Source organism: Virgibacillus byunsanensis (assembly GCF_042675965.1).
Lineage (GTDB): Bacteria > Bacillota > Bacilli > Bacillales > Amphibacillaceae > Virgibacillus_R > Virgibacillus_R byunsanensis.
This window is the reverse complement of sequence record NZ_JBHTKJ010000021.1, coordinates 115,344-171,276: the sequence shown is the minus strand read 5'-3', so window position 1 is coordinate 171,276 and position 55,933 is coordinate 115,344. Positions and strand designations below refer to the sequence as shown.

Below are 55,933 nucleotides of genomic sequence, written 5' to 3'. Positions count from 1 at the left end.
GTTGGTCACCATGGGAGGAATCACGAAAAAGGGAAAGTGGAAAGAATATGATTTTATCCCTTTTAAATGCTTCGGAAGCAGTGGCAGACCGTTGTATTAAAGTTAATCCGAAACAACCTATCAAAGGAAGAAAAGAAAAAGGTTCAGCCTCTCTTACAAAAGGCTTTTTCCGAAAATGGAGAAGGCTTCTATGTGTATGCGCCAAAACAAAGAGGGAAAATCAAGGATCAATTACGCTACATTGGCCGTTATATGCGTCGACCAGCGATTGGAATCAATCGGATTGAGGCATATGATGGACAATATGTCACATTCAAATATATCGATAAAAAAGATAAGCAAGAGAAGCGTGAAACGTTGACGGTGGAAGCATTTATTATCCATTTAATCCGTCATATCCCGGATGAGCAATTCAAAACGATTCGTTATTATGGTATCTATTCAAGAAGAAGTAAAAGGTTAAGCAAAAGAATACTAGCTGCATGGCAGAAGGGAAGAAAACGCTGGATATTGAAAGTAAAGAGAACACTACGCCGCCAAACCTGGAGAGAGCGTGTGATTTCCAGTGGACAAAAAGATCCTCTTGTTTGTCCACATTGCGACAATTATTATGAGTACATGGGGGAAGTCTGTCCTGATGAGGACGGCAGACTGGAAATAAAAGTAGCATTCACCACAGAAGCAAGAAATTATTTGGAAAGGGTGATCAGCCATCTCGAAGGCATCAGGCAAGAACCAGAAAAAAGGGAAGAGAAAAAAGAAGAAAGGAACCGACCACTTACGTCCGAAGAAAGGCTCCGTCAACTATCATTGTTTAATGTGTCATGAGGTAGAAGAGATCCCGTTTGATGTTGTGAGAGAATTTGACCTGATGGATGGCGGAGATCCAACTACTCCACCAAGGTTTAGCTGTGAACAATGTGGAGGAGAAATGTATCCGGAGTATTATAAAGGAATACATGGACAGGAATACAAATTATCGGACTTCCACTAACTATGGTGGGTAGGAAAGGACCGGGCGGGGTTTGCCCGGTTTTTCTTATTTCGGTTGGAAAAAACCCCATACTCTTCTGTTCTTACAAAATCAGACATTCCTGAAATCTATCGTGGTTTATGTTGAAAGCTTTTTTAAAAAGGTGACAAGTATCGTCTTACTTTTCATACCTCCTATGCTAGAGTTATACAAACTAGCAGAAGGAGGGAACGTGAAAGTGGATAACAGAAAACCGGTTATTGTATGGATGAATGGTAAAAAAACGAAACTCAAACGCACTAATACTAATAACTACTTATTGGATGAATTAAAACACGAACAGGCTGCAACAGTAGATGATGCAGATAATATAGAGGAGGAAGATCAAATACCTGTGTATACGAGACAACATACACTAAATTCGGATGAAAACTATTCAAAAAAACGTAAGAAATTCCATAACCTTAAGCCAATCATATTAGCAATTATGTCTGCGGTCGTAATAGGTACTTTCTTAGGCTTTTTAATGATTAACTTTTTTGTAGGTATAGATGATAGTGTTAGTGGTAGCCAAAATGGGGGCCAGCCTGTATCAACAGTGGATGATCAAGACGATAGTGAAGATGAAGATGAAACTACTGATAATACCGCTGTGAAAAAAGCAGTTCCAAATATGACTGCATATGTCTTGCAAGGAGGAGTTTATAATCAGGAAGAAAACGCAATGGAGGTAGAAAAAAGTTTTACTGAAGATGGAGCTTCTACTACTATTTGGAAAAGAGATGAAAGTTATTATCTGTTTGTGGGAATTGCTAGTACAAAAGAACAAGCACAAAAAATAGCGGAAAATTATAATAATGAAGACTTAGAAGTATATGTTAAGGAATGGAATTCAGACGAATTTGAACTCGAACTAACAAATGCTGAATCAGACTGGATTCGGTCAGTATACTCTCATTGGAATGACTCATTACAATCTGTGAGTGAAAAAGAAGATATTCAAGTAGAAAAATGGAATTCTATACTAGATAGTTATCCAGGAGAAACAGAAACGCTTTCCCTATTTTTCGAAGGCGTAAAAAATTTAACTGATCAAATGGAAAATGCAGATGGAACTAAAATGCAACATATACTCCTACAGATATGGCATGAGTTAGATAAACTAAGCATATAGCCAAACTAGCCTGTTGTCGATTAACTAATTTTGTATTTTAACGATCTAATGTCTCTGTAAAATATAATTTCCTGTTAGTGATTTAATCGATATCAACGTGGATACATGCTTCAAAATACAATTTCACTGATTTGTTAAAATGATAATTCCTAGCTAATATAAGTATATCTTAGTATAGGAGGAGAAGTAATGACTGTTTCAGCTGTTATGATTAAAGATGTACCTAAAGAAGATCGACCACGGGAGCGATTATTGAAACTTGGTTCTTCTCATTTATCTAACCAGGAGCTATTAGCTATTATGCTTGGTAGTGGAACAAAGGAAGAATCAGTTATGACATTATCCAATCGTTTATTGATGCATTTTGAAGGATTAAATTTATTAAAAGATGCAACAATAGAAGAGTTGACTGCAATACGAGGTATTGGAACGGCAAAGGGAGTATTAGTCCTTTCAGCTATTGAACTAGGAAAAAGAATGAATCAATATAAGCCGAATGATCGATATATTATCCGCTCACCTGAAGATGGCGCGGAATATATTATGGAAGAAATGAGAAATTTAAATCAAGAACATTTCGTGGTCTTGTTCTTGAATACTAAAAATCAGATTATTCACCGACAAACGATTTTTATCGGTAGTCTAAATGCCTCAATTGTACATCCTAGAGAAGTATACAGAGAGGCGGTAAAACGTTCTGCTGCTTCTATTATTTGTGCTCACAATCATCCCTCTGGAGATCCTACCCCTTCCCAGGAAGATATTCATGTTACACGACGATTAGTAGAATCAGGAAAGATGATCGGAATTGAGTTATTGGATCATTTAGTGATTGGAGATCGAAAATTTGTATCATTAAAAGAAAAAGGGTACTTATAACAATGGCTTCCGTTAGCTATCGCAAAATCTGAAACAGCTACAGTTAGAAATTGACAATAATTTAACTGTTGAAATTAAACATTATTCCGATCGTGATTATCTCATCAAGAAAGGTAAATTAACTAAAATTGATCAAGTTTGTTGAAGGAACAGAAATTGAATTACAAAACGTACTGAATGAGTATATTGATTAACCCCCTATTCGAGGGGGTTAATTTTATTCAGATTCATAATCCTCATTTATGGAGTACACTAATACGTCTTTTTCGTTATTCCATTCAACCAGCACTTCCACATTAGTATCCTCACTATTACTAATTACAAAGCTATTATCACCGTGTTTTCCTGCATTTTCTAATTGTGTGTAAAATTTTGGTTTAATATTTTCGCCAAATAATTCGTTTAATATTTCGATTGCTTGTTCATTAGTTAAGTCCTTCATTTACATTTCTCCTTAGTAGGTTAAGTTTTTTAACAAATCAAAAAAGCCCCACATTATTTTGTGAGGCTTGAAAAGAGGGAAGAATTCTAAAACCATACTTATATTTATGTTCAATAAATATTAAGTTATACATATAACTTTTGTCTTAATATGTAAAAATTTACCCCTCGAATAAGGAGTTTTTTGAAAATAAATAAGTATTACCTTATCCAGATGACTGTAACTGTTACATCAATAGATTAGATTAATATAATATCGTAAAGGAGGTGATTTACATGACTTGCGGATGCCGCTATCCCTTATGGGCCAGTAACTTATCAACACAAAGATAACGACCGCAACAAAAAAATCAAAGAAACTGAACATATGGTACTTATAACACTATCTATTTTTTTATTTTTTTCGTATAATTGAATAGACAATCTAACAGGTTGGCGCCATTTTTCCAGTATATATCGGAAGTGGCGCTTATTATGATTAGTCACAGATAAATATAAGTCAATGCATTGTGTTATATTGCGTCACATATAATTAACCGATATAGTAAAACTACATACAACAAACGAATTGCAATTGGAAAGGGAGATTTCTTTGGGAAGATTTAGTTTTTCACAAGATTTAGGCATAGATTTAGGTACTGCTAACACACTTGTGTTTGTAAAAGGAAAAGGTGTGGTCTTAAGAGAACCATCAGTAGTAGCTAAAAATATTGAAACGGGGAATATTGAAGCAGTTGGTAGTTCAGCTCGTAACATGATTGGTAGAACTCCTGGTAATATTTCAGTTATACGACCGATGAAGGACGGCGTAATTGCTGATTATGATACTACAGCGATAATGATGAAGTACTATATAAAAAAGGCTATGCGACAACGATCGTTTTTTGCTAAAAAGCCTAACGTAATGATATGTGTGCCATCTGGAATTACAATGGTTGAAGAGCGTGCTGTTATTGATGCTACAAAACAAGCTGGTGCAAAAGAGGCATTTCCAATAGCAGAGCCATTTGCAGCAGCAATTGGAGCTGGGCTACCAGTTTGGGAACCTACTGGTAGTATGATTGTTGATATTGGTGGTGGAACAACTGAAGTAGCCGTTATTTCATTAGGGGGAATTGTAACAAGTCAATCGATTCGTACCGCAGGTGATGATATGGATGAGGCAATTATTTCTTATATTCGTAAAAATTATAGTTTAATGATTGGTGAAAGATCTGCTGAATCGATTAAAATGGATATCGGTGCTGCAGGAGAAATAAATGAAGATGTCAAGATGGACATAAGAGGTCGTGACCTTTTGTCAGGATTGCCTAAAACCATCACGATTTCAGCTGAAGAAATAGCCTCTTCTCTAAAAGATACAGTGGATGCTATTATTGATGCTGTTAAGAACACATTAGAAAAGACTCCCCCTGAATTAGCCGCTGATATTATGGACCGGGGAATTGTACTCTCAGGTGGTGGAGCCCTGTTAAGAAATTTAGATCAAGTTATTAGTGATGAAACAAAGATGCCTGTATTTGTTACAGATGACCCGTTAGATAGTGTGGCGATTGGAACTGGGAAATCATTAGAATATATTCAACATTTTAGATCCCATCCAAATGTATCCTCTCGTCCTATGATTGATTAAGTAGGTGCTGGTATGCCATTTTTTCGTAAAAAAAGATTATTTATCTTATTAATAGGAATGATAATTCTTGTTGCCATGATTGGTTTCTCGCTTCAGGATAGAGAGAACTTGTCTACTCCTGAGCAATTTATAAATGACACAGTTGGATGGGTGCAAAGTGCTATACATACACCAGTTAACTATGTAACAAATATATTTTCTAATATAGATGATGTAAAAGATACGTATAATGAAAATCAATTATTGAAGAAGAAATTATCTGAATACAAAGGTCTCATTTATGAGGTTCAAGAAATAGAAAAGGAAAATGAAGAATTACGTAACACATTGGATAAAACAGAATCCATTAGAGATTTTGATCCAATCCAAGCAACAGTTATGTCACGTTCACCTGAACGTTGGGTAGAACGTGTAACCATTAATAAAGGTACACAAGATGGTGTAAAACCAAATATGGCTGTAATAACAGCGGCTGGAATGATAGGCAAAATTCAAACTGTCTCTGAATTTACAGCTACGGTTCAATTACTAACGGGGTTTGATCAATTTAATCGAATATCAGCAACCATATCTCGTGAAGAAGGTAATGATATTTTTGGATTAATTGAAGAATACGATGATGAAACTAACTCTCTGTTATTTAAAATTATCGATGAATCTGAAAAGGGATTAGAACAAGGTGAATTAGTCGTATCCTCAGGTATGGGCGGTGTTTTTCCAGCAGGGTTGTTAATTGGTACCGTTAAAGAGGTTATACCTGACCAATACGGTCTAACAAATACAGCATTAGTAGAACCAGCTGCAGATATGTATGAAATCAATAATGTGATTGTGGTTGACCAGGTTATAGCTGAGGGTGATGAAACGACTGAGCAGGAGGACGAGGAGTGATGAAGCGATTATATGTACCTCTAATACTCTTTCTCCTAGTAGTTATAGAAGGTGTAGCACTTAAATTGTTGCCAGCTAATCTCGTAATGGGCAATTCATTTATTATTCCACACTGGGTGTTTGTGTTCCTGGTTTTCGTAGCAATCTTTTATGATAAAGAAGATACTAATTTTGGTGTCATATATGGTTTGATTTTTGGGTTGTTAATAGACATTGTGTATACTGGAATTCTTGGTGTATATATGTTTACCTATGCTGTTACCATTTATATCATACAAGGTTTGAAAAAAGTATTTCATGCAAACATATACGTTACATTGTGCCTGGGAATTGTAGGACTTATAATAGCGGAGGTAACTATAAACGTTATCTTTTTAGTCATTGGAATATCAGAGATGGTATGGAAAGACTATCTGTTATATAGATTACTACCTACTTTACTTGCCAATATTGTTTTTATACTTATACTCTATCCATTAATTACAAGACTGCTTATAAAGTGGAGAGAAGAACAATTGTATGAAAGTGATACATTTTAAGTTTTATATCATAAAATTTACTAGAATCATTTTGCCAAAGAATAATATATTATATGTTTAGAGAATTAATGAGGTGAACGTATCTTGGTTGAAAAGAAACAGTTAATAACTATTAAAGGGACAAGAGATGGGCTCACATTTTTTATTGATGACACGTGTTCTTTTGAAGAAGCTGTGCATGAACTTAGTGAAAAGATAGAAAAGAACCAATCCCGAGAAGAGGAACCAATGGTGTCTGTAACGGTTAAGCTTGGTAATCGTTATATAAATACAGAGCAAAAGGAACAATTAAGAGAACTTATTAGTGAAACCAATCACTTCCATATACAAGTATTCGAGTCAAATGTAATTCTTCGAGAAGACGCACTTCGTTGGCAAGAAGATAGTGATATGAAGACGATTAATAGAATTGTAAGGTCTGGACAAGTCTTAGAAGTAACTGGTGATTTGTTACTAATAGGTGATGTAAATCCAGGAGGAAAAGTAATTACGACAGGTAATGTGTATGTCATGGGAAATTTGCGTGGAATTGCACATGCTGGAGTTAAAGGTGATGAAGATGCTGTTATTGCCGCATCCTTCATGAAACCTAGTCAGCTGCGGATAGCAAGCTATATTAGCCGTGCACCTGATTATGATTCTGAAGGTGTTTATATGGAATGTGGCATTATAGATAAAGAGCAAGATAAAATTATTATTGATCAACTACAAGTTCTTTCACATAAGCGAAAAGATTTAAGCGGGTTCGAAAGGAGAATGCATAATGGGTGAGGCAATAGTAATTACTTCTGGTAAAGGTGGCGTTGGGAAAACTACTACTACTGCTAATATTGGTACTGCTTTAGCATTAATGGAGAAAAAAGTATGTTTAATAGATACAGATATTGGACTGCGTAACCTTGATGTTGTAATGGGTCTGGAAAATCGTATTATTTATGATATTGTCGATGTTATCGAAGAACGGTGTAAACTAAAACAAGCATTAATTAAAGATAAACGGTTTGAATTTTTGTCGTTATTACCGGCTGCACAGACTAGTGATAAATCTGCTGTTACGACTGAAGGTATGAAAAAAATAATAGCCGATTTAAAAAACGAATATGATTATATTATAATAGATTGCCCAGCAGGAATAGAACAAGGGTTTCAAAATGCGATAGCAGGAGCTGATAAAGCAATTGTTGTGACTACTCCTGAGAAATCCAGTGTAAGAGATGCAGATCGGATAATAGGGTTACTAGAAAAGGAAAAAATGGAATCGCCACGGCTCGTTATAAATCGGATACGAAATCATATGATGAAGAGCGGAGATATGCTAGACATAGATGATATAGTTCAAATCCTTTCTATTGACCTTATTGGAATTGTTATTGATGATGATGAGGTTATTAAAGCATCTAACCACGGAGAACCAGTTGCTTTTCAACCGAATTCAAAAGCATCTATCGCTTATCGTAATATTGCAAGAAGAATGTTAGGGGAGACTGTTCCATTACAATCGCTTGAAGATGAAAAAGGAATGTTTAAAAAAGTAAAGAAATTTTTCGGAATGCGCTCTTAATAGATATAGTTAGTAGGAACACCATCCTGCTAGCTATTTTTTATGTCTACTTTGTTCTTTTAACTCATACACTTGTACAAAAGTATGATAAAGGAATGTGATAATAATGAACAAAGGAGTTAAAAAAGTTAGAAAGTCTATTGTTCAGCGAAAAAAACTTCGTGGATTAAATACAAAAGAAGCATACACAAAACAAATAACCCCCTCATTTCTTCAAGAGGAAGAAAAACATGGCTATTTTCCGTCATTTTCAGATGGACCATTACCTAGTAAAGATAAAAGTTCACTTGTTTCAGGCCTAATGGTTAAAGGCGTTTTAGCTGTTATACTTTTTTTAGGTGTGGCCTTGTTATTCCAAACCAATTCATCTTTACTCACAGAACCTAGAGAATGGACAAGCACTGCATTGACAGAAGAATTTCCGTTTGCTCGTGTTAACTATTGGTACCAGGAAACATTTGGTTCTCCGTTAGCTTTTACACCTAAAAATCCAGTAGCTGAGGATAATCAGTTGCTAGCATTACCTGTTAGTGGAAGTGTAACAGAATCCTTTCAGGCAAATGGAACCGGAATTATGATAGCTACTGAGGAACCTTCAAGAGTATCTGTACTCCGTGAAGGGGTTGTTATTTTTGCTGGTAATGATCGTGAGACAAATAAAACGGTGGTTGTTCAGCATCCTGATGGAAGTAAATCAACGTATGGCTATTTAAACTCTGTTGACGTTCATTTATATCAGTTCGTAGGAAGCAATCAACAAATAGGTGGATTTTCTCCGAGTACTGAAAGTCAATCTTTCTACTTTGCTATACAAAAGGATAAGCAGTATCTTGATCCTGTTAAGGTGATTCAAGTTGATGACCAATCTTAAATCTATACCATCTATCCATATACATCCAATCCTTTTAGTATTTGTTTTAATATCCTTTTTAACTGGTACGTTTGTGGAGTTATTTATTATTATTAGTATTGTTTTATTTCATGAATTAGGACACTATTACATGGCGAGCTTGTTCAGATGGAGAATTAAAAGCATTATGCTTTGGGTGTTTGGGGGGGTTATGGACACTGATGAACATGGTACTAGACCATTGCGCGAGGAAGCACTTGTTACAATGGCTGGTCCCTTCCAGCATGTAATTATTTATGTCGTTCTCCTGCTATTACAAACACTTGAACTGTTACAGCCATCAGTTCTGGAGTTGGCATTTCATTATAATTCAATTATATTGCTCTTTAATTTATTACCTATATGGCCTTTGGATGGAGGTAAATTTTTATTAACAGGTTTATCTATGCTATTTCCGTATAAAAAGGCTTATCATACAGTGATAATCTTTTCTATAATTACTAGTCTAGCTTTCTTGATTTTACAATTATTTCTTTTTCCTTTCACTTTAAGTGCGTTTTTCATTGTGTTATTCTTGGTTATGGAGAATCGATCTGAATGGAAAAAAAGATCTTTTGTATTTATCCGATTCTTACTTCAAAGATATGAAGCTAACACATTTGTTAAGGGTGTACGCCCAATTATTGTTTCGCATCAATCTTCTTTAATGGATGTATTTAGTCAGTTTAGACGGGAACAAAAGCATTTCATATATATTACTTATCCTGGAAAAGAGCGACAATTGATTGATGAAAGTGACTGTTTGAGAAGTTATTTTTACTATAAACGATACTATTCCACAGTAGGAGAACTTGTAGATTCTATCGTTTAAAAGAATGCGTTCATGGTAGGTGACTTGGGATAGCTTGACAAATACGTTGGTAACATGGTAACATCAATACGTTAATCATCGTAGCACCAGTGCTACAACCGCACAGAGCAGGTTTTTAAACTCTCTTAAAGAGTACCTGTCATGGCGAGTCTGAGTTAATTAGGGAGGTGCAAGATATGTACGCAATTATTGAAACAGGCGGTAAACAAGTTAAAGTTGAAGAAGGTCAAGAAATTTACGTTGAAAAAGTTGCAGCAGATTCAGATGAATCAGTAACTTTTGAAAAAGTACTTTTTGTTGGTGGAGACGATGTGAAAGTTGGTGCACCATATGTGGAAGGTGCAACTGTATCAGCCAAGGTTGAAAAACATGGTCGTCAAAAAAAGATAACTGTATTTAAATACAAGCCTAAGAAAAACTACCATCGTACACAAGGACATCGTCAACCTTACACTAAATTAGTTATTGATAAGATTAATCTGTAAGGATTAATTCTTATGATTAAAGTAACTGTAGACCGTGTAAATAGTCAAATTACAGCATTTTCATTAACCGGGCATGCCGAAAGTGGACCATATGGATATGATTTAGTATGTGCGGGTGTATCGGCTGTATCATTTGGTGCAGTTAATGCAGTTATAAAATTATGTGAGGTAGACCTTGAGATTGAACAAGGCGAAGAAGGTGGATACCTTTGGGTTTCAGTTCCGGAACATTTGCAAAAAGATGTAATGGAAAACGTTCAACTCTTATTTGAAGGTATGCTTATTTCATTAAAAACGATCGAACAAGAATATAGTCAATTTATTGAAGTAGATAGTAAATAAGGAGGTGCAACTATATGTTACGTTTAAATTTACAATTTTTCTCACAGAAAAAAGGTGTAGGTAGTACAAAAAACGGCCGTGATTCAGAGTCTAAACGTCTTGGCGCGAAACGTGCTGACGGTCAATCCGTTACTGGTGGATGTATTATATACCGCCAACGTGGAACTAAGATTTACCCTGGTGAAAACGTAGGTCGTGGTGGAGATGATACACTTTTTGCTAAGATTGATGGTGTTGTTAAGTATGAACGCTATGGTCGTGACCGTAAAAAAGTAAGTGTCTATCCAGTTGCTCAAGAAGCATAGTAAGATGAGATTCCAAACTCCAGCCAATAATATGGTTGGAGTTTTTTAATAGGATATAATAGTTAGCATGAATTTTCCTGTTATTTCTGCTATACTTTTTTATTAGTGGGGGGGATCAGCATGGAGGAAAAAGATGTTATCCAAATGTTACGGCATTATCGACATGATGTGTTAAATCACCTGCAGGTTATCCATGGTTATTTAAGTATGGGTAAGACGGAAAAAGTCCAATCTAAAATTATGCAAACGATTGAGTATTATAATGAAGAACGGAAGTTAATGAGCTTACATGCGCCTTCATTCGTTTTATGGTTAATTCAATTTAATGTTGTACATATGAATATTCGTTTGGCATATCATATACATATTGAAAATTGGAACTTAGGTGCTGAGGACATACAATTGGTAGAGCAGTGTGACCGTATTATAGAGCAGATAGAGAAAGCAACTGACACAACAGAGTTATATGAAGGGTCTTTACAAATAAAAGAAAAATCAGTTTCTACTTTAGAATTAGACCTTATCATTAATGGTGTTTTTCAGGATATGATCGGTCTTATGAGTAACTTAGAAAAGATGAACTCCATATATCCTATAGATGTTTTTCAAGAAAATGATGGTATTGGATGTAAATTTTTAATTTCGATTGAACAGAAATAGTTTAAGGAAAGCTCTGCTTATACGTGAAAAGAAAGCGTTCAACGATAAGTCCTGTTTTTCTAACGTGAAATATGAGGTGAAACAATATGTTTGTAGATCAGGTAAGTGTGTATGTGAAAGCCGGTGATGGCGGTAATGGTTTAGTAGCATATCGCCGTGAAAAGTATGTTCCATTAGGAGGACCTGCTGGTGGTGATGGTGGTAATGGTGGAGATGTTATCTTCGAAGTAGATGAAGGTCTTAACACATTAATGGACTTCAGATACAATCGCCATTTTAAAGCAAAACGTGGGGAGAACGGGATGAACCAAAATCAACACGGTAAAAACGCTAGCCCTTTAATCGTTCCTGTTCCACCTGGTACAACAGTTATAGATGAAGAAACGGAAGAAGTAATTGCTGACTTACTGGTGCACAAACAACAGGCTGTAATTGCAAAAGCAGGTAGAGGAGGACGGGGTAACTCCAGGTTTGCTACACCCCGAAATCCTGCCCCAGAGGTAGCGGAAAACGGAGAGCCAGGACAGGAGAGAAATATAAAGGTTGAATTAAAATTATTGGCTGATGTTGGCCTAGTTGGTTTTCCTAGTGTAGGAAAGTCGACCTTTATTTCAGTCGTTAGTGCAGCGAAGCCCAAAATTGCTGATTACCACTTTACTACGTTGGCACCAAATCTCGGTGTAGTGGATACCCAGGATCACCGAAGTTTTGTAGTGGCAGACTTACCAGGTTTAATTGAGGGTGCACATACTGGAGTTGGACTAGGACATCAGTTTTTGCGGCATATTGAACGAACAAGGGTAATTGTTCACGTAATCGACATGGCAGGAACTGAAGGAAGAGATCCGTATGATGACTTTATGAAAATAAACCAGGAACTGAAGGAATATGATGCCAAACTTTTGGAACGACCACAGATTATTGCAGCAAATAAAATGGATATGCCTAATTCAGAAGATAATCTAAAATCGTTTATAGAAAGATTAGAAGAGGATATTCCTGTCTATCCGGTTTCAGCGTTAACTAAAGAGGGTCTGAGAGATATTTTATTTGCAATTGCCGATACATTGGATGAAATTCCTAAAATAGCAGCTCCAATCGAAGAGACAGAAGAAAAGGTTATATATCGATATCAAAAAGAAGAAGCTCCATTTACTATTTCAAGGGATCATGATGGTGCGTTTGTTTTATCTGGGAAGAAAATTGAGAAACTCTTTAAAATGACTGATTTCACAAAAGATGAAGCAGTACAACGTTTTTCAAGACAACTTCGAGGTATGGGTGTAGATGAGGCATTACGTAAACAAGGAGCAGAAGACGGGGATGCGATTAGATTAATGGATTTTGAATTTGAATTTATTGAGTAAATCGCTAGATGCTCCTAAAAAATGAGGGAATAAAATGAACCAAGGTAATGAAACATTCTATTTGGTCCGCAGTGATGTATTAAGTGAATCCATGAAAAAAACGATAGAAGTAAAAGAATTACTGGAAAGAGGAAAAGTTAAAACAATATATGAAGCCGTGCAGAAAGTGGATATGTCCAGAAGCGCTTATTATAAATACAAAGATGCGATATTTCCATTTCAAGCAATGGTTAAAGAAAAAATAATCACGTTGTTTTTTCATCTAGAAGACCGTTCTGGTACATTATCAAAGTTGTTGAAAATCGCGGCTGATTTAGGTTGTAATGTTTTAACTATTCATCAGACAATTCCTATTCAAGGAAAAGCAAACGTTACACTATCGCTAGACATATCTCAAATCAAGGACGATGTCGAAAATCTTATCCATAAATTAAGACAGTTAGATTTTATTGAAAGGGTCGATTTATTGAGTTCTGGTTCGTAGTAAGGGGGAAAATTATATGATGAAAAAAATAGGCTATTTAGGACCAAAAGGTACATTTACAAAATTAGCTGTAGATGCAGCTTTTAATGGAGAAGATAAACAAAGCTTTGAAACAATACCAGAATGTATTGATGCTGTTCAGGAAGAAGAAATCGATATTGGAGTGGTTCCGGTTGAAAATGCAATAGAGGGCACGGTTCAGTTAACGGTTGACTACCTGGTTCATCAGGTTCGGTTACCAATCATTGCAGAAGTAGTAGTTCCAATCCAACAACATCTACTCGTTCGGCCAGATTTTAATGGAAATTTAACCGAAATAGAAGAAATTCATTCACATAGTCACGCGATAGCCCAATGTCATCAGTATATTCATCAAAACATTCCAAAAGCTGCCATTCGTTTTACATCATCAACTGGAAGAGCAGCTGAGATTGTCAGTTCCTCGGATCAAACAATAGCAGCTATTGGAAATAAACTTGCTGCTAGTGAATATGGTCTACGTATTTTTAAAGAGAACATTCATGACTATCCAAACAATCATACTAGATTTGCTGTGCTTGCCAAGGATAAAAATGCTGTAAAACATATAAAGCATCCAGTAGAGACGGAAAAAACAACGCTCTTGATTACGTTGCCAAGTGACTATGCCGGCGCTCTTCACCAGGTTCTTTCCGCTTTTGCTTGGAGGAAAATGAATTTATCCAAGATTGAATCAAGACCAATGAAAACAGGGTTAGGTAATTATTTTTTCATTATTGATGTCAATCAACCATATGACGAGGTTCTTTTTCCCAGTGTTAAGGCTGAACTTGAGGCACTTGGGTGTCAAGTTACGATTCTGGGTACTTATCCAGTGTTTAATTTAAATGTTTGAGATATAACCGACTATCCCGTAAAAGGATGGTCGGTTTTTTATTTTAAAATTAGGAGCATGTGAATAACTTATTAACTGCTTAAGCCACGTCCAGCTCCGACGTACAGGACAAGGAAAGCTTCGACAGTGAAACATCGCACGAAGAAAAAGCGAACTTCTTTTTCAAGGACGTACTAGTGCCGATGACGCCACAGGATAAGGAAAGCTTCCCTGAAAAAGTATCGCACGCAGAAAAAGTGCTTTTCTTTTTCAAGGACGTGGCGTTTTCATCGGCCAGTGCCCGTACTGCTAGTGGGCTTCCTGATCCTCCTTACGATAAGTCAACATCGATTCGCTAACGCTCTTTGTGTTTCCTTTTAGTTGAACTTGACTTTTCGCCAACAATGGCGAAAGTCAAAGTGAATCTTATACTCTGGAGTGAATCTCATTAAGATATAGAAGATCGACTAAAACCACCGCTTTGCGCAGAAACGTCGACCCACCCGCGATGCGTGGGCGCAGCCCATACGTCGCTAAACGAGCGCTTCTAGCTTTTTTCTTCGTTATCTTTAAAATATATATATAATATTTTTCAACTTTTACCTATTCTTTGCATATGTTGATAATGAGTGATTAGCCCAGTTGCAACTTAGAAATGAAGGGAGTATGGTTAATTTTGAAAATTCACATTGTACAAAAAGGAGATACATTGTGGGAAATATCCAAAAAGTATGGGGTAGATTTTGAACAAGTTAAACAAGTGAACACCCATCTATCAAGTCCGGATATGATTATGCCAGGTATGAAAATAAAAATACCTAGCACATCAAAACAAGTTAAAAAAGAGACACAGCAACCTGCCAAACAGCCCTATAAGGATATTTCACCCAAGCCGCTACCAACTATAAAAGAAGATGATTACAAAGAGAAACCAAAAGAAATGAAAGCGGAGATGCCAATAAAGAAGCCGATGAAAGAAATGCCAAAACAACAACCAAAAATGCAGATGCCAAAACAACAACCAAAAATGCAAATGCCAAACCAGCAACCGGCAAATCAAATGCCAATGCAACAACCTCCAAGCCAAATGCCAATGCAACCAATCATACAGATGCCTATAATGGAACAGGAAATGGAACAATATACTACCATAAATTTACCGCCAATGCCGTACCAACAGCAACCTGCAAAGAAACCAGCCAAACAACAGCCAGTTAAACAGCCAGCAAAACAACAACCAGTCAAACAGCCAGCAAAAAAACAACCATCAAAACAACAACCTGTAATGCAGCAACAATCACCTGCCGCACCACAAGCAATGCCTATGTTACCAATGTGCTGTTATGTTATTGATCCGTACCATCCAGGAGTTCATCATGGCCCTTTCCCAACAGTAGGAACATTGCAAGCAGCTCCATTCCAAGGACCGATGGGAATGCAGCCTCAAATGGCTCCTTATCCCCAAGTGCAAGGACAGATGATGGAATCGCCGGACATGGCAATGCCAATGAAACCAATACAAACCACTGGAAAAAAAGATTGTGGTTGTCATGATCAGTCTCCTTTTCCAGGTCAGCCTTACGGAAATCAACCACAATTCGGTTATGGAGGACCAGCTCAGCCTCAACCTTATTATCAGCAAGAAGGATTCCCTCAGAGTTCACAGCCTTCCCCACCAGGGTATCCACCATTTTCTGGAATGGGATATCGTGAAGATGAGGATGAATCAAATAGTGAGTAATTTTATGCGTAGAGACGATAGCTATAACAATCGTCTCTCTTCTTTTTTAGCTAAAAATGGAGAATTAAAGGTAAGCTCTATAAAGCCTATTAAAAAAAACGTTTATCAAATAAATACGCTTAAAGATAAATGGCTTATTTTAAAAATACATCGAAATAGAGAAGTTGTGGAGCAGCAATGGCAGTTTTTTGACAACATACGTGACCCATTGATAGCATCCTTTCAAAAATTCCCCAATGGGAACAAGCTACTATCAGATAGAGGTGTACACTGTACAATCACACCATTTATTCGTGGGACAAAACTAAACTATAAAAACGAAGCTGATCGGATAGAGGTAGTAAATACTATACAAAGATTTCACAAAAAAGCTACGACTATTTACGTGTCAAAACCTATTAAAAAAGATCTTTTTTATAGGCGTTGGTATAAACGATTATTACTATTTATGAAAACGGAACATATATTTCACGAATACGGGTATATACATTTATATGAAGATATCGTACAAACGACAAAAATCTATTTACAACTCATAGCAAGGTTTTCTTGGGAAAATTACCAATCACAAGCGGAGAAAAATGGAACATGGATACACGGGGATGTGGCATCACACAACTTTATTAAAAGTGAACACGTGTACATGATCGATTTTGATTTATTATCGCAGACGTCACAATTGTATGATTTTATACAACTTGGACAACGATTTTTACCTTATTTGGATTGGAATCTTGATGCACTCCTCTCCTACCAAATGGTTTCCGGTAAAGAAGTAAAGAGATGGTTAGTTGCCATAGCTGTTCCTAGTGATTTTTTAAGGGAATGGTTGCATTTTCTTCATAACCAACCTTCGTCTTCCTTTCAACATTACCTATCCAAATTAGATGCGGAATGGTCGAAACGGCAAATTTTTTTAAAAAAACTAAAATTAGTGCTAAAATCATGATAGAAAATGTTTTAGATAAGGGAGAGAGAATGGTGAAACAAAAAGTCGATGAAATTGTACAATGGTTGCAAAATCAGGTGAAAGAAACAGGAACAAAAGGATTAGTAGTTGGTGTTAGTGGCGGACTAGACTCTGCTGTCGTTGCACATTTAATAAAGCGTGCCGTTGGGGATAATTCGTTGGGAGTATTATTACCAATCCATACAAAATCTTCAGATATGGAACATGCCCAAAAGGTGATTGAAAGTTGTGGAATAGATAGCATGACAGTAGATTTAACAGAAACCCATAATGCTATGTATTCAGAGATACAAAACAGATTAAAAGAAAAGAATGAATATATCGAAAAAAATGATCAATTGGCGGGTGCAAATTTAAGAGCCCGATTAAGAATGAGTACGTTATACACACTAGCTACTAATTATAATTATTTGGTAGTTGGAACAGATAATGCTGCAGAATGGTACACGGGCTATTTTACGAAATATGGTGATGGAGGCGTTGATATACTACCAATTGTCGAATTTACCAAACAAGAAGTACGGGAAATGGCTAGTTATCTTGGGGTACCTAAAGAAATTGTTCATAAAAAGCCTAGTGCAGATCTATGGGAAGGTCAAACCGATGAAATAGAAATGGGTACTACCTATGATAAAATTGATGCCTTTTTAAAAGGGGAAGACATACCTAAAAAAGATAAAACCATTATTGAAAACATGCACAAACGTACTGCACATAAACGTGATTCATTACCGCAGTTTAACCGATAATTACCTAATATTGACTGTGTTAAAAGTACCTCTCTTATACAAACTAGTTATAAGGGAGGTTTTTTTATGTACAAAAAAAGTATAACTCTTTTAGCATTACTGTTAGTTTTCACCATAGGATGTACCCCAGACACAGATGAGAATACACAAGACAACACGGAAAATATGAACACACAACCAATGCAATACGAAACAGAAAAGGAACGGAGACAAAGATTAAACATAGAAGATAAATCGATAGGTGAGTTAGGTGGTTATCCACAAACACAACAAAATGGTTTAAATGAATCTGATGATGAAACGACAAGGTTTTCTGATGAATATACGAATGAAGACTCAACTGAAATTTCCAGGCATTTAAAAAGTCGGAAAGATATTAAACAAGCCCAGGTTGCGATTACAGATGATCGAGTAATAGTAGCAGTAATGCTTGATGAATATGTAGGTGATGATATAACAAAAACCATTGAACGGGATGTACGGAAGATTGTATCTGACAAAGAAATAATTATTTATACAGATGATATTTACTGGGATCACAGACGTAATGATGATGCCAGAGATGGACAACGTAATATAGGTGAAGGTATAGAAAAAGGACTGGAAAGATTTTTTAATATGGATGATTAAGGGCTTGTTGCTCTTATACCCGCTGTAGAAGTTTTCCTTTATAATAAGAAGTATTTTTGATATAGTTAATAAAGGAAATTTCTAGAGAGGAGAATGCCCAATGGCTGGTCATTCTAAATGGAAAAATATACAACACAGAAAAAACAAACAGGATGCAAAAAAGGGTAAAATTTTCATGCGACACGCGAAGGATATATATACTGCGGCAAAACAAGGTGGTGGGGATCCATCAATGAATGCATCACTTCGCTTAGCAGTAGAAAAAGCCAAAGCGGATAATATGCCAAATGATAACATTGATCGTGCAATAAAAAAAGCAACTGGAACTCTTGATGGAGCAACCTTTGAAGAAATCACCTATGAAGGTTACGGTCCTGGTGGAGTAGCAGTTATTGTTCATATATTAACCGACAATAAGAATAGGACTGCAGCGGAAGTAAGACATGCATTTAATAAGAATGATGGTAACTTAGGTGAAAATGGCAGTGTATCATTCATGTTTGACCGTAAAGGCTATATTCTAATTGTAAATGAAGCTGGTACTATTGACGAAGATGATATCACACTTGAGGCAATAGAAGCTGGTGCGGATGATATTGTAGCAGAAGAAGGCGCCTACGAAATATTTACAGAACCAGAAAACTTTCAAGCTGTCACGGAACATTTGAAACAGAGTGGGTATGAATTAGAGGATGCCGAAGTTACTCTTATTCCTCAAACATACAGTTCATTAGCTGAGGAAGATGAGAAAAAAATATTGAATTTAATTGACATGCTAGAAGATAACGAAGATGTGCAGGATATACATCATAATTTAGATGAATCCGGTTAATAACGTGTTAATAGACTTCCATTCTTTTTCAAAGATAAAGAATGGGAGTTTTCCTTTCCTTTTAAACCATACCAGTGGTAGATATGTTAAAATACGAAGAAGGAATAAAAAGGAGAAGGTTAAATGATTGCTTATATAAGGGGAAATCTTACATATATTCAAGATGAAGCGATAACCGTTGATGTTCATGGGGTTGGGTATGAAATTGTTTGTGCCAATCCTTTTGTGTTTCAAGCATCGTTAACTAAAGAAATTCAAATTTACACGTATCATCATGTACGGGAAGATGCACAAGTTTTGTATGGGTTTAAAAATGAAGATGAGAAGTACTTATTTACTAAGCTTATCTCTGTGTCGGGAATCGGTCCTAAAGGAGCTTTAGCTATTTTAGGCGGTGTAGATATTACAGGCTTTGTGGAAGCAATTGAGCGGGAAGATGATAAATTCTTAACAAGCTTTCCTGGTGTTGGGAAAAAGACAGCTCGACAAATCATTCTTGATTTAAAAGGAAAGTTAACTACGATGGTTTCTATTTCATCTGCTGAAGATACTAAACATACCGATGCAGGTGAGGAACCTGATAATCTCAAAGAAGCTCAAGAAGCTTTAAAAACGCTAGGATACACCGAACGTGAAATTAAATCAATCATACCACAACTAAGAAAAGAAGCTACTGGTAATACGGATGAAGTCATTCGCAGGGCACTAGCATTATTAATGAGTACTAAATAAGGGGGGATAATGATGGAAGAGCGAATGGTAACAGGGGAGTTGCAGGAAGAGGATTCTACTGTTGAGCTTAGTATTCGTCCCACAACCTTAAAGCAATATATAGGTCAACATAAGGTAAAAGAGAACCTGGACATTTTCATTCGAGCAGCTAAAATGCGTGAAGAACCACTGGATCATGTATTATTATATGGACCACCTGGTCTGGGAAAGACGACATTAGCTGCCATTATTGCAAATGAAATGGGAGTGCAGTTCCGCTCGACATCTGGCCCTGCGATTGAACGTGCAGGTGATCTAGCTGCAATTCTCTCCTCACTTGAACCTGGAGATGTGCTGTTTATTGATGAGGTGCATCGATTACCCCGGTCTGTCGAGGAAGTGTTATATCCTGCCATGGAGGATTTCTTTTTGGATATCGTAATTGGTACAGGGCCAAGTGCCAGGTCAGTTCGAATTGATTTACCACCTTTCACACTTGTGGGCGCTACCACGCGTGCTGGGTTGTTGTCAGCACCGCTGCGTGATCGATTTGGTGTGTTAAGTAGATTGGAATTCTATGAAACGAAGGATTTATGTTCTATAGTAGAGCGTACAGCAGATATTTTTCAAACAACTATTACAACGGATGCAGCTGTTGAAGTCGCCAGGAGATCAAGAGGCACACCACGGATTGCTAATCGTTTATTAAAAAGAATTCGAGATATTTCGCAAGTTAAAGGTGAAAAAGAAATTAGCTTGCAAACAACTGATCAAGCACTTGTTATGTTGCAAGTCGATGATGCTGGATTAGACCATGTTGATCATAAACTTTTAAAAGGAATGATCGATGGGTTTAAAGGTGGGCCAGTAGGATTGGATACAATTGCTGCGACAATTGGTGAGGAATCACAGACGATTGAGGATGTTTATGAACCGTATTTACTACAAATAGGTTTCATTCAACGTACACCAAGAGGTCGTGTCGTTACACCTAAAGCTTATCAACATTTTGGTTTAAAAGGGAAAGATATATAATGAGTATGGGAAAATTATTTATAATCCTTGGAATTGTATTTCTCATCATAGGTATAATATGGACATATATAGGTAAATTACCAGGTGATATAAGTTTTAAAAAAGGTAATTTTTCCTTCCATTTTCCGATTATGACTTCCATTGTTATTAGTATTGTATTGTCACTTATCTTTTTTATACTAGGAAAGTTTCGATAGTTATAGTAAGGAGTTCATCATGAAAATAGAAGACTTTGATTTTGACTTACCAGAAGAGTTGATTGCCCAAACACCTTTAGAAGACCGCACATCATCTCGATTATTAGTATTAAATCGTAATACAAATGAAGTAGAACATAAACATTTTAAAGATATGAAGCAATATTTAAACAAAGGTGATTGTCTCGTATTAAATGATACACGTGTGCTTCCGGCAAGGTTATATGGTGTTAAAGAGGATACAGGAGCAAAGGTAGAGGTGTTACTTCTCCATCAGCAAGAGAAGGATGAGTGGGAAGTGCTAGCAAAGCCAGCAAAGAAGGTAAAAGTAGGGACAACTCTATCCTTTGGTGATGGGAAGTTACGGGCAACTTGTACGGACTCATTGGATCACGGAGGACGCATATTTAAGTTTATATATGATGGCATATTTTATGAAGTATTAGATGAGCTTGGCGAAATGCCTTTGCCACCATATATTAAGGAGCAACTATCAGAAAAAGATCGCTATCAAACAGTGTTCGCAAGAGAAGAAGGTTCAGCTGCAGCACCTACAGCAGGGTTACATTTCACGAATGAGTTGTTAGACGAAATAAAAGCTATGGGTGTAACAATTGCGTTTATCACCTTGCACGTCGGTCTTGGGACATTCAGACCAGTAAGTGTGGACAACGTTGACGAACATGAGATGCATGCTGAGTTTTATCATATGTCAAAGGAAACCGCAGAGACACTAACTAGAGTAAAAAGCGAAAACGGAAGAATTATATCTGTAGGTACTACTTCGACAAGAACACTCGAAACAATCGCACGTGATAACGGTGGAGTATTCACCGAATCAAGTGGTTGGACCGATATTTTTATTTATCCACCCTATACATTTCAGGCGATTGATGGTTTAATTACTAATTTTCATTTGCCAAAGTCAACATTGATCATGTTAGTTAGTGCACTTGTTGACAGGGATAGTATACTAAACGCATATAATGAAGCGGTTGAAAAACGATATCGATTTTTTAGTTTTGGAGATGCGATGTTAATTATTTAGTAAAGGAACGGGTATAATGAAACCAATTACGTACGAACACATAAAAACGTGTAAACAAACAGGGGCTAGACTTGGAAAAGTACATACTCCTCACGGTTCTTTTGATACCCCAACATTTATGCCGGTGGGTACATTGGCCACTGTTAAAACGATAAGTCCAGAAGAATTAAAGGAAATGAATGCAAATATTATTCTATCCAATACATATCATCTTTGGCTGCGCCCTGGACAAGACATTGTGAAAGAAGCGGGAGGACTCCATAAGTTTATGAATTGGGATGGAGCGATACTAACTGATTCAGGTGGCTTTCAGGTTTTCAGTTTGAGTGATATGCGTGAGATTAAAGAAGAAGGAGTTCACTTTCGTAATCATTTAAATGGTGAAAAATTATTCCTTTCTCCCGAAAAAGCAATGCATATCCAAAATGCACTAGGATCAGATATTATGATGGCATTTGATGAATGTCCACCGTATCCTGCAACATATGATTATATGAAATCGTCAGTAGAAAGAACTTCCCGCTGGGCAGAGCGTTGTTTAGAAGCACATCAATGTCCATCTGACCAAGGTTTATTTGGTATTATCCAAGGTGGGGAGTACGAGGAATTACGAAAACAAAGTGCCCGTAACTTAGCTTCAATGGATTTCCCTGGTTATGCAATCGGTGGCCTTTCAGTAGGAGAGCCTAAAGATGTTATGAACAGAGTTCTAGAATTTACAACACCGCTTATGCCAACTAATAAACCGCGCTATTTAATGGGAGTAGGGTCACCTGACTCGTTAATTGATGGAGCGATTCGTGGCATTGATATGTTTGACTGTGTGCTTCCCACACGTATTGCACGCAATGGCACGTGTATGACTTCTAATGGTCGATTAGTAGTAAGGAATGCTAAGTACGCACGGGATTTTGGGCCAATAGATGAAAATTGCGATTGTCATGTATGCAAAAATTATTCGCGTGCTTATATTCGACATTTAGTAAAATGTAATGAAACATACGGATTTAGACTTACTACTTACCATAACTTATATTTTCTGTTAAAATTAATGGAGCAAGTACGAATTGCGATAAGCGAAGATCGACTTGGTGATTTTAAAGAAGCATTCTTTGAACAATATGGCTTTAATCAACCGAATGCAAAGAACTTTTAATGAAGGGGGGAATATTTAATGGATATGTTATTATCATTATCACCGATTATTCTAATGTTTGTTATTTTCTACTTCTTGCTAATACGTCCACAACAAAAACGTCAAAAGCAAGTTAAACAAATGCAAGCAGATCTACAAAAGGGAAATGAAATAGTAACGATTGGTGGTTTTCATGGTGTTGTTCACGCAATAGATGAGAACACAGTTGTTGTTCAAGCAGGAGACGGTACGAAACTTACGTTTGATCGTTCATCAATTAGAGACGTGAAAAACTAAGCATAATCAAAGTATAACAAACTATGTTGATTAGATAGATGATTAGGAATTGTTAAATGGGTTTATATGAAATATCTACAAGTACATAGTTAACTAGAAAAAGAAGTTAATGATTCATTAACTTCTTTTTCGTAGCTTTTTTACCCCATTTAAATATCTTATTTTCTCTGGGTCCCAAGCATATTTACTCCTACTACCCCGCCAATAAGTGCAGCTATAATATACCCTGCATGATGAAGTGATTGTTCTAATGAGAACGCTTGTTGATAACCTAGAAATTGCACCAAAAATGTGAAAATAGTAAAACCTAACCCTGTTATACTACCAATGATCCAACCTTTTTGTTGTGCTTTTACTCCAGCTACAATACCTCCAATAAATAAAGAAATTAACCCAATTGTTAGAGTAACCCATGTTAATGTTGTTTCATTAAAAGTTGTAAACCGTAGTAAAAATGCTAAAAAGATACTTGTTAAGAGAATTAATCCTAAAATAACAATCCATGCATACATCAAAGCAATAAATTGTTGTCTCCCCATTATGTGTTCCTCCCTTCCCTTGTTTGTCCACTTACTGAATTTTATTCGTTAAAACAAAAAATAGACTGAAAATATTTTGCTTTTATATTGCATATATTTTCTAAAGGGCTTGTTTTATCAGAAATATATTTAGTTAAAAGAGGGTGTCAGATGAGTGTTATACTTGCATCTACCATTTTTATCATAAGTTATTTTCTAATTATGACCGAAAAGATTAATCGAGCAGTAGTAGCCCTGTCTGGTGGAACATTGCTTTTGCTAAGTGGTATTTACACGACGAATGATGTCTTTATTCGTTACATCGATTGGAACACGATAGCATTGTTGTTTTCCATGATGGTTTTAATTGCAATTACAGAAAAGACAGGGTTGTTTTCATATATCGCCGTACGTTTTGCCCAACAAGTAAAAGGAGAACCTATCCCTCTACTTATAGGGACATGTGTATTAACTGCTGTAGGATCTGCATTACTAGATAATGTGACTACCGTTTTAATTTTTGTGCCTATCATCTTGAAAATAACTAAACTATTGACACTGCCATCCTTCCCATACTTATTAGCTATTATTTTAAGTTCAAATATTGGAGGTGCTGCAACTTTAATTGGAGACCCACCTAATATCATGATTGGTCAAGCTGTAGACCACCTTACCTTTTTGTCGTTTATCGTTCATTTAGCACCAGTCGCCTTATTTAATTTCATGTTTATGATTGCAGCATTAGTCCTTCTGTTTCGATCTTCATTAAAGAAAGTCCAAACAAATAAACATGAACTTATGGTGATTGATGCTGAATCATATATTATAAAATCACCTATGCTTTACAAGTCTGTCACGGTTTTATTAGTAACTATATCTGGTTTTGTGCTACATGCTTTTCTACATATAGAGCTTACAATTATAGCTTTAAGTGGCGCAATATTGCTGTTATTATTAACAGAAAAGGAAATTGCCACCGAACGGATATTTGAAAAGGTAGAGTGGGTAACGTTATTTTTCTTCATTGGTTTGTTTACGTTAGTCGGAGGGTTACAGGAAGTTGGCATTATAGATGAGTTAGCTAGAGCTATTATTTTATATACGGATGGAAATTATGCTTATACAGCGATATTAATTTTGTGGATTTCAGGATTGTTTTCAGGTGTTATTGATAACATACCATTTGTAGCAGCCATGATTCCTGTAATAAATGAATTTGAAAGTTATGGAATGTTATATTTGGATCCCATATGGTGGTCATTAGCTTTAGGAGCATGCTTAGGTGGAAATGCTACACTAGTAGGCGCTTCAGCTAATGTTGTTGTTGCGGGGCTTGCTGAAGGAGCTAACCAACGGATCCCATTTATTCGGTTTATGCTCTACGGAATCCCATTTGTATTGTTTTCACTCGTGATTTCAACCATCTATATTTACTTACGCTATTTACTACCATATATTGGACAAACATCATGAGGTTTACATAGGTAAAAAACATATCACTTGAAGTGATATGTTTTTTACTGTTTACAGAATATCCAGGTCATTACTTTAGTTAAACCATCTTTGCAAAAAGGGAATCTGTTTCAATTCTTCTTTTGTAATAAACCTTAACGCAAACAATAACATGATATAGACGATTACTAACATTACTAATACAACTAAGAACTGTACTAAGTTTGGCCCTACTAGTAAGTACATCTGCTTGAAAAATAGTCCAGCTGACCAGGTTAATGCAATTAATAGTATCATTTTAAGCAGATCTTTAAGTGGAATCATAAATTTGATTAACTTTTGTAGGGTAGCTAAATGTAATAAAGTGACCAATACAACCCCTACTGACATAGCAATTGCCACACCCATTATTCCGAAATTAGGGTTAGAGGCCAGGAAAAATAGTACAACAAACTTACTTGTTGCCCCAATTAGGCTATTCCACATCGCAGGCTTTGCAAGATCTAATGCTTGTAAAGCTGCTTGTAATGGGGCTTGTATGTAAAGTAGAATAAAGAAAGGAGCCATAAGCACTAAAAATTTACTAGCATTAGCGGTACCATACATGAATGTTAAAATAGGTTCAGAAAAAAGAGTGAGAACAATAGTTGCGAGCGCTCCTGAGGCAAATGATATTCTAATAGATTGGTGAATCCTATAATGAATAAGATTTTTATTTTGGTTTGCTTCGGCTTCTGATATATTTGGTACTAATGCAATTGATAACGATTGTGTAATAAATGTGGGTAAGAATAATAACGGTAAGACAAATCCAGTTAATTCACCATATTGTTTGGTTACTAAAGTTGCAGAAATCCCAGCAATAGCTAAACTTTGAACTACTAAGATAGGTTCTAGGAAGTAGGAGAAAGATCCAATCAACCGACTGCCTGTACTAGGTAAGGCTATTGAAAATAATTCTCTTAATGTATCTCCGCTATTTTTTAAATAGGAGAAAAAGCGATATCTTATTTTAATAACCTTTTTTCGTTTAAACATATAGGTCATGTAAAATAGTGATGCTAATTCACCTAATATAATACTAAACATTGCACCTGCAGCAGCGTATTCAATTCCAAAAGGCAGGAATAGTTTTACAAATAAAGCTACACATGTAATTCGGACAACTTGTTCAATTACCAGTGCATAGCTCTGGGGACGCATATTTTGTTTTCCTTGAAAATATCCCCTTAAGATAGCTGAGATTGCTACGATTGGAACCAACGGGCTAATAGCTAATAATGGGAACAATGTACGCTCATCGGTGAGTAAGGTTTTTGCGATAAATGGTGCGCTGGCGATCATTCCTATTGTAAAAATGATACTGGAGATTCCAGTAACAATTAAGGATACAATTAGAATTTTTTTAATTTTTGCTTGGTCATTTCTTGCGTCTGCTTCAGCAACTCGTTTGGATATAGCAATTGGCAAGCCGAGTTGTGTTAACGTTATAACTAAAAAAAGTGTTGGTAATGCCATCATATAAAGACCAACACCTTCTTCACCCATTAGACGGGCTACAACTAATCGATTTATAAAGCCTAAAAAACGAGTAATCATTCCTGCGAAAATTAATATGATTGTGCCTTGTATAAAAGTTTGCTTGGTCATTATGAACGACCTGCCTTCTCAAAAAATAATTTTTCATATACAATGATATATATGCATTAAAGTGGGCCAAGCATGACAAGGATTATAAAAATAGCGCTTTGCGTATCCAGGGGGCATTCAAGATGGAATTAGAAAAAACTGTTAGTGAATGGAAGATAATGATGAAACCTGCTTTAGACAGTAAAACGGATGAATTTTTACTAATGGGATATTCTCAAGCGTCAAACGAAGACATTTGGAAGTGCTTAGAACAAAAAGTATGGAAGGGCAACCCTTCCAAAAGAGTGCATGAAGTTATTCAGGATATATTTCATCTGTCATCCTCCATCTATATAAGTTATTTAACGGTAAACGCATATCAAGAAGATAGTGATTTAATGACGTCCATCGCAGCAGTAACAAAAGGGTTGTAGAAATAATCAATATACATATTAAGACATCCAAGAGAGAATAAGGGAGGCACTTGGTAGATGAAGAATAGAGGAAGAATCATTGCCTTTTTTCTGATCGTATTAATATTTACCGGTACGATTGGAACAACGGTAATGGGTATTACAAAAGATATTAATTTAGGGTTGGATCTTCAAGGTGGGTTTGAAGTACTATATGAGGTTGAAACTGTTGATGAAGATCAAGATGTAACAAGAGATGTATTGGAATCTACAGTGCAAACACTTAATGACCGCGTAAATCGTTTGGGGATTAGTGAAGCAAGTATAGATATTGAAGGGGAAGACAGAATCCGTGTGCAATTAGCAGGGGTTGAAAACCAAACAGAAGCAAGGGAAATGCTGGCTACCTCGGCAAGACTTTCGTTTAGAGATGTAAACGATATAGAACATCTAGATGGTTCAGATGTTAAAGAAGGAAGCGCAAAACAGGACTTTCATCAAACTACCAATGCACCAATTGTTACATTGCAATTAAAAAGTGCATCCAAATTTGGTGAAGTGACAAAAGAAATTATGGAAATGGGCCCACCAGATAACCGTCTTGTTATTTGGATGGATTATCAAGAAGGAGATTCGTATGAAGAAGAGTCTACGAAAAGTAATCCGAAGTATATATCTGACCCGGGAGTAGAAGAAATATTAAACACAACCAATGTCATGATCACCGGAGATTATACGGTAGAATCTGCTCAACGTTTGGCAGATATTATTAATTCTGGTTCTCTTCCTGTTAATATGAATGAATTATACTCAACGTCTGTTGGTGCGCAATTTGGTGAACAGGCCTTGAATAAAACAGTATTTGCAGCATTTATTGGCATTGGTTTAATCTTTTTATACATGATTGTTGTCTATCGTTTTCCGGGATTAATTGCTGCTATTAACTTAAGTGTTTATATTTATTTAGTTTTATTAGTATTTGAATTGATGAATGGGGTATTGACCTTACCAGGAATCGCTGCCTTAATTCTGGGTGTTGGTATGGCAGTCGATGCAAATGTTATTACATTTGAGCGGATAAAAGAAGAAATAAAATCTGGCAAATCGATATCTGCATCTTTTAAAGCGGGGTCGAAGAATTCACTTTCCACCATTTTTGATGCTAATATCACGACACTAATTGCAGCATCTATTTTATTCATGTTTGGTACAAGCTCTGTTAAAGGGTTTGCAACCTTGTTAATTGTAAGTATACTAGTAAGTTTTCTAACAGCTGTTTATGGTACAAGACTGCTCCTTGGATTGTGGGTCAAGAGCAGAAAATTAAACAAACTACCAAATTGGTTTGGTGTTAAACAAAAAGACATTCAAGATATTGCCAATTCAAAAGAGGAAGCGGACGCAACATTCTTTGACCGAAACGTAAATGTCGTACAACATAAAAAGAAATTTTTTGTAGGTTCTATACTGATGCTTTTGCTAGGATTAGCCTCACTCCTAATCTTCCAGTTGAACCCAGGTATCGACTTTACTAGTGGTTCTAGAGTTGAAGTGCTAGCTGATGAAAGTGTCACCACAGAGGAAATCGACGCTAGTTTAGCTGAATTAAACTTAGAACCAAAATCCAGGGTAATTTCCGGAGATAATAACGACATTGCCGTTACCAGGTTTGATACTGTTCTCTCAGAAGAGAGAATAGCCGAAGTGAAGGAACATTTTGCTGATAAGTATGGGAATGAACCGAACGTTAGCGTGGTATCACCTATTGTCGGTGAAGAGCTTGTTAAGAATGCAATATACGCTGTATCCATTGCATCTATCTTTATGATAATTTATGTCACGATAAGGTTTGAGTTTTTCTTTGCTATAACTGCATTAATTGCATTATTACACGATGCATTCTTTGTAGTTGCTATCTTTAGTTTTACTCGAATTGAATTTGACGTAACCATCGTTGCAGCTATACTGACGATTGTAGGTTATTCTATTAATGACACAATCGTTACGTTTGATCGGATAAGAGAGAATTTGAGGAAGAAGAAACAGGTTAAGTCTTATAAAGAATTAGCAAAAGTAGTCAATAAAAGTTTAGTTCAAACATTCATGAGAAGTATTAATACAACCGTTACAACGTTAATTGCAGTATTGGCGTTTCTGTTCTTAGGAGCTCAATCAATTACAGGCTTTGCCGTCGCATTAGCTGTTGGTTTATTAGTAGGAACATACTCATCCTTGTTCTTAGCGGCTCAAATATGGTTAGCTTGGAGAGGGAAAATGATCAAGAAAAGACCAGTTGTATTTGCTAAAAAGAAACGAACTGAAGGACCTCAGGTGTAATTGAAAACAAGCCCTTGTAGTATAAATAATACAAGGGTTTGTGTTGTTTTTAGTAAAAATGGGTAATTATGAATAGAGAAGAAAATATAGGAATTGTCTGAGGAGGTATTCTTTTGAAAGGTCAAACATATGTAATAGTAGCTATTATTGTACTAATTATTGTAGCGGTATTTGCAGTTATTAACGTCGAAGCTGTTGAAGTGAATTATCTATTTGGAACGGGTGCAATACCATTGATTTTGCTTATTCTATTTTCTGTGCTCATGGGGGGCATTATTACTGCCTCAGCTGGAGCGGTTAAAGTATTTAGACTACAACGTGAAAATAAGGCACTACAATCAGAAAACAGCGAAATGAAAAAGAATTTTGAAATGGATAATCCCCCAAATTCGAAAGAAGATCAAACAACAATTGACTCACAAAACGAACAAGATAATCATAAGTAAATATTGATACCCCTGGACTACTCTAGTATAATAGATTGGTCAGGGGTGAATTTATGTTACAAAGTAAGACAAGATGGAACTTTCCTAATAATGATCATGAAATTTCAAAGTGGATGGACGATTCAAATGGAATGTCCCCTATTATTTTAGACCTATTATTACAACGAGGAATCACAACTAAGAAACAAGCAACAACATTTTTATCACCAGATCTAGCAAATTTACATAACCCTTTTGATCTGGAATCAATGGATAAAGCGACAGAACGAGTACATAAAGCAATAAAAAACGAAGAGAGAATTCTTGTTTATGGTGATTATGATGCAGATGGAGTGAGCTCCAGTACTGTTATGATGGAAACACTAATAGAGCTTGGTGCTACTTGTGACTTTTATATTCCGAATAGGTTTACAGAAGGCTACGGCCCAAATGAAAGTGCTTTTAAAGCAGCTGCAGAAGATGGTGTTAGCTTAATTATAACGGTAGATACAGGAATTACCTCTGTACATGAAGCAATGATTGCCAGAGAACTGGGAATTGATTTAATCATTACAGATCACCATGAACCACAGGAAGAACTACCCGATGCATATGCCATTATCCATCCCAAAATTTCTCCTAAGTCTTTATTTCAGGAACTGGCTGGGGTAGGTGTAGCATTTAAATTTGCTGAATCATTGCTAGGTTATTTTCCTGAACATCTATTAGATTTAGTTGCTATTGGAACTATTGCAGATTTGGTTCCATTAGTGAATGAAAATAGAGTTTTAGCATATTATGGTTTACGTACATTATCAACTACAAAAAGACCTGGAATTAAAGCTTTAAAACAGGTATGCAAAATAGATGGGATCGTCACAGAGGAAGATGTTGGCTTTTTATTAGGCCCTAGAATTAATGCTGTTGGAAGATTACAAGATGCTGATTTAGCAGTACAGCTTTTAATGACTGATGATGCACAAGAGGCACAACAAATAGCTGAGATGATTCAAGAAATAAATAAGGAAAGACAAAAAATAGTTACAACAATTGTCAGCGAAGCAGAAGCAATGGTAAATACAGATGAACATGATGTTATTATAGTAGCAAAAGAGGGCTGGAATGAAGGTGTTCTAGGTATTGTTGCTTCTAAATTGGTACGTAAATATGATCGACCAGCCATTGTCTTGGCAGTAAAATCTGAAACTTCAGAAGTAAAAGGTTCTGCACGAAGTATATCTGCTTTTGATCTATTTACAAATTGTATGAAGGTTAGAGAACTATTTACAAAATTCGGTGGTCATTCACAAGCAGCAGGGATGACATTGCCAAGAGAGAACGTACCGATGTTGCAATCCGAGCTTAATTCTTTAATCAACCAACAGCTTAGTGAGGAAGATTTTACTCAGGTTGTCGATGTATGCAGAACAGTTTCTATCACAGAGATAAATGAAAAATTAATTAATGAAGTTAATCAACTAGCTCCATTTGGCATGGCTAATCCCAAACCAATATTCCATGTTAAACATATTCCGTCAGACATGCGGCAAATTGGAAATATGCAAAAGCATCTTAAAGTTCAATTCAGAGATGAAACGATTACTGTTGATGGGATAGGGTTTGGCATGGGAAACCTATACTCTAAGGTATCACCAAAGACACCCATCTCTGTAATAGGTGAATTGAGTATAAATGAATGGAATGGGAATAAAAAGCCTCAAATTGTTATGCAGGATATGAAAATTGAAGAAAGGCAACTGTTTGATTATCGTGGAAAAAAACAACTAAACCTCACATCTTTTATAAATGATAGCAAAGAAGGGTTAGTCATTTCAAACAGTACTATCGACGACTTACCTTTATCTGTTAACCAAATCTCATATAAAAGTGATATCAGTAATCTAGTGAAACTGGACTCATTATATATTCTTGATCTTCCTCCAAACCTTTCTATTTTAAAGGAAATCATTCGTAGTACATCTCCATCTAACATATATGCTGGTTATTATATTGAAGACAGTGCTTATATGAAAGCATTTCCTTCAAGGGAAGACTTTAAATGGTTTTATGCTTTAGTACGAAAACGAAATACTTTGGATTTAAATAAAGAAATAAAGCTAATCATGGATACGAAATCCTGGACTAAAGAACGAGTACTATTTATATCAAAAGTGTTTTTTGAATTAGGATTTGTTAAAATAGAAAAAGGGGTTATTGAGTATAACCCTACCCCGGTAAAAAAAGATTTGCAGGAGTCTATTTTATATCAAGAGCGAATAGTAAAAGCTGATATAGAAAAAATATTGTACTATTCAACATATATTGAATTAAAAGCTTGGATTACAAATTGTTTAGAAGATCTAAAAGCACCCAAGGAGGAAGTTACCAATGGATTATAAAAAATATATTAAAATCGTTGAGGATTGGCCTAAGAAAGGTGTGAAATTCAAAGATATTACCCCATTGATGGACAATGGAGTAGCCTTTAAATCTGCTGTTGACGAAATTGTTGAATTCGCTCGTGAAAAGGAAATAGATATTGTTGTAGGGCCTGAAGCGAGAGGTTTTATTATTGGGTGTCCGGTTTCCTATGCATTGGGAATAGGATTTGCCCCTGTACGAAAAGAGGGGAAACTACCTCGTGAAGTAATTAAAGTTGATTACGGTTTAGAATATGGTTCAAACGTATTAACCATACATAAGGATGCTATTAAACCTGGTCAGCGTGTATTAATTACCGACGACTTACTAGCAACAGGTGGTACAATTGAAGCAACCATACAGTTAGTTGAAGAACTTGGTGGAATTGTTGTAGGATGTGCATTTCTAATAGAGCTTTCTTATTTAGATGGCTTGTCAAAACTGGATGGTTACGATGTTTTATCATTAATGAGCTATTAATATTTTATGCAATGAGTTACAAGGTCTGACGGATGTCAGACCTATTCTTATACATCATGTCCTGTTCCATCGTATTAGTTTTTGGAATAGAATTAAAAATAAATAGCTGTTTTCGCACGCATTATTGCTCTTTTATCTTCATAGTTGGATATAAACTACTAAGTAACTGCCAGGTTGATTTCTGCGGGCACTGCTTCAGCCATCCTCGCGGAAAACCACCATTTCGGGGGCTTCAGACACGTGCTGCGGGAGGATAGACATAGGAGGCTGTCCGACGAAGTGAAATTGCCGAATATTTATTCAAAATATGGTGGATTATACATTAATAATTCAGTGTGAATGCATATATATTCACAGAAATTATTCCATCGGACAGCCTCATAGGTGAGACACCAAAGCGCTTCAGCACGTGTTGGCTTTACCAGCCACCCTAAGGTGCGCGAAGTGTATTTACGAGAACGGTAAGTTACGTCGCAGTTTATATCTATTCTCTAGAAAAGCAACAATCTTTACGAGAACAGCCAAATAAATAAAGAGCTTTTTTACTATTTACATTGTTTTTGTGGTTTTTCCTTTACAATTAGTCAAAAGTTTTCGATACTAGTAAAAAGCATTAAAGTTTGATAATTCTCTACAGCGAAGATAGGTGATTATATGGCAAAAGATGATATTTTAACAATAGAAGATGTAATAACAAAGGCACGACAGTATCTTTCAGAGGATGATGCTGTATTTCTTCGCCATGCTTATGAATTTGCTAACCATGCACATATAGATCAATATCGAAAGTCTGGAGAGGCTTATATCATTCACCCAGTACAAGTAGCGGGTATTTTAGTAGACTTGGAAATGGATCCTGAAACGATTGCTGGTGGATTTTTGCATGATGTCGTAGAGGATACAGAAGTAACTCTAGAGGAAATAGAAAAGGCTTTTAACCAAGAAGTGGCCTTGCTAGTTGATGGTGTCACCAAGCTGGGTAAAATAAAATATAAATCAAAAGAAGCGTTGCAGGCAGAAAATCATCGAAAAATGTTTGTCGCAATGGCAAAAGATATTCGAGTAATTTTAATAAAGCTTGCTGATCGTTTGCATAATATGCGCACTTTAAAACATTTACCACCCGAAAAGCAACGCAGAATTTCGAATGAAACACTGGAAATTTTTGCTCCTTTAGCACATCGTTTAGGTATATCGACGATTAAATGGGAATTGGAAGATACTGCATTACGTTATTTAAATCCTCAACAGTATTACCGTATTGTTCAGTTAATGAAACAAAAAAGAGAGCAACGGGAAACTTACATTGAGGATGTTATGAATGAGGTAAATAATCAATTAGATGATGTTAATATTGATGCTGACATCTCAGGAAGACCTAAGCATTTATATAGTATTTATCGTAAAATGGTGAAACAAAATAAGCAATTTAACGAGATATACGATTTATTAGCTGTTCGCATTCTAGTTAGTAGCATTAAGGATTGTTATGCTGTATTAGGTATTATTCATACATGCTGGAAGCCGATGCCAGGAAGGTTTAAGGATTACATCGCAATGCCAAAGCCAAATTTATATCAATCGTTGCACACTACAGTTATCGGACCTAAAGGTGATCCGCTTGAAGTGCAAATTCGAACAAAAGAAATGCATGAGATTGCTGAGTATGGTATCGCAGCACATTGGGCTTATAAAGAGGGGAAACAAATCAGCAAGGATAAAAAATCATTTGAAGAAAAGTTAACTTGGTTTAGAGAGATTCTTGAATGGCAAAACGAAACACATGATGCAGAAGAATTTATGGAATCACTAAAAGTAGACCTGTTTTCTGATATGGTTTATGTATTTACGCCAAAGGGAGATGTAATGGAGCTACCATCGGGTTCTGTTCCACTTGACTTTGCTTATAAAATTCATACTGAAATTGGAAATCAAACAATAGGTTCGAAAATTAATGGTAAGATGGAACCACTTGATTATAAGCTTAAAAATGGGGATATCATTGAAGTGATGACATCAAAGCATTCCTATGGTCCATCTCAGGATTGGTTAAAAGTTACCCAAACATCACAAGCAAAAAACAAAATCAAGCAATTTTTCAAGAAACAACGTCGTGATGAAAATATTAGTAAAGGTAAAGAAGCGGTTGATAAGGAAATTCGAGCACAGGGCATTGAACCAAAAGAAGTACTAACAAGCGATAACATGAATCGAGTTTACGAAAAATTTAATTTTACCAATGAAGATGATATGTACGCTGCTGTTGGCTATCAAGGAATTACTGCGGCATTAATTGCAACTCGATTAACTGAAAAAGTAAGGCGTACTAAACAAAAAGAACAAGATCTTGCCGAAACCATCGAGGAAGTAAAAAGTGAAGTAAAAGATAAGAAGCCACATAAACGAGATTCTGGCGTAAAGGTAGAGGGTGTCGATAATCTATTAGTGCGTTTATCGAAGTGTTGTAATCCTGTACCAGGAGATCAAATCGTAGGTTATATCACAAAAGGACGAGGAGTTTCTGTACATCGTGCAGACTGTCCAAATGTGAAAACGGATGAGGCGATTGAACGTAGGTTAGACGTTAAATGGGAAAACAGTCAAACGGATACGAAGCAGTACCATGTTGACTTGGAGATTTCCGGATATGACAGACGAGGATTATTAAATGAAGTGCTGCAGGCAGTAAATGAGACTAAAACCAATATCACACAAGTAAATGGAAGATCAGATCGCAATAAAATGGCTATAATTCAAATTACAATACTGATACACAACACAAACCATTTACGTAAAATTGTAGAGCGGATCAAACAAATCAAGGAAGTTTATACGGTTACCAGAACATTGCAGTAATACTAAAGGAGATTAAGCATGAGAGCAATAATCCAACGTTCGAAGCATGCAAGTGTTTCCGTGGACAATAAAATAGTTGGCGAATTAGACCATGGAGTTGTGGTACTTCTAGGTGTTACCCATGAAGATGGCAATGACGATATACAATATATTGTAAATAAACTAGTCCATTTGCGCATTTTTAATGATGAGGATGGAAAAATGAATCTATCCTTAAAGGACGTAAATGGAAGTGTATTATCGATATCACAATTTACACTTTATGCAGACACAAGTAAGGGTAGGCGACCAAATTACCTGCAAGCAGCAAAACCAGAAGTAGCTGATGAATTATACAATCGATTTAATAAAAAAATTGTTGATGAAGGAATACATGTAGAGACCGGTCAGTTTGGGGAAATGATGGATGTTCGGTTTACAAATGATGGCCCAGTAACAATTATATTAGATAGTAAAGATTAGAAAACTTGGCATTCGTTAAAGGGATTCTTGGTAAGCGTACTTTGCTTTCTTAGAAGCCCTTATGCTTTGGAGTGCAAGCCTTTATGGCGAATGACTTAGTTGCACATATGCAGATAAGGAAGTTTTATCCTTTCTTACCTGTTAAATAAGACGGATGGCTTTAAGCCATCCGTCTTACTTATTCATAAAATATTTTTCCAATCCATTTACCATTCCGGTTACAAGCTTTTTTTGATATCCGTTTGTAAACAATAGCTTCTCCTTTTCTTGATTGGAAATAAATCCTAGCTCAAGAAGCACAGACGGCTTAAATGTTTGTCTAATAACATGAAAGTCACCATTGGTCACACCACGGTCTTTCGCATTAGTCTCCTTTACTATCTCTGTTTGAATATAATTTGCCAAACCTTCATTTTGTTCATGATAATAATAAGTTCCAATACCAGTTACTTGTGGTAACTCTGGTGTACTATTGTAGTGGATGCTAATAAATGCATCTGTTTGGAGAACATTGGCTAGGCTTGTCCGACTTGCTAAGGAGACAAATTCGTCTTCTGTACGAGTCATAACAACTTCAGCACCAAGATTCGTTAATTTTTGCTTTAATTCCATTGATGTCTTATACGTAAAGTCCTTCTCCAATGTCTCCGTTGCGCCTATTGCACCAACATCTCTTCCACCATGGCCCGGGTCTATTACGATTGTTTTATTTTTTAAGCCAGTAGAGGCTGCTTCAGTATCCTTTTCTACAAGTCGCTTTAATATATAGCCACTTACGTCTTTGTTTGTTACCTCAATCCAATTACCGTCTTTAGAAATTACATCTAATTCAGTACCCTTATTGACGTAATGTGAAATGTCAGAGTCTGTAGAAGGACCTTTTCGGATATGTGTGTTATCGGTTGAAATGGAAATAGTTTCGTTACTTTCGGTCGATGAAGAACTATTATTTTTTTCGTTAATGGTTATATACTCTGTTGTAATCCAACCAGTATTGTTATCTTCATATTGTATTTCGACCCAATTACCTTGCTTGTGCAAAATAGTATAGCTTTCATCTGTATGAACTTGGCCGATTTGTTCATACTCAGTTCCAGGCCCTTTACGCACATTTAGATTATCTGTATTGACTAACGCATCATCAGCACTTACTACAGATGATATTGTTAAAATTACGAGTAAAGCACCTAATAAGTATATTAAAACCTGTTTCGTCTGCAAATGAGCTTCCTCCTACTATAAATAATTATACATTCCGCTACTACTATTTTAATAAAAACTACTCATTTAGGCAAAGCTAGAACCATTAAGGAGGAATATTACATGCGAATGCAGGAGAAACAATGGAATTCAACTGGCAATAAAGATATTCATGGAATCAATTTTCACCGATTTATGGAATTAGAAAGTCATTCTAATCATATGGAAATCGCTGAAGAACTCGGGATAAGCTTAGGTGAGGTTAAGATGTTAAAGAAAAAAATTAATCGTGCTTGACAATAATTTGTGTAAAGATTAATATATAAGACATTCAACTAACTAATATTATTATAATTAAAACCTTTGAGGGAACCAGTAATTAGTATCTATATGTAAAGAGAGAAAATGTCATAGGCTGAAAACATTTTCACATACTAGTCTAATGAAAGACATTCCTTAGGATCTATATCGAATTCATAGTAGGTATAGACGTTTTGCAGGCGTTAACTGTGAAGAGCGGATACATATGTATCAACTAGGGTGGCAACGCGGGTAAACTCTCGTCCCTTTTTTATAGGGACGGGAGTTTTTTGTATGTTTTTACTTAAATTATTAAATGATTAGGGGGTTTTATGGATGAATATGAAAGCACCACGTGGTACAGTAGATCTTTTGCCAACGAATACAAAGAAATGGCAATATGTAGAAAATCATATAAAAGGTGTCTGTGAACGTTTTCGGTATGATGAGGTTAGAACACCATTATTTGAGCATACAGAAGTATTCCAACGCAGTGTTGGTGATTCTACCGATATCGTTCAAAAAGAAATGTATACATTTGAGGATCGTGGTGGAAGAAGCTTAACACTACGTCCTGAAGGTACTGCTTCAGTTGTTCGGGCATTTGTCGAAAATAAATTATTTGGTAATCCAAGTCAGCCGGTTAAATTGTATTATTTTGCACAAATGTTTCGTTATGAACGGCCGCAAAAAGGACGAATGCGTCAATTAAATCAATTTGGTGTAGAAGTGTTGGGAAGTGCTAATCCCGCGATTGATGCTGAAGTAATTGACCTTGCGATGACTTGTTACAAAGAATTAGGGTTAAGGTCATTAAAATTAGTCATTAATTCATTAGGAGATCAGGAAAGTCGAGAAAATCACCGAAAAGCATTGGTAGAACACTTCTCACCACATAAAGATGAACTTTGCAGTGATTGTCAAACCAGGCTTACACAAAATCCTTTACGAATTTTAGATTGTAAAAAAGATAGGGATCATCCATCAATGAAAACTGCTCCTTCCATTTTGGATTATTTAAATAATGAATCAAAAAAATATTTTGAGCAAGTTAAGGAATATTTGGATTTGATGAAAATCCCATATGAAGTGGATAAAAACTTAGTTCGAGGACTCGATTATTATAACCACACAGCGTTTGAAATTATGAGTGAGGCAGAAGGATTTGGAGCAATTACCACACTTGCTGGTGGTGGCAGATACAATGGATTAGTAGAGGAATTAGGCGGACCCGATATTCCTGGGATTGGCTTTGGAATGGGACTTGAGCGTTTAATAATGGCGTTAGAAGCGGAGAAAAAAGAAATAGAAATTGATGATGAGTTAGATTGTTATTTCGTTGCTGTGGGCGATGAAGCAGAAAAACAGGCTGTACGCTTAGTTCATGAATTACGTGAAGGTGGCGTGCAAGTAGATAGGGATTACTTGGATCGTAAAATGAAGGCCCAATTTAAAGCTGCTGATCGGCTAAAAGCCAGATTTGTTATCGTACTAGGTGAGGATGAATTAACAAAGGAAATCGTAAATGTAAAAGATATGACAACTGGAGAACAGTTGGAAATACCTATCACACAGTTAATAAATAAAATGAATGAAAAGCTTCAAGGAGGAAAATAGACATGGGTGAGCGCATTTTTGCTGGTAAATTACGTGAATCACATATAGAACAGGAGATTCTGCTCAAGGGTTGGGTTCAAAAACGACGTGACTTAGGTGGTTTGATTTTTATTGATTTACGTGATAAATCTGGAACCGTTCAAATTGTTTTTAATCCAGATCATTCAAAAGAATCTTTAGAGGTAGCTGAAATGATTAGAAGTGAATATGTAATAGAGGTAAAGGGTAAGGTTGTAAAGCGTGATGAGTCAACTGTAAATCCTTCTATAGAAACAGGTAAGATCGAAGTCTTTGTTTCAGATATTGAAATTTTAAATAAATCCAAAAATCCACCTTTTCTCCTACAAAATGAAACGGATGTAGCAGAGGACTTGCGTTTAAAATACCGTTATTTGGATTTACGCCGCAGCTCACTACAAGATACTTTTAAATTGCGTCATCAAACAACTAAGGTAGTTCGTGACTTTCTAGATGAAAATGAGTTTTTGGAAATGGAAACGCCTATCTTGACGAAAAGTACACCAGAGGGAGCCAGAGACTATTTGGTTCCAAGTCGCGTTCATCCAGGGGAATTTTATGCATTACCACAATCCCCGCAACTTTTTAAACAATTAATTATGATGGGTGGATTTGAACGTTATTATCAAATCGCACGTTGTTTCCGTGATGAGGATTTACGGGCAGACCGTCAACCTGAATTCACACAAATTGATATTGAGACATCATTTATGTCTAGTGACGAAATTATGAAAATGGCAGAATTAATGATGCAGAAAGTATTAAAGGAAGTAAAACAGGTTGATATGACATTACCATTAAAACGGATGAGCTATCAGGAAGCGATGGAGCGTTTTGGTTCAGATAAACCAGATACTAGGTTTGCAATGGAACTAATAAATGTATCAGACGTTGTAAAAAGTTCTTCTTTTCAAGTGTTCCAAGGCGCAATTGATGCTGGTGGAAAAGTATGTGTCCTGAACGTTAAGGAGCAAGCTGGTCATTTTTCTCGTAAGGATATAGATAAGCTGACAGAATTTGTTAAAATTTATGGTGCGAAAGGGTTGGCTTGGCTTAAATTTGAAAATGATGAACTAAAAGGACCGATTGCTAAGTTTATATCAGAAGAAGAGAAAACAGGGCTATTGAATCGTACACAAGCGAGTAATGGGGACTTATTGTTATTTGGTGCAGATAAGACAGCTATTGTAAATGATAGTTTAGGAGCACTTAGATTAAAGCTTGGTAAAGAGTTAAACTTAATTGATGAATCACAATATAACTTTCTTTGGGTTACTGACTGGCCATTGTTGGAGTATGATGAATCTCTTGGAAGATACTTTGCAGCACATCACCCATTTACATTGCCGGTTGAGGAAGATCTGGATAAATTAAATACAGACCCAGGAAGCGTTCGTGCACATGCATATGATTTAGTCTTAAATGGATATGAGTTAGGCGGAGGATCACTACGTATTCATAAACGTGAGCAACAAGAGAAAATGTTTGATGTATTAGGATTTACAAAAGAGGAAGCAAATGATCAATTCGGATTTTTAATGGATGCGTTGGAATATGGTGCACCTCCACATGGTGGTGTTGCTCTTGGATTAGATCGTATAATCATGTTATTAGCGGGAAGGTCAAATTTACGTGACACCATTCTATTTCCAAAAACAGCTTCAGCATCGGATTTATTAACCGATGCACCTAGTGAAGTAAGTTCTCAGCAACTAGACGAATTGGAAATTAATGTAAATAAAAAAGTATGATAAAATTCCTAAAATGTTGCTTAAATGTAATATCTGTAATGAATTTTTTACATGAATGAATATTGAAAAAAAAACGATTGTATGGTAATATAATTTTACAATCAAATTTAATTAACACTATTAATCCTGATGTGTACGTCTATCAAAATCGTTTTGACCGAACATCTATATACTTGGGAGCTTGATTCGTTTTTATGTTGCGTGCATGCCTCTTTTCCTTACATCTGAGGACGCACAAAATATAAAACAGAGCACCCACCTGCCGAGAGCGGGATCAAAACTAGAAATAGACGGCACAATTGGGATTAATAGAATACATAGAACAAAAAAACTCTTCCTTTTTTTATTGGAAGAGTTTTTTCTTTATTGATTAGAACCAGGTGCTAGTTGTTGCAAGTTCCCATTTTTATCCATTCGAAAGGCAGGGGATTTTAATGACCCTTGTTCTTCAAGAACTGTCATCTTTCTAGCTCGGTCCATAATTTGCATGAAGACCTGATAATCCTCTTGGATGTTGTTAAGTTGTTCTTCTGTTTTAGCTAACTTTTGTTCTAGTTCACTTACATGCTCTCGTAGCATCGTATTTTCTTTTTGGGTTTGTTCTAAAGATAATTTTGATTGAGTAGAAGCATGATAGTCTTTTTTAAATTGTTTTAAGTAAGAAATTACCGTGTCCATGGTAATGGGAGTATTTTGATTTTCAGTTTCATTTACTAGAGAACTATTTTCCTCGATACTATCATGTGATACTTGTGCTGTCGGTATTACTGTTTGTTTTGGCCTTGAGGTTTTAACTGCCATTGCACGCTTTTTCTCTTTACGTTGTCTTTTTGCAAGATCAATAGCATTATCATATTTTCTTCGCACCTCAGCATTCCAGCGAAATCCACAAGCAGCAGATGTACGATTTAACTTATCACCAACTTCATCAAAGGCATTTAATTGTGTACTGCCCTCTCTCACGTGACGTAATACTGTCTCAGCAAGCAGAAGATCATCTTCATGTGACCACGCATCTTGTCTAACTTTAACCACTATATTTCAGCTCCTTTTTCATTTACCAGCAGTTTTATAGATCTTTTTATCTATTGTGACCGCTTGAAAAAGGAATTATACCTTTCTTATCTAGCATTATTTTTATCTGCTTGTATTTTGTCATAAACTTGTTTTAAAGCTTGCTCAAATTTACCAGTATTCTTAGGCTTATAGTAGTGTTTGTTTTTTATAGAATCAGGTAGATATTGTTGATTAATCCAATTATTATTGTAATTATGTGGGTACTTATATTCAATTCCACGGCCAATAGTTTTAGCTCCTTGATAGTGAGAATCTTTTAAATGTGCAGGTATATCACCACTTTTGCCACTGCGAATATCTGCTAGAGCTGCATCAAGTGCTTTATAGGCGGTATTCGACTTCGGTGATAAACACAACTCGACAATAGCAACTGCCAATGGAATTCTCGCCTCCGGAAAACCTAGTCTTTCGGCTGCATTTACTGCTTCTATTGCACGAGGCCCAGCTTGTGGATTTGCAAGTCCAATATCTTCATAAGCACAAACAATCATTCTTCTAGCAATACTTTCTAGGTCCCCCGCTTCAATTAATCTTCCTAAATAGTGGAGTGCTGCATTCACATCACTTCCTCTAATAGATTTTTGAAATGCCGATAATACATCGTAATGTGCGTCACCATCTTTGTCATGTGAAAAACTTTTCTTTTGCATACATTCCTCAGCAGTATCTATTCCAATTAGTATTTGATTATTTTTATTTTTAGGTGTTGATGATACTGCTAGTTCCAGGCCGTTAAGGGCAGATCTCAGGTCACCATTAGCCGCAATTGCAAAGTGTTCTAATGCATCATCCGTAATATCAATGACATACATGGCCAGGCCGTTCTGTTCATCATAAATGGCTCGTTTAAGTGCGATTTTGGCATCTGTTACAGACAAGGCATGTAATTCAAATAAATGACACCTACTCCTAATCGCTGGATTAATAGAGTGATATGGATTACTTGTTGTACAACCAATTAATGTGAGTAAATTGCTTTCCACATGAGGTAGCAAGAAGTCTTGTTTAGCTTTATCCAGTCTATGAACTTCATCTAAAACAAGCACAACCTGTCCAGTCATTTTTGCTTCTTCTACTACAATTTCCATGTCTTTCTTTTTATCAACTACCGCATTTAGAACCCTTACAGGGAGACTTAAACTTTTGGCTAGTGCAACAGCCATAGATGTCTTTCCGGTACCGGGTGGGCCAAATAGGATCATCGATGCTAAGCGCTCTGCTTGAATCATGCGATTGATTATTTTTCCTTCTCCTACAAGGTGTTCCTGTCCAATAATTTCATTAATATGAGATGGTCTCATACGATATGCTAGAGGTCTATGTTTCATTTTAATCGTCCTTTGGAATAATAGATTGTATAGTAAAGCCTAATAGTGAATTCGAGAAAATGCAAGAAGCATACTATTCATGCTATAATATCATGTATTAAATATTAAATTCTAATGAATAGATATCTTTTTATAATATAGAGGTGTGAAATACATGAAAATCTCAACAAAAGGACGCTATGGATTAACTATTATGATTGAACTTGCAAAAAATTATGGTGATAAACCGATGTCATTAAAATCTATAGCACGTAATAAAAACCTTTCTGAGCATTATTTGGAACAACTTGCTACGCCGCTTAGGAATGCTGGTTTAATAAAGAGTATTCGTGGAGCTTATGGTGGCTATATATTAGCTAAAGAAGCAAACGAAATTAAAGCGGGTGATATTATTCGGGTACTAGAAGGACCGATCACACCTGTTGAAGGAATCGAGGATGAGGAACCAGCGCAACAAGCACTCTGGCTCCGAATTAGAGATGCGGTTAAAGATGTGTTGGATACAACGACATTAGAAGACTTAATGACACATGAAGATGATCAGCAACAGGACGCGTACATGTTTTATATTTAAAAAACGGTACAGGAAGGACAGGTACTAAAGATGAAGCACATTTATTTGGATCATGCAGCAACTACACCAATGGACCCACTTGTAGTTGAAGCCATGTATCCGATTTTTGAGAAAGTATTTGGTAATCCATCTAGTGTTCACTCATTTGGTCGAAAAGCCCGCCAGCATTTAGATGAAGCAAGGCGTGTAATGGCCGGAAGTATCCACGCGAATGAAAAAGAAATTATATTTACCAGTGGTGGAACTGAAGCAGATAATCTAGCACTAATTGGAACTGCAATGGCAAATAAACATAAAGGAAACCATATTATTATAACCGAACAAGAGCATCATGCTACGCTTCATACTGCACAGTATTTAGAGCATGAAGGTTTTGAATTAACGTATTTACCCGTTTACGAAGACGGGAAGATTTCTATACAGGATTTACAAAATGCCTTAACCGATAATACAATTCTTGTTTCTGTCATGTTTGTTAATAATGAGACTGGTATCATACAACCTATTGAAGAGGTAGGATTGGTATTAAAGGATCACCAAGCTTATTTTCATACAGATGCTGTGCAGGCTTTTGGATTATTGGATATTCAAGTTCGTGACTTGAATATAGACTTACTTACCGTTTCTTCACATAAGATTAATGGGCCAAAAGGAATGGGGTTTCTTTTTGCTGATGAAAATGTGAAATTAAATGCACTGCAATATGGTGGCGAGCAGGAGCGAAAACGTCGAGCTGGTACAGAAAATGTTCCTGGAGTGGTTGGTTTTCAAAAAGCTGTAGAATTAGCCATTCAATACAAGGATAAGCGAAATAATGAATATCAGGGGTATAAGCAGTTATTCCTCGACGTCTTAAAGCATGAAGGTATTGTGTTCGAGATAAACGGTAACTTAGAGGAGACTGTTCCGGCTATTGTGAATATTAGCTTTCCTGGTACAAATGTAGAGACTCTATTAACAAATTTTGATTTGGATGGCATTGCTGCATCTAGTGGTAGTGCATGTACAGCAGGGTCAGTGGAACCATCTCATGTATTAACAGCGATGTTTGGTGAAAACAATACGTGTACCACGAACTCCATTCGATTTAGCTTTGGTCTATATAATACAACAGAGAATGTTGAAGAAGCGGCCGAAAGGGTTACAAAGATTATTAAGCGATTAACTTCATAAAATAGAAGGTGAGAAATATGAATTCAAATGAAAACATTAGAGTTGTTGTTGGAATGAGTGGCGGAGTGGATTCTTCTGTAGCAGCTCTACTTTTAAAAGAACAAGGGTATGATGTAGTCGGGATCTTTATGAAAAACTGGGATGATACAGATGAGTTTGGTGTTTGTACCGCAACAGAGGACTTTGATGATGTGGTCCGGGTTTGTAACCAGCTCGATATTCCTTATTATGCAGTAAATTTTGAAAAACAATATTGGGATAAAGTGTTTACCTACTTTTTGGACGAATATAAAGCCGGTAGAACTCCGAATCCAGATGTTATGTGTAATAAAGAAATTAAATTCAAGGCATTTTTAGATCATGCTGTCTCTTTAGGTGCAGACTATTTAGCAACAGGACACTATGCACAAGTAAGACATGATGATGGACGTTATGAAATGTTAAGAGGGATTGACAATAACAAAGATCAAACGTATTTTCTGAACCAACTGACAGAAGACGTTTTAGCTAAAGTAATGTTCCCGTTAGGTCATTTAGATAAAAAAGAAGTAAGAGAAATCGCAAAAGAACATGATCTTGTTACAGCTACAAAAAAAGATAGTACTGGTATCTGCTTCATTGGAGAGCGGAACTTTAAAGAATTCCTAAGTGAATATTTACCAGCGCAACCAGGCAAAATGACAACATTGGCTAATGAAGTGAAAGGATCCCATGATGGATTGATGTATTATACACTTGGCCAACGACAAGGGTTGGGAATAGGCGGGTCTGGTGATCCGTGGTTTGTAGTTGGAAAAAATTTAAAAGACAATGTATTATACGTGGAGCAAGGCTTTGATAATGAAAAATTATTTTCAGAAGCTCTAGTTGCTACCGACGTAAATTGGATAAATAACAAAGAGGTTAGTAAATCTTTTACTTGCACTGCTAAATTCCGCTACCGCCAAGAAGATAGTGGCGTTACAGTACATCCATTGCCAGATGGAAATGTTCATGTTGAATTTGATGAATCCCAACGAGCTATCACACCCGGGCAAGCAGTTGTTTTTTATGATGGAGATGTTTGTTTAGGTGGGGGAACAATTGATGAAGTAATAAAAGATGAAAAACCTCTAAATTATGTAGGGTAAAAAACTATTGTCAGTAGGATCATGTTTTTAGAGCAGATTATTTGGTTCTTGAACCATGATTCTAGTTGTTTATGGAAGGTGAAATAAATGGATAGGAATACAAAAGCAATCAATTTAATGAAGGAGAAAAAATTTGAGGAAGCAGCACAGCTTTTCACAGAGGTAATAGAAGAAAATCCGGAAGATCCACTAGGTTATATTAATTTTGGTAATTTATTAATGCATATCAATGACTTAGAACGCGCTCAACGGTTTTTTAATAAAGCAATCGAGTTGGATCAACACGCCGCAACAGCCTATTATGGTCTTGGAAATTTATATTTCGAACAATCTGTTTATCCGAAAGCACAGGATAATTTTCAAAAGGCTATTGAATTTGGGTTAGAAGAAGCAGATGTCTATTATATGTTAGGAATGACATTCCAAAATGAGGAGCACGACAAACTTGCTTTACCCTATCTCCTGCGGGCAACCGAATTAAATACAGAAGATGATGAAATTCTATTTCAATATGGTCTGGCTCTTGCACAAAGTAATCATATTAAAGATGCGAAAGACATATTCGTAAAGGTTTTACAATTAAATGAAAGCAATAGTGATGCTCATTACAATTTAGGTGTCATCGCATTGTATGAGGATCAACCAGAAGTGGCATTACAGCATTTTAATGAAGCATTAGCTATTCAACCAGAACATGTATTAGCAGAAAACGGAAAAAAACAGATAGAACAGTTGTTAGATAGCAACTAGTGATAGTGAGGTTGTTGAAATGGTAATAGATGTGCAATCTAATCAAAATAAGGAAAAGGGTTATATAAAGGGAGAGCTTTTGTATACCATTTTTCATAATGAATTGGAGCATTTTTCTATTGCTCGAATTAAAGTACATGATACGAATGAAGACTATTCGGAGAAAGAAATAGTTGCAAAAGGATATTTTACAAATTTACAGGATGCAACTATATATAATTTTTATGGTCAGTTTGAAAAGCATCCTAAATTTGGTCTTCAATATCAAGTGAGTTCGTACCAAACCTTTATCCCCAATACCAAAGATGGATTAATAGCTTACCTGTCCAGCGATTTGTTTTATGGCATTGGTGAAAAGTCTGCTACTAAAATAGTTAATGTATTAGGGGAAAATGCTATATCCTCTATTATAAATGATCCTGATGTATTGAAAGATGTACCAGGTCTAAAGCAGGACAAAGCTGAATCGCTTGCGAAAAACTTAAAAGAAAATCAAGGGTTTGAACATATCGTTGTTTATTTATCAAAGTATGGTATTGGCTTGAAGATGGCGCAAAAGATATATGAACAATATAAAGAGGATGCTATTGAGATTTTAGAGGAGGACCCTTATCAATATGTGTTTGATATTGAAGGATTTGGGTTTCAAACTGCTGATGAGATCGCTAAACAAAATGGTCTATCTTTAACACACCCGAATCGAATAGGAGCTGGGTGTATTTATGTGTTACAAAAAAGTATCCAAGACGGGCATGTCTATTTACCTCTTGAAGATTGTGTAAGACAGGTAATTTATTTACTGGTACATTCTGAGCACACATTATCCAATGATATGGTAACCAATCGCTTAGAGCAACTAAATGCAGAGAAAACGGTGATTATTCAAAATGGTCATGTCTATTTACCCTCATTGTATTATGCTGAAGATGGATTTGCCTCTCATATTAAGCGACTAATCTCAAAACCTATCGAAGAACAGATTCCGTTAGCAGAATTGATGAAAATCACAGGAGATATAGAGGAAGCAGAAACAATAAGCTACGGTAAAGAGCAATTTACTGCAATAAACCAATCGCTTCATTCCAAAGTAACGATCGTTACGGGTGGACCTGGTACTGGTAAAACAACCGTAATTAAAGGAATATTAAAAGCGTATGCTACTATTCATGATGTTTCCATTAGACCAGAAGATTATGAGGATAAAAGCGAATATCCTTTTATATTGACTGCACCAACTGGCCGAGCCGCTAAACGGTTAAATGAATCTACCGGTCTACCAGCAGTAACTATCCACCGTCTATTAGGCTGGAATGGTCAAGATGGTTTTAACAAAGATCAGGATGAGCCATTATCGGGGAAATTTTTAATAGTAGATGAATTTTCGATGGTAGACATATGGCTTGCTAATAATTTATTTAAAGCAATTCCTGATGATTTGCAAGTGTTACTAGTTGGTGATGAAGATCAGCTTCCCTCTGTTGGTCCTGGTCAGGTGTTATCCGATTTATTAAGTAGTGAGCGCATTCCATTTGTAAGCCTTAATGAAGTGTACCGGCAAAAAGAAGGATCAAAAATCATCCAACTTGCACACCAAATAAAAAATGACACATGCACCAATGAAGATCTGAAAAATGATAAAGATTTTAGTTTTATACCATGTCATGAATATCAGATGATTGATATCATTACAAAGATTTTTATGAGGGCTAATGATAAAGGAATAGATCTAAAGGATATTCAAGTATTAGCTCCTATGTATCGTTCACAGGCAGGTATAACTATTATAAATAAGCACCTGCAGCAAATGGTAAATCCTAAAACACCAAAAAAACGGGAAGTTAAAACGAGTGATACTACATTTAGAGTCGGGGATAAAGTAATTCAACTTGTTAATCAACCTGAAAATGGTGTGTTTAATGGAGATATAGGGGAAGTAGTGGCTATTTTTGAAGAAGATGAGAACAAAGAGAATGTTGAACAATTGGTACTTTTATTCGATGAAAAAGAAGTTGTTTATGAGCGAAAAGATTATGTGAATATAATGCATGCATATTGCATTTCTATTCACAAATCTCAAGGTAGTGAGTTTCCAATTGTATTAATGCCAGTAGTCTCTACTTATAATCGGATGCTGCGAAAAAATTTATTATATACGGCTATAACCAGAAGTAAGCAATCGCTAATCATTTGTGGTGAACAACACGCTTTCTTAAGAGGCATCCATACACTAGACACGAATAAAAGATTCACATCATTGCAAGAACATCTAATAGAAAGGTTGAATCATGTTGACAATAAGAAAGAAGATGACTTAGAAGATGGAGAGATTTCTCCATATGATTTTATGTGATGAGAATGTATATTAGTTAATTATTCGGGTTATTATAACGTAATAATGCACTTCTTTTATAGAGGGAGATTTTACGTGATGCAATGCCCGAATTGTAATAGAAAGGATATAGGTAAAATTGGTTCACAGCAATATTATTGTTGGAATTGTTTTATTGAAATGTCTATTTTAGATGACGAAATTACCATTCATCAAGTAGAAGCGGATGGATCATTAAGTTCTCTTAATGATTTATTTACAGAGGATGAAAGAAAAATTCAATGGTGACTCCTTAGGTGCAAATTTATCTGACATTTTCTGCTACTGCTAAAGGGATGGTATGAATGGATAAAAAGAACCCGTTGAATTTTCTATACTGGATAATCAGTGGTATTTTTGTATTTTTATTTATATATCTGCTCGTTAAACTGTTTCCAGTTTATGGAGCTGTTTTTTCATTTCTATGGAAAGTTTTCTCACCCTTTATCATTGCATGCTTAATTGCTTATCTGCTTTACCCGATAATAAATAAATTACATAGCTATAATATACATAGAGGTATTGCCATTCTTTTGATTTATTTATTATTCTTTGGAGGGATCACATACCTTATTTATCGTGTGTACCCAACTGTCGTTCTTCAAGTTCAAGATTTGAATCAACAATTGCCACAACTAATTGAAATGTATCGTGGATTCGTATTACAATTATATGAATATACATCATTTCTACCCGAAACTGTCCACGATCGCATGGACGAGCTTATTGAAAATATAGAAGTAACATTAGAAAGTCTGTTGGCAAAATTAGTAACTGGTTTCACAAAAATATTCGATGTAATCATTTTTATAACCGTAATTCCAGTACTGGTTTTCTATTTTCTGAAAGATTACGATAAAATAAAAAACTATATGAAAAAATGGATTCCTGTAAAATATCAACCACAAACGCAAAAGCTGTACCATACATTAGAAGAAACACTTGGAAATTATATTCGGGGTTTATTAATTGTTAGTTTATTTGTTAGTTTGACCACATTTATTGTGTTTTACTTTTTGGAAATTAAATATGCTCTACTATTGGCTATTATTATGGGGTTTACAAATATCATCCCTTACTTTGGACCGATAATTGGGGCAGTTCCGGTCATTGCTATTACGTTAACCATCTCAACTAAGTTAGTTTTAATAGTAATTATTGCTATTTTTATTATTCAACTAATTGAAAGTAATTTACTGTCGCCATACATCGTTGGAAAGAGTGTTCATATACATCCAGTAGCGATTATTTTTGCACTGCTGTTAGGTGGACAGTTAAGTGGTGTTATTGGTATGATATTGGCCGTTCCGATGCTAACCATTTTAAAAGTAATCTTAACCCAAGCTATCGCCATCAAGCGTTAGCGTTGACATTTTGATTGATATTTTCTATAATATCGTCTAACTAGTAAAACTTAAGAACATAAAACGTCGAAGGTTATAAGTACGTGATACTCCATATCAAAGAGAGGGATTTTCATTTGGCTGAAAAAATCCTATATGTCGAGTCACAGAAAGCTAAGCTGGAGTACGGTTAATACCCGTCGGTTTCACACCGTTACCATGATCAAGTGATGAATGAGACCTTTCATTCATAATTAGGGTGGTACCGCGATATAATCTCGTCCCTGCATATATGCAGCGACGGGATTTTTTGTTTTTCTAAAAAGTTAGTTAAAATGGAGGTTTTAACATGAAGCAGTTAACGTCAGCTCAGGTAAGACAAATGTTTTTAGATTTTTTTAAGGAAAAAGGGCATCGTGTAGAACCAAGTGCATCACTAGTACCAAAAGAAGACCCAACATTGCTATGGATTAACAGCGGAGTAGCAACTCTAAAGAAATATTTTGACGGAAGGGTTGTTCCTGATAATCCACGCCTTGTTAATGCACAGAAATCAATTCGTACAAACGATATTGAAAATGTTGGATTCACAGCACGTCATCACACTTTTTTTGAAATGTTGGGTAATTTCTCGATAGGAGATTATTTTAAAAAAGAATCTGTAGAATGGGCATGGGAATTTCTAACTAGTGAAAAATGGATAGGCTTTGATCCTGAATTACTGTCAGTAACGGTACATCCAGAAGATGATGAAGCTTATGATATCTGGTTAAATAATATCAAATTGCCTAAAGAACGAATTATTCGTTTAGAAGAAAATTTTTGGGATATTGGTGAAGGACCAAGTGGACCAAACACAGAAATCTTCTATGATCGTGGCGAAACATATGGAAACGATGAAAATGATCCTGAATTGTATCCTGGAGGGGAAAATGACCGCTATCTTGAGATATGGAATTTAGTATTTTCTCAATTTAACCATAATCCAGATGACACGTATTCTCCACTACCTAAAAAGAATATTGATACCGGTATGGGGCTAGAACGTATGGTATCTGTTATTCAGGATGTTCCAACTAATTTTGAAACAGATTTGTTTATGCCACTTATTAAAAAAACAGAAGAATTATCAGGAACGCTATACGGTAAAGATATGAATAGTGATACTGCCTTTAAGGTTATCGCTGACCATATTCGAACTGTAACATTTGCAATTGGTGATAGTGCGCTACCGTCTAATGAGGGGCGAGGGTATGTACTTCGTAGACTGCTAAGAAGAGCTGTTCGTTTTGCAAAACAAATTGGTATTGATAAACCGTTTATGTATAAGTTAGTTCCAGCAGTGGGAGAAGTTATGAGGGATTTCTATCCAGAAGTGATAAATCAAAAGGACTATATAGAAAATGTAGTTAAGATGGAAGAGGAGCGTTTCCACGAGACATTAAATGATGGATTAACGATTCTAACGTCAATTATGGAAAAAGAAGAGAGTAAAGGCAGTTCTGTCTTTCCAGGTGTAGAAGTTTTTCGACTATATGATACGTATGGATTTCCAAAGGAGCTAACAGAAGAATATGTAGCAGAAAAAGGCTTTACTATTGACGAAGAAGGCTTTGATCAAGAAATGCAAAAACAGCGGGACCGAGCAAGGAACTCCCGTCAAAAAGTGGACTCTATGCAAGTACAGGATGATATTCTTGGAAAGGTAGATGTAGAAAGTATATTTGTTGGTTATGAAGAAATGGAAGTAAATACAACAATTGAAGCGATAATTGATGAAAAAGAAATAGTGGATTCCGTAAAAGGTGATAAGCCAGTAGTTTTATTTTTAAATAAAACACCCTTTTATGCTGAAAGCGGAGGGCAAGTAGCAGATAACGGCTGGATCTATACAGAACATGCATCAGCTTATGTTGAAGATGTACAGAAGTCACCTAGTGGCCAACACATTCATCGTGTACGGGTAAAAGATGGTGAATTCCGTACTGGGGATAATGTTAAGGCAATAATTGATCACAGATTCCGAACTGGCATTATTAAAAATCATACTGCCACACATTTATTGCATCAAGCACTTAAAGATGTACTTGGAAACCATGTTAATCAGGCAGGTTCGCTTGTAAGCCCAGATAGATTACGTTTTGACTTCTCACATTTTGGATCAGTAAAGGAAGAGGAAATGGAAAGGATCGAACAAATTGTAAATGAAAAAATTTGGGAATCCATTCCTCTAGTAATTGATAACAAAAAAATAGAGGAAGCAAAAGAAATGGGAGCAATGGCTTTATTCGGTGAAAAGTATGGAGATATAGTCCGAGTAGTGCAGGTAGGTGATTATAGTATTGAGCTTTGTGGTGGATGCCACGTGCAAAACACCGGTGAAATTGGCTTATTTAAACTAGTCACTGAAACAGGGATTGGCGCTGGAACGCGTAGAATAGAAGCGGTTACGAGTAAACATGCATACAAATTTGTAAATGAAAAGTTAAGTTTATTACAAACGACTTCGAAGTTATTGAAAACAAATGAAGATAAAGTTCCTGAACGAATTGAAGGAATGTTTCAAGAGATAAAATCTTTACAAAAAGCGAATGAATCATTAAGTGCAAAATTATCAAATGCAGAAGCTTCTTCTATTTTTGAACAAGTTGAATCCATTGATGGTATTCAATTGATAGCTCAACAGGTTAGTGTTAAAGATATGAATCAGCTTCGAAACATGGTTGATGATTTAAAACAGAAGTTGGACTCAGGTGTTATTTTATTAGCAGCTGAGAATGATAACAAAGTTCAATTAGCTGCAGGCGTTTCTAAAGATTTAATAGAACGTGGATTGCATGCAGGTAAGCTCATAAAGCAAGCAGCCCAAATTTGTGGCGGAGGCGGCGGTGGCCGTCCTGATATGGCACAAGCTGGTGGAAAAGATCCACAAAAAATAAATGATGCATTACAATTCGCTAAGCAGTATTTGATAGAAAATATAAAAGAATAATTGACAGGTGTAAGACAAATGATAAGAAAATACTGGGTTTTTTATAAATGCGGCCTTTTCTTATCTTAGTTTAAATTCTTCATGTAAAAACATATAATATTAGCTGTAAACATGTTAGAATAATGAGTAAAGGCAAATCATGGAATGAGGTGTCACTATGAGCTCTATTGATAAAACAATGAAATTTAATTTTTCAGAAGAACCTTTTGATCAAGATATTAAGGAGATTTTGCTAACTGTCCATGAAGCTCTAAATGAAAAAGGGTATAATCCAATAAACCAAATTGTAGGCTATTTGTTATCTGGTGACCCTGCTTATATACCAAGATATAAGGATGCTCGTAATTTAATTCGTAAAATTGAACGGGACGAAGTAATAGAAGAGCTTGTTAAATTTTATCTCGAACAACACCAAAAGGATAACTAAATGAAGGTAATTGGATTAGATGTAGGGTCTAAAACGATAGGTGTTGCTGTTAGTGATGCATTTGGATGGACAGCCCAAGGATTAACAACTATATATTGGGACGAATTTGACATCACTTCTGCTGATAAAGAATTACAAAAAATTATATCTGAGCATGAAATTGGGAAAGCTGTAATTGGATTACCCAAGAACATGAATGGTACTATCGGAGAACGTGGTAAGGCCTCTGAGACGTTTGCAGAACATGTTGAAGAAACACATAATATTCCAACAGTGCTTTGGGATGAAAGGTTGTCGACGATTGCTGCAGAACGAGTACTATTAGAAGCTGATGTTAGTAGAAAAAAAAGAAAAAAAGTAATTGATAAAATGGCTGCTGTAATGATTTTACAAGGCTATCTTGATCAAAACAATTAAAGGAGTGAAATAATGGCACTTGATGAAAAAGAACGTATCATTATTCCTGATGAAAACGGAGAAGAACATTTATTTGAAGTATTGTTTACCTTTGATGTAGATCAAACGGAACAATCTTATATTGCTGTCGTACCAGTGGAACAAAAAGATGATGAAGAAGTAGAAGTATATGCGTTTCGTTATGAAGAAAAAGATAAAGATGACAATGACCTATCTCTATTTCCTATCGAATCAGATGAAGAATGGGAAATGGTAGAGGAAATGTTAAATACATTAGCGGAAGAAGTAAATGAGCAACAATAAATAATCATCATTATTTTCTGATCATCAAATCAAAATAGTTGGCATCAATCAATTTGATGCCAACTATTTTTTTTGATGGATAAGTTTGTAGAATTTTAGTATAATGTATCGGACGAGAGGGGGGTACTGAATGTCTAAGAAAAAAAAGTTTGGCAACTATAAGGAAAACCAAATTTCTCGAAGTGAGGAAGCTAGAACGGTTCGTAGAATTGTAGCAATTATACTTATATCATTAATCCTTATACTTGTAGTGGGTGGTATCTCAGGATATAAATATATTAAATCAGCATTAGAACCTGTTGATCCAACTAGTGAAGAAGATATTAATGTTGAAATTCCGATGGGATCATCATCTTCTGATATTGGATCTATACTGGAAGAAGAAGGTGTTATTAAAGATGCTCGTGTCTTTCGGTTTTATACAAAATTTAAGAATGAATCTGATTTTCAGGCTGGAGAATATACATTTACATCATCACTATCGATTGACGAAGTTATCGAATCTCTAAAAAATGGTAA

56 protein-coding genes, 1 other RNA gene, 2 pseudogenes and 3 other annotated features (1 of these 62 running past the window's edge) are annotated in these 55,933 nt (G+C 35.9%); of the genes and pseudogenes, 53 read left to right on the top strand and 6 right to left on the bottom strand.

All coding sequences use genetic code 11. The annotated features are described in order from the left end of the window. The 4 genes and pseudogenes from ACFQ3N_RS09500 to radC all read left to right on the top strand — a co-directional run. Positions 1 to 828 (top strand): annotated as a pseudogene (locus ACFQ3N_RS09500) (IS91 family transposase); the annotation flags it as partial. A 25-nt stretch (positions 829 to 853) separates the two neighbouring features. After that, entirely contained in the window at positions 854 to 994 is a 141-nt protein-coding gene (locus ACFQ3N_RS09495) for a hypothetical protein (RefSeq protein WP_390361769.1), read from the top strand. A 217-nt stretch (positions 995 to 1,211) separates the two neighbouring features. Beyond that, entirely contained in the window at positions 1,212 to 2,147 is a 936-nt protein-coding gene (locus tag ACFQ3N_RS09490) for a hypothetical protein (protein WP_390361767.1), read from the top strand. Positions 2,148 to 2,336: 189 nt separating this feature from the next. Then, on the top strand, positions 2,337 to 3,026 hold the full coding sequence (gene radC, locus ACFQ3N_RS09485) for a RadC family protein (RefSeq protein WP_390361765.1): 690 nt from the start codon (positions 2,337 to 2,339) through the stop codon (positions 3,024 to 3,026). A 217-nt stretch (positions 3,027 to 3,243) separates the two neighbouring features. Here the strand turns inward: radC and ACFQ3N_RS09480 are convergent, their stop codons facing one another. Continuing rightward, entirely contained in the window at positions 3,244 to 3,468 is a 225-nt protein-coding gene (locus ACFQ3N_RS09480; RefSeq protein WP_390361763.1) for a hypothetical protein, read from the bottom strand. A gap of 591 nt (positions 3,469 to 4,059) precedes the next feature. Between ACFQ3N_RS09480 and ACFQ3N_RS09475 the strand changes: the two genes are divergently transcribed. The 25 genes and pseudogenes from ACFQ3N_RS09475 (at position 4,060) to yajC (ending at position 23,653) form a co-directional block, all read left to right on the top strand. Then, positions 4,060 to 5,100, top strand: a complete 1,041-nt coding sequence (locus tag ACFQ3N_RS09475; protein WP_390361760.1) for a rod shape-determining protein — start codon at positions 4,060 to 4,062, stop codon at positions 5,098 to 5,100. Positions 5,101 to 5,112: 12 nt separating this feature from the next. Continuing rightward, a complete protein-coding gene (gene mreC, locus ACFQ3N_RS09470; RefSeq protein ID WP_390361758.1) occupies positions 5,113 to 5,991 on the top strand; it encodes a rod shape-determining protein MreC in 879 nt (292 codons plus the stop codon). Beyond that, on the top strand, positions 5,991 to 6,530 hold the full coding sequence (gene mreD, locus ACFQ3N_RS09465) for a rod shape-determining protein MreD (protein ID WP_390361779.1): 540 nt from the start codon (positions 5,991 to 5,993) through the stop codon (positions 6,528 to 6,530). The genes mreC and mreD overlap by 1 nt, the downstream gene beginning before the upstream one ends. Before the next feature lie 84 nt (positions 6,531 to 6,614). Continuing rightward, positions 6,615 to 7,301 (top strand): septum site-determining protein MinC, encoded by a 687-nt coding sequence (gene minC, locus ACFQ3N_RS09460; protein WP_390361756.1) that lies wholly within the window; start codon positions 6,615 to 6,617, stop codon positions 7,299 to 7,301. Continuing rightward, a complete protein-coding gene (gene minD / locus ACFQ3N_RS09455; protein ID WP_390361754.1) occupies positions 7,294 to 8,091 on the top strand; it encodes a septum site-determining protein MinD in 798 nt (265 codons plus the stop codon). Before minC ends, minD begins: the two co-directional genes overlap by 8 nt. A gap of 106 nt (positions 8,092 to 8,197) precedes the next feature. Further along, positions 8,198 to 8,962, top strand: coding sequence for a peptidoglycan DD-metalloendopeptidase family protein (locus ACFQ3N_RS09450; RefSeq protein ID WP_390361752.1), 765 nt, complete (start codon positions 8,198 to 8,200; stop codon positions 8,960 to 8,962). Beyond that, positions 8,949 to 9,812 carry a site-2 protease family protein gene (locus tag ACFQ3N_RS09445; protein WP_390361750.1) on the top strand — a complete coding sequence of 288 codons (864 nt, stop codon included), beginning with the start codon at positions 8,949 to 8,951 and terminating at the stop codon, positions 9,810 to 9,812. Before ACFQ3N_RS09450 ends, ACFQ3N_RS09445 begins: the two co-directional genes overlap by 14 nt. Before the next feature lie 86 nt (positions 9,813 to 9,898). Beyond that, positions 9,899 to 9,974, top strand: a sequence feature (ribosomal protein L21 leader region). 14 nt (positions 9,975 to 9,988) lie between these two features. Further along, on the top strand, positions 9,989 to 10,297 hold the full coding sequence (gene rplU / locus ACFQ3N_RS09440) for a 50S ribosomal protein L21 (RefSeq protein ID WP_390361748.1): 309 nt from the start codon (positions 9,989 to 9,991) through the stop codon (positions 10,295 to 10,297). 12 nt (positions 10,298 to 10,309) lie between these two features. After that, positions 10,310 to 10,639, top strand: coding sequence for a ribosomal-processing cysteine protease Prp (locus ACFQ3N_RS09435; RefSeq protein WP_390361746.1), 330 nt, complete (start codon positions 10,310 to 10,312; stop codon positions 10,637 to 10,639). A 14-nt stretch (positions 10,640 to 10,653) separates the two neighbouring features. Then, positions 10,654 to 10,944 (top strand): 50S ribosomal protein L27, encoded by a 291-nt coding sequence (gene rpmA / locus ACFQ3N_RS09430; RefSeq protein ID WP_390361744.1) that lies wholly within the window; start codon positions 10,654 to 10,656, stop codon positions 10,942 to 10,944. A 120-nt stretch (positions 10,945 to 11,064) separates the two neighbouring features. Further along, positions 11,065 to 11,604, top strand: a complete 540-nt coding sequence (locus ACFQ3N_RS09425; protein WP_390361742.1) for a Spo0B domain-containing protein — start codon at positions 11,065 to 11,067, stop codon at positions 11,602 to 11,604. Between the two features lie 86 nt (positions 11,605 to 11,690). Next, on the top strand, positions 11,691 to 12,971 hold the full coding sequence (obgE, locus tag ACFQ3N_RS09420) for a GTPase ObgE (protein WP_390361740.1): 1,281 nt from the start codon (positions 11,691 to 11,693) through the stop codon (positions 12,969 to 12,971). A gap of 34 nt (positions 12,972 to 13,005) precedes the next feature. Then, positions 13,006 to 13,455: an ACT domain-containing protein gene (locus ACFQ3N_RS09415; RefSeq protein ID WP_390361738.1), complete on the top strand. Its 450-nt coding sequence runs from the start codon at positions 13,006 to 13,008 to the stop codon at positions 13,453 to 13,455. 19 nt (positions 13,456 to 13,474) lie between these two features. Continuing rightward, entirely contained in the window at positions 13,475 to 14,329 is an 855-nt protein-coding gene (gene pheA, locus ACFQ3N_RS09410) for a prephenate dehydratase (RefSeq protein WP_390361777.1), read from the top strand. A gap of 655 nt (positions 14,330 to 14,984) precedes the next feature. Then, positions 14,985 to 15,132: pseudogene (gene safA, locus ACFQ3N_RS09405) on the top strand (SafA/ExsA family spore coat assembly protein); the annotation flags it as partial. Between the two features lie 909 nt (positions 15,133 to 16,041). Continuing rightward, a complete protein-coding gene (locus ACFQ3N_RS09400; protein WP_390361736.1) occupies positions 16,042 to 16,998 on the top strand; it encodes a hypothetical protein in 957 nt (318 codons plus the stop codon). Between the two features lie 32 nt (positions 16,999 to 17,030). Beyond that, a complete protein-coding gene (nadE, locus tag ACFQ3N_RS09395; RefSeq protein ID WP_390361734.1) occupies positions 17,031 to 17,768 on the top strand; it encodes an NAD(+) synthase in 738 nt (245 codons plus the stop codon). A 66-nt stretch (positions 17,769 to 17,834) separates the two neighbouring features. Next, complete coding sequence (locus ACFQ3N_RS09390; protein ID WP_390361732.1) at positions 17,835 to 18,398, top strand: YhcN/YlaJ family sporulation lipoprotein; 564 nt, start codon at positions 17,835 to 17,837, stop codon at positions 18,396 to 18,398. 100 nt (positions 18,399 to 18,498) lie between these two features. Continuing rightward, positions 18,499 to 19,230, top strand: coding sequence for a YebC/PmpR family DNA-binding transcriptional regulator (locus ACFQ3N_RS09385; RefSeq protein ID WP_390361730.1), 732 nt, complete (start codon positions 18,499 to 18,501; stop codon positions 19,228 to 19,230). A gap of 123 nt (positions 19,231 to 19,353) precedes the next feature. Then, the gene (gene ruvA, locus ACFQ3N_RS09380; RefSeq protein WP_390361728.1) at positions 19,354 to 19,962 is read left to right on the top strand and encodes a Holliday junction branch migration protein RuvA; all 609 of its coding nucleotides are present in this window, start codon (positions 19,354 to 19,356) and stop codon (positions 19,960 to 19,962) included. 12 nt (positions 19,963 to 19,974) lie between these two features. Further along, positions 19,975 to 20,976 carry a Holliday junction branch migration DNA helicase RuvB gene (ruvB, locus tag ACFQ3N_RS09375; RefSeq protein ID WP_390361726.1) on the top strand — a complete coding sequence of 334 codons (1,002 nt, stop codon included), beginning with the start codon at positions 19,975 to 19,977 and terminating at the stop codon, positions 20,974 to 20,976. Positions 20,977 to 20,981: 5 nt separating this feature from the next. Continuing rightward, positions 20,982 to 21,173: a DUF2905 domain-containing protein gene (locus ACFQ3N_RS09370; protein WP_390361775.1), complete on the top strand. Its 192-nt coding sequence runs from the start codon at positions 20,982 to 20,984 to the stop codon at positions 21,171 to 21,173. Positions 21,174 to 21,192: 19 nt separating this feature from the next. Beyond that, a complete protein-coding gene (queA, locus tag ACFQ3N_RS09365) occupies positions 21,193 to 22,221 on the top strand; it encodes a tRNA preQ1(34) S-adenosylmethionine ribosyltransferase-isomerase QueA (RefSeq protein ID WP_390361724.1) in 1,029 nt (342 codons plus the stop codon). A 16-nt stretch (positions 22,222 to 22,237) separates the two neighbouring features. Continuing rightward, positions 22,238 to 23,377: a tRNA guanosine(34) transglycosylase Tgt gene (tgt, locus tag ACFQ3N_RS09360; protein WP_390361722.1), complete on the top strand. Its 1,140-nt coding sequence runs from the start codon at positions 22,238 to 22,240 to the stop codon at positions 23,375 to 23,377. Positions 23,378 to 23,395: 18 nt separating this feature from the next. Beyond that, entirely contained in the window at positions 23,396 to 23,653 is a 258-nt protein-coding gene (yajC, locus tag ACFQ3N_RS09355; protein WP_390361720.1) for a preprotein translocase subunit YajC, read from the top strand. Between the two features lie 158 nt (positions 23,654 to 23,811). Here yajC and ACFQ3N_RS09350 read toward each other — a convergent pair whose 3' ends face one another. After that, complete coding sequence (locus ACFQ3N_RS09350; RefSeq protein WP_390361718.1) at positions 23,812 to 24,192, bottom strand: TIGR04086 family membrane protein; 381 nt, start codon at positions 24,190 to 24,192, stop codon at positions 23,812 to 23,814. A gap of 150 nt (positions 24,193 to 24,342) precedes the next feature. Here ACFQ3N_RS09350 and ACFQ3N_RS09345 point away from each other — a divergent pair, with 150 nt between their 5' ends. Continuing rightward, positions 24,343 to 25,644: an ArsB/NhaD family transporter gene (locus tag ACFQ3N_RS09345; protein WP_390361716.1), complete on the top strand. Its 1,302-nt coding sequence runs from the start codon at positions 24,343 to 24,345 to the stop codon at positions 25,642 to 25,644. Positions 25,645 to 25,719: 75 nt separating this feature from the next. On the opposite strand, the gene spoVB is transcribed toward ACFQ3N_RS09345, so the two are convergent. Beyond that, positions 25,720 to 27,273, bottom strand: coding sequence for a stage V sporulation protein B (gene spoVB / locus ACFQ3N_RS09340; RefSeq protein WP_390361714.1), 1,554 nt, complete (start codon positions 27,271 to 27,273; stop codon positions 25,720 to 25,722). A gap of 122 nt (positions 27,274 to 27,395) precedes the next feature. On the opposite strand from spoVB, the gene ACFQ3N_RS09335 reads away from it, so the two are divergent. From ACFQ3N_RS09335 to dtd, 7 genes are all read left to right on the top strand, one after another. Continuing rightward, positions 27,396 to 27,686 carry a post-transcriptional regulator gene (locus ACFQ3N_RS09335; protein ID WP_390361712.1) on the top strand — a complete coding sequence of 97 codons (291 nt, stop codon included), beginning with the start codon at positions 27,396 to 27,398 and terminating at the stop codon, positions 27,684 to 27,686. A 57-nt stretch (positions 27,687 to 27,743) separates the two neighbouring features. Further along, positions 27,744 to 30,002 carry a protein translocase subunit SecDF gene (gene secDF / locus ACFQ3N_RS09330; protein WP_390361710.1) on the top strand — a complete coding sequence of 753 codons (2,259 nt, stop codon included), beginning with the start codon at positions 27,744 to 27,746 and terminating at the stop codon, positions 30,000 to 30,002. 113 nt (positions 30,003 to 30,115) lie between these two features. Then, positions 30,116 to 30,448 (top strand): LapA family protein, encoded by a 333-nt coding sequence (locus tag ACFQ3N_RS09325; protein WP_390361709.1) that lies wholly within the window; start codon positions 30,116 to 30,118, stop codon positions 30,446 to 30,448. A 53-nt stretch (positions 30,449 to 30,501) separates the two neighbouring features. Then, positions 30,502 to 32,826: a single-stranded-DNA-specific exonuclease RecJ gene (gene recJ / locus ACFQ3N_RS09320; RefSeq protein WP_390361707.1), complete on the top strand. Its 2,325-nt coding sequence runs from the start codon at positions 30,502 to 30,504 to the stop codon at positions 32,824 to 32,826. Further along, positions 32,816 to 33,328 (top strand): adenine phosphoribosyltransferase, encoded by a 513-nt coding sequence (locus ACFQ3N_RS09315; RefSeq protein ID WP_390361705.1) that lies wholly within the window; start codon positions 32,816 to 32,818, stop codon positions 33,326 to 33,328. The genes recJ and ACFQ3N_RS09315 overlap by 11 nt, the downstream gene beginning before the upstream one ends. A 654-nt stretch (positions 33,329 to 33,982) precedes the next feature. Further along, entirely contained in the window at positions 33,983 to 36,184 is a 2,202-nt protein-coding gene (locus ACFQ3N_RS09310; RefSeq protein WP_390361703.1) for a RelA/SpoT family protein, read from the top strand. Between the two features lie 18 nt (positions 36,185 to 36,202). Then, positions 36,203 to 36,646, top strand: a complete 444-nt coding sequence (dtd, locus tag ACFQ3N_RS09305) for a D-aminoacyl-tRNA deacylase (RefSeq protein ID WP_390361701.1) — start codon at positions 36,203 to 36,205, stop codon at positions 36,644 to 36,646. A gap of 174 nt (positions 36,647 to 36,820) precedes the next feature. Here dtd and ACFQ3N_RS09300 read toward each other — a convergent pair whose 3' ends face one another. After that, positions 36,821 to 37,867 carry an N-acetylmuramoyl-L-alanine amidase gene (locus ACFQ3N_RS09300; RefSeq protein ID WP_390361699.1) on the bottom strand — a complete coding sequence of 349 codons (1,047 nt, stop codon included), beginning with the start codon at positions 37,865 to 37,867 and terminating at the stop codon, positions 36,821 to 36,823. A gap of 102 nt (positions 37,868 to 37,969) precedes the next feature. Between ACFQ3N_RS09300 and ACFQ3N_RS09295 the strand changes: the two genes are divergently transcribed. From ACFQ3N_RS09295 to ssrS, 4 genes are all read left to right on the top strand, one after another. Next, on the top strand, positions 37,970 to 38,143 hold the full coding sequence (locus tag ACFQ3N_RS09295; RefSeq protein ID WP_390361697.1) for a hypothetical protein: 174 nt from the start codon (positions 37,970 to 37,972) through the stop codon (positions 38,141 to 38,143). 57 nt (positions 38,144 to 38,200) lie between these two features. Continuing rightward, positions 38,201 to 38,417: a binding site (T-box leader), on the top strand. 65 nt (positions 38,418 to 38,482) lie between these two features. Continuing rightward, positions 38,483 to 39,763 carry a histidine--tRNA ligase gene (gene hisS / locus ACFQ3N_RS09290; protein ID WP_390361695.1) on the top strand — a complete coding sequence of 427 codons (1,281 nt, stop codon included), beginning with the start codon at positions 38,483 to 38,485 and terminating at the stop codon, positions 39,761 to 39,763. Positions 39,764 to 39,765: 2 nt separating this feature from the next. Beyond that, positions 39,766 to 41,532, top strand: coding sequence for an aspartate--tRNA ligase (gene aspS, locus ACFQ3N_RS09285; RefSeq protein WP_390361693.1), 1,767 nt, complete (start codon positions 39,766 to 39,768; stop codon positions 41,530 to 41,532). Between the two features lie 120 nt (positions 41,533 to 41,652). Further along, a non-coding RNA gene (gene ssrS / locus ACFQ3N_RS09280) (6S RNA) lies at positions 41,653 to 41,842 on the top strand. 53 nt (positions 41,843 to 41,895) lie between these two features. On the opposite strand, the gene ACFQ3N_RS09275 is transcribed toward ssrS, so the two are convergent. Further along, the gene (locus ACFQ3N_RS09275) at positions 41,896 to 42,567 is read right to left on the bottom strand and encodes an RsfA family transcriptional regulator (RefSeq protein ID WP_390361691.1); all 672 of its coding nucleotides are present in this window, start codon (positions 42,565 to 42,567) and stop codon (positions 41,896 to 41,898) included. An 86-nt stretch (positions 42,568 to 42,653) separates the two neighbouring features. Then, a complete protein-coding gene (locus ACFQ3N_RS09270; RefSeq protein WP_390361689.1) occupies positions 42,654 to 43,937 on the bottom strand; it encodes a replication-associated recombination protein A in 1,284 nt (427 codons plus the stop codon). A gap of 154 nt (positions 43,938 to 44,091) precedes the next feature. Here ACFQ3N_RS09270 and cymR point away from each other — a divergent pair, with 154 nt between their 5' ends. From cymR to mltG, 12 genes are all read left to right on the top strand, one after another. Beyond that, positions 44,092 to 44,511, top strand: coding sequence for a cysteine metabolism transcriptional regulator CymR (gene cymR, locus ACFQ3N_RS09265; protein ID WP_390361687.1), 420 nt, complete (start codon positions 44,092 to 44,094; stop codon positions 44,509 to 44,511). A 30-nt stretch (positions 44,512 to 44,541) separates the two neighbouring features. Next, positions 44,542 to 45,684: a cysteine desulfurase family protein gene (locus ACFQ3N_RS09260; RefSeq protein WP_390361685.1), complete on the top strand. Its 1,143-nt coding sequence runs from the start codon at positions 44,542 to 44,544 to the stop codon at positions 45,682 to 45,684. A 17-nt stretch (positions 45,685 to 45,701) separates the two neighbouring features. Next, complete coding sequence (gene mnmA / locus ACFQ3N_RS09255; protein ID WP_390361683.1) at positions 45,702 to 46,814, top strand: tRNA 2-thiouridine(34) synthase MnmA; 1,113 nt, start codon at positions 45,702 to 45,704, stop codon at positions 46,812 to 46,814. Positions 46,815 to 46,901: 87 nt separating this feature from the next. Continuing rightward, positions 46,902 to 47,564 carry a tetratricopeptide repeat protein gene (locus ACFQ3N_RS09250; protein ID WP_390361681.1) on the top strand — a complete coding sequence of 221 codons (663 nt, stop codon included), beginning with the start codon at positions 46,902 to 46,904 and terminating at the stop codon, positions 47,562 to 47,564. A gap of 19 nt (positions 47,565 to 47,583) precedes the next feature. Next, on the top strand, positions 47,584 to 49,914 hold the full coding sequence (gene recD2, locus ACFQ3N_RS09245; protein ID WP_390361679.1) for an SF1B family DNA helicase RecD2: 2,331 nt from the start codon (positions 47,584 to 47,586) through the stop codon (positions 49,912 to 49,914). Positions 49,915 to 49,992: 78 nt separating this feature from the next. Continuing rightward, positions 49,993 to 50,181: a hypothetical protein gene (locus ACFQ3N_RS09240; RefSeq protein ID WP_390361678.1), complete on the top strand. Its 189-nt coding sequence runs from the start codon at positions 49,993 to 49,995 to the stop codon at positions 50,179 to 50,181. 56 nt (positions 50,182 to 50,237) lie between these two features. Next, a complete protein-coding gene (locus ACFQ3N_RS09235) occupies positions 50,238 to 51,296 on the top strand; it encodes an AI-2E family transporter (protein ID WP_390361676.1) in 1,059 nt (352 codons plus the stop codon). A 57-nt stretch (positions 51,297 to 51,353) separates the two neighbouring features. Beyond that, positions 51,354 to 51,564, top strand: a binding site (T-box leader). Positions 51,565 to 51,624: 60 nt separating this feature from the next. Then, positions 51,625 to 54,267, top strand: a complete 2,643-nt coding sequence (alaS, locus tag ACFQ3N_RS09230) for an alanine--tRNA ligase (protein ID WP_390361674.1) — start codon at positions 51,625 to 51,627, stop codon at positions 54,265 to 54,267. A 157-nt stretch (positions 54,268 to 54,424) separates the two neighbouring features. After that, positions 54,425 to 54,694: an IreB family regulatory phosphoprotein gene (locus ACFQ3N_RS09225; protein WP_390361672.1), complete on the top strand. Its 270-nt coding sequence runs from the start codon at positions 54,425 to 54,427 to the stop codon at positions 54,692 to 54,694. Continuing rightward, positions 54,695 to 55,111, top strand: a complete 417-nt coding sequence (gene ruvX, locus ACFQ3N_RS09220) for a Holliday junction resolvase RuvX (RefSeq protein ID WP_390361670.1) — start codon at positions 54,695 to 54,697, stop codon at positions 55,109 to 55,111. It begins immediately after the preceding gene. Positions 55,112 to 55,123: 12 nt separating this feature from the next. Continuing rightward, positions 55,124 to 55,414: a DUF1292 domain-containing protein gene (locus ACFQ3N_RS09215; protein ID WP_390361668.1), complete on the top strand. Its 291-nt coding sequence runs from the start codon at positions 55,124 to 55,126 to the stop codon at positions 55,412 to 55,414. 130 nt (positions 55,415 to 55,544) lie between these two features. Beyond that, a protein-coding gene (mltG, locus tag ACFQ3N_RS09210; RefSeq protein ID WP_390361666.1) for an endolytic transglycosylase MltG crosses the window boundary here: on the top strand, positions 55,545 to 55,933 show its beginning. It continues 730 nt past the right edge of the window; 389 of the gene's 1,119 nt are visible here — the first part of the coding sequence; it begins with the start codon at positions 55,545 to 55,547; the stop codon falls past the right edge of the window.

What these genes read in the sequence shown, in the direction of transcription:
- radC (WP_390361765.1), top strand. Translation starts at nt 2,337, where the DNA reads ATGACTGTTTCAGCTGTTATGATTAAAGATGTACCTAAAGAAGATCGA.
- ACFQ3N_RS09480 (WP_390361763.1), bottom strand. Translation starts at nt 3,468, where the DNA reads ATGAAGGACTTAACTAATGAACAAGCAATCGAAATATTAAACGAATTA.
- mreC (WP_390361758.1), top strand. Translation starts at nt 5,113, where the DNA reads ATGCCATTTTTTCGTAAAAAAAGATTATTTATCTTATTAATAGGAATG.
- mreD (WP_390361779.1), top strand. Translation starts at nt 5,991, where the DNA reads ATGAAGCGATTATATGTACCTCTAATACTCTTTCTCCTAGTAGTTATA.
- minD (WP_390361754.1), top strand. Translation starts at nt 7,294, where the DNA reads ATGGGTGAGGCAATAGTAATTACTTCTGGTAAAGGTGGCGTTGGGAAA.
- ACFQ3N_RS09450 (WP_390361752.1), top strand. Translation starts at nt 8,198, where the DNA reads ATGAACAAAGGAGTTAAAAAAGTTAGAAAGTCTATTGTTCAGCGAAAA.
- ACFQ3N_RS09445 (WP_390361750.1), top strand. Translation starts at nt 8,949, where the DNA reads ATGACCAATCTTAAATCTATACCATCTATCCATATACATCCAATCCTT.
- rplU (WP_390361748.1), top strand. Translation starts at nt 9,989, where the DNA reads ATGTACGCAATTATTGAAACAGGCGGTAAACAAGTTAAAGTTGAAGAA.
- ACFQ3N_RS09435 (WP_390361746.1), top strand. Translation starts at nt 10,310, where the DNA reads ATGATTAAAGTAACTGTAGACCGTGTAAATAGTCAAATTACAGCATTT.
- rpmA (WP_390361744.1), top strand. Translation starts at nt 10,654, where the DNA reads ATGTTACGTTTAAATTTACAATTTTTCTCACAGAAAAAAGGTGTAGGT.
- ACFQ3N_RS09425 (WP_390361742.1), top strand. Translation starts at nt 11,065, where the DNA reads ATGGAGGAAAAAGATGTTATCCAAATGTTACGGCATTATCGACATGAT.
- obgE (WP_390361740.1), top strand. Translation starts at nt 11,691, where the DNA reads ATGTTTGTAGATCAGGTAAGTGTGTATGTGAAAGCCGGTGATGGCGGT.
- ACFQ3N_RS09415 (WP_390361738.1), top strand. Translation starts at nt 13,006, where the DNA reads ATGAACCAAGGTAATGAAACATTCTATTTGGTCCGCAGTGATGTATTA.
- pheA (WP_390361777.1), top strand. Translation starts at nt 13,475, where the DNA reads ATGAAAAAAATAGGCTATTTAGGACCAAAAGGTACATTTACAAAATTA.
- ACFQ3N_RS09390 (WP_390361732.1), top strand. Translation starts at nt 17,835, where the DNA reads ATGTACAAAAAAAGTATAACTCTTTTAGCATTACTGTTAGTTTTCACC.
- ACFQ3N_RS09385 (WP_390361730.1), top strand. Translation starts at nt 18,499, where the DNA reads ATGGCTGGTCATTCTAAATGGAAAAATATACAACACAGAAAAAACAAA.
- ruvA (WP_390361728.1), top strand. Translation starts at nt 19,354, where the DNA reads ATGATTGCTTATATAAGGGGAAATCTTACATATATTCAAGATGAAGCG.
- ruvB (WP_390361726.1), top strand. Translation starts at nt 19,975, where the DNA reads ATGGAAGAGCGAATGGTAACAGGGGAGTTGCAGGAAGAGGATTCTACT.
- ACFQ3N_RS09370 (WP_390361775.1), top strand. Translation starts at nt 20,982, where the DNA reads ATGGGAAAATTATTTATAATCCTTGGAATTGTATTTCTCATCATAGGT.
- queA (WP_390361724.1), top strand. Translation starts at nt 21,193, where the DNA reads ATGAAAATAGAAGACTTTGATTTTGACTTACCAGAAGAGTTGATTGCC.
- tgt (WP_390361722.1), top strand. Translation starts at nt 22,238, where the DNA reads ATGAAACCAATTACGTACGAACACATAAAAACGTGTAAACAAACAGGG.
- yajC (WP_390361720.1), top strand. Translation starts at nt 23,396, where the DNA reads ATGGATATGTTATTATCATTATCACCGATTATTCTAATGTTTGTTATT.
- ACFQ3N_RS09350 (WP_390361718.1), bottom strand. Translation starts at nt 24,192, where the DNA reads ATGGGGAGACAACAATTTATTGCTTTGATGTATGCATGGATTGTTATT.
- ACFQ3N_RS09345 (WP_390361716.1), top strand. Translation starts at nt 24,343, where the DNA reads ATGAGTGTTATACTTGCATCTACCATTTTTATCATAAGTTATTTTCTA.
- spoVB (WP_390361714.1), bottom strand. Translation starts at nt 27,273, where the DNA reads ATGACCAAGCAAACTTTTATACAAGGCACAATCATATTAATTTTCGCA.
- ACFQ3N_RS09335 (WP_390361712.1), top strand. Translation starts at nt 27,396, where the DNA reads ATGGAATTAGAAAAAACTGTTAGTGAATGGAAGATAATGATGAAACCT.
- secDF (WP_390361710.1), top strand. Translation starts at nt 27,744, where the DNA reads ATGAAGAATAGAGGAAGAATCATTGCCTTTTTTCTGATCGTATTAATA.
- recJ (WP_390361707.1), top strand. Translation starts at nt 30,502, where the DNA reads ATGTTACAAAGTAAGACAAGATGGAACTTTCCTAATAATGATCATGAA.
- ACFQ3N_RS09315 (WP_390361705.1), top strand. Translation starts at nt 32,816, where the DNA reads ATGGATTATAAAAAATATATTAAAATCGTTGAGGATTGGCCTAAGAAA.
- ACFQ3N_RS09310 (WP_390361703.1), top strand. Translation starts at nt 33,983, where the DNA reads ATGGCAAAAGATGATATTTTAACAATAGAAGATGTAATAACAAAGGCA.
- dtd (WP_390361701.1), top strand. Translation starts at nt 36,203, where the DNA reads ATGAGAGCAATAATCCAACGTTCGAAGCATGCAAGTGTTTCCGTGGAC.
- ACFQ3N_RS09295 (WP_390361697.1), top strand. Translation starts at nt 37,970, where the DNA reads ATGCGAATGCAGGAGAAACAATGGAATTCAACTGGCAATAAAGATATT.
- hisS (WP_390361695.1), top strand. Translation starts at nt 38,483, where the DNA reads ATGAATATGAAAGCACCACGTGGTACAGTAGATCTTTTGCCAACGAAT.
- aspS (WP_390361693.1), top strand. Translation starts at nt 39,766, where the DNA reads ATGGGTGAGCGCATTTTTGCTGGTAAATTACGTGAATCACATATAGAA.
- ACFQ3N_RS09270 (WP_390361689.1), bottom strand. Translation starts at nt 43,937, where the DNA reads ATGAAACATAGACCTCTAGCATATCGTATGAGACCATCTCATATTAAT.
- cymR (WP_390361687.1), top strand. Translation starts at nt 44,092, where the DNA reads ATGAAAATCTCAACAAAAGGACGCTATGGATTAACTATTATGATTGAA.
- ACFQ3N_RS09260 (WP_390361685.1), top strand. Translation starts at nt 44,542, where the DNA reads ATGAAGCACATTTATTTGGATCATGCAGCAACTACACCAATGGACCCA.
- mnmA (WP_390361683.1), top strand. Translation starts at nt 45,702, where the DNA reads ATGAATTCAAATGAAAACATTAGAGTTGTTGTTGGAATGAGTGGCGGA.
- ACFQ3N_RS09250 (WP_390361681.1), top strand. Translation starts at nt 46,902, where the DNA reads ATGGATAGGAATACAAAAGCAATCAATTTAATGAAGGAGAAAAAATTT.
- recD2 (WP_390361679.1), top strand. Translation starts at nt 47,584, where the DNA reads ATGGTAATAGATGTGCAATCTAATCAAAATAAGGAAAAGGGTTATATA.
- ACFQ3N_RS09240 (WP_390361678.1), top strand. Translation starts at nt 49,993, where the DNA reads ATGCAATGCCCGAATTGTAATAGAAAGGATATAGGTAAAATTGGTTCA.
- ACFQ3N_RS09235 (WP_390361676.1), top strand. Translation starts at nt 50,238, where the DNA reads ATGGATAAAAAGAACCCGTTGAATTTTCTATACTGGATAATCAGTGGT.
- alaS (WP_390361674.1), top strand. Translation starts at nt 51,625, where the DNA reads ATGAAGCAGTTAACGTCAGCTCAGGTAAGACAAATGTTTTTAGATTTT.
- ACFQ3N_RS09225 (WP_390361672.1), top strand. Translation starts at nt 54,425, where the DNA reads ATGAGCTCTATTGATAAAACAATGAAATTTAATTTTTCAGAAGAACCT.
- ruvX (WP_390361670.1), top strand. Translation starts at nt 54,695, where the DNA reads ATGAAGGTAATTGGATTAGATGTAGGGTCTAAAACGATAGGTGTTGCT.
- ACFQ3N_RS09215 (WP_390361668.1), top strand. Translation starts at nt 55,124, where the DNA reads ATGGCACTTGATGAAAAAGAACGTATCATTATTCCTGATGAAAACGGA.